The following is a 57,671-nucleotide window of genomic DNA, read 5'->3' as shown; positions in this document are numbered from 1 at the left end:
TGCCATGGCTTTTACAGGTAGCTACCATATGTTGCGCATTTTGGGTGATCGTATTTAATCGAATATTAATGCATGGATAAACGCTCATTGATTTACCTTTGTAATAAACCCGCCTGAATAAATAAAAATGGCTTTTATGGCTGCATATCAGGTGGGTATGATTTTATTTGTAAATATTTAGCGCTTTTTGAGTGGGATAATAAATAGCGGGGTTAAGATGGTTACTTTGCCTATATTCGATGTATTGAAAATAGTGAAATCAAATCGGCGGGATAAGAAGTTTTATCCCGCTGATAAGTTATAAGTAATAAGGTGTTAGGCTGTGTGTAAGTCTTTATCCTGATTATGATGAACGTTGACAATCGCATTCATCAGTTGGGCTGCAGCGAGAGACTGTTCTTTTGAATCTAGGGTGGTTAGATGGAAATCCGCAAGGTATTCGAGCGAAGGTGCGTTGACTTTGACCATTTCACCGCGCTGCTCCCAGATAAAGGCATAGTGATCGGGTAGGTAGCCGACAAAGTTACCAGATAAGATCAGGTGTGCCGTTGCCTCCATATTGGTACTGCTGGCGAGGTGCATCAAATCCTTGGCTTCGCTGAGCGGGGTGATTTTATGCGCCAGACCGCGCTCGACGATAGGGTATTTAAGCAAATCCTCGACCTGAACCTCTCGGGCGAGGTTCAGGATGGGGTGCTCAGCCGAGCAGTAGAGACATTGTTTTTCATTGAATAAAAAAGTGTAGTTCAGGCCATCTTTTGGTGTTTCTGATGAGGTGATCCCCAGCTCAATTTTTCCTTCCAGCAGCATCATCTCTATTTGGTAGGAATCCCGGATATCGGTATCGATGGTGACTCTAGGGAAGTCGTTACAAAAGTGACGGATAGCCTGCTGAATTCTGCACTGCGGGTTGGTGGCCAAATTGTCGGTGAGGGCTAGGTGGATATGGCCATGAGAAACATTGCGGATACTATCGAGTCGGCATTCAAATCGGGCGATATCCTTAAAGAGCTCTTTACTGTACTGGTAAATCTTTTGTCCGTCACTGGTTAGCCTGAACCCTCTTCGACCACGATGGCACAGGGTCATGCCTAGCCGTGTTTCTAAGTCATTCATCTTGGTACTGATGGTGGACTGATGCATGTTTAGTTTAAATTGCGCTGCAGAAAAGCCGCCTGATTCGACAATGGTAATAAAAAGGTGAAGCAATTTGATATCAAAATCATTAACTTTTTGCATTGTTGTTTCTCGGTTTCTAGTACTGCCAAGTGCCTTACAGGCAGCTGATATTAGGTTTGCTATGCTACTTTATTTGACGGGGCATTTCTGAGAGCTATCGCACTTTCACATTGTTCACTATTCTCACGGGCTTTTCTTGTTTGGCTTGGCGGTGAGTGAGTTAACAGCTTAGGATAACTGGCTTAACGATAAATGCTATTTATAGATATAGCAAAAAATGTCATAGAAGCTGGCTTAGTTTAGTGTTACTGCTGCAACAAAGAAGATTTCTGTTAATTGTATCTGTCATGTAGTGAGAAAATAATATAAACCGCGAATGAATAATTTCAAAAGCAATGGTGAATAAAAGCTAAAACTAGCTCAAGGAATTATTGTCTGATTTTTAAGACATAATATGAGGCTATGTCTTCAAGTTTTAACAGGGTAAATTTAGAAAGGCTAATTTATAGTCTTGTCAGTTTGAAAAAGTGGGGAACCCATATAAGCTTTCTAAGGTATAAGCATACAATGGAGCGCACAATGAGAGTATGGAATCAATGTATACCGCTAATATTCATTTCACTGACATCGCTTTCGGTTAACGCGACGGCAATTGATATATTAAATGAATATAACTTGATTGTATTTGGGGATTTAGACTCAGACAGTGAAGTTGAAGGTAAAGCCATTGTAATGGGGGATATCAACGGAACAACCTCGAATTACGGTATTCATTTACCGACAGCTACGGGGCCTGAAGATGCTATGATCATCGGTGGTAATAACAATGCTACTGTAAATATCAATAATGGCTATGGTGCTGCCATCGGCGGGACCAATAATGGCATCATCAATCTCAATGGGGGCGGGGCTCTTACCAATAATATCACTGCTTACGACTTGGTTGATATTCAAAATGAATTAACCAGTTTTTCGAGTTATCTGCAAAACCTGACGGCTAATTCTATACTGACGACTCCCTTGTCATGTTGCGGCCCGGCATCCTTCGACGTCAATAATAGTTTAGGCAGTGATGTGGCGGTGTTTGATTTTCAAGCCATTGACTTCTTTGGAAACAGTTTCATTCAGCAGTACGATGTCAATTTTAATTCGCAAACTCCGTCAGCAATTGTCATGAATGTTGGCGGTACAACAATTACGGATACGACATTCTCGGCTAATGCTGTGGGCAATATTGTCAATGATCAAACCAGAGAGCTCATTATCTGGAACTTTTATGAAGCTCAAACGATTGATTTAACCAAACAGCTCAATGGTAGTTTATTGGCTCCATTAGCGGCCCTGACGAATGCGACGCCAATTGAAGGATCTGTCGTGGTGGATTCTTTCATTCAACGTGGTGAAATACACGATCCTACGTTTAATGGTTTCATTGAGTTTGACAGTGGTGATGATCCCGTCGTTGATATTCCCGAGCCATCATCACTGGCTATTTTCGGTATGGGAATGCTCGGTTTTTCCGGTTGGCGCCGCCGTCAAAATAAAGAAAGCTTATAAAGCCCTGAAGGAAACTTGAGGTGGAAGTAGCAGGGAGTCGCCACTTCCACTGTCCGTTTTTGACAATCAAAGTTGTGTTTTTAAGTGTTTTTTAACTTTCTTCATCGCGATTTGGCGTTTGAGGGGGGAAAGGTAATCGATAAATAAGTTACCTGACAGGTGGTCGATTTCATGTTGCATCACTATAGCCAGGAAGTCGTCACTTTCAATTGTAATCGGATGGCCATGGCGATTCTGGGCTGAGACAACAACGGAAGTAAAACGCTCAACATCCGCATAATAGCCGGGTACAGACAAGCAGCCTTCCTGCCCCGAGGCTTTACCAGTACCAGAGACGACTTTTGGGTTTACTAGAATAAGTGGCTCATTTCGGTTTTCTGATAAGTCGATAATGACGATCGCTTCTTTTCGACCAACCTGTGTTGCCGCTAAGCCAATGCCATTGTCGGTAGCGTAGAGGGTTTCCAGCATGTCATCGATTAGGGGCTGCACGGATTCTGTATTCTGTACTTGCTCAGCTTGAACCTTCAGCCGAGGATCCGGTGCAGTGAGAATGTCTAGAACGGCCATATATCTCCTTAATTTCCGCTTAAGTAAGTGATGTTGTTCATAAATGCACTTGTTAAGTCTTTATACAGCGTTTGTGCCATATAGCAATATGCTTAGCTGTTTCGCCAGCACTTTCACCCGACAGGGAGATTTGCGTGGTTTAAAAACCAAAAGGATCTGACATGGTCAGATCCTTTTATTTTCCGGAATGAGAAATTTAGTTCGTGAGTGCAGTTCTCATACGCTGGCAAGCCTCAAGCAAGGTCTCTCGCGGACAGCCCAAATTCAAGCGGATATAGCCTGAACCTTCAGTACCGAAGGCAATCCCCATACTTGGCACTATGCCTGCGTTAACCAATTTCTTCTCGAGAACATCATCACCAAGCCCTAATCCACGGCAATCTACCCACGCTAAATAGCCGGCCTGCGGTGGCTGGAAACGAAGGGCTGGGAGTTCTTTTTCAAGAAAAGTCGCCAGTATATCGATATTGCCCTGCAGGTAGAGCTTAAGCGCATTGAGCCAATCGCTTGAAGTCTGATATGCAGCCGTTGCGGCACACATTGCCAGGCTGTTGTACACATCCATGCCATGGGCATCAAGCCGGCGGACAAACGCGGCTTTCAGTTCACTGTTCGGGATCAGGAAATTGGAGATCCGCAGTGACGACAGGCCAAAGGTCTTACTGGCCGCGGTGGCAACAACAAGGCGCTGCTGCAAACGCTCAGGTAACGACAGCGCAGAGTGGTACTGATGCCCAGGCATGGCCAAGTCCCCCCAGATCTCGTCGCTGAGCAGCCATACCTGATAACGCTCACACAACTCGGCCAGCGCCAGGATTTCCTCTTGCGACCAGGCTTTGCCCACAGGGTTGTGCGGGTTACAGAAGATCATCACCTTACAGCCTTGTGTAAAGCATTGCTCAAGGTGGTTGAGATCCATCCGGTACTCGCCGTTGTCATTGACCAACGGGTTGGCAACAATTTCACGATCGTTCAGCTCGGTGATCTTGCGGAACGAGCCGTAACCCGGGGTCTGCATCACCACCTTGTCGCCAGATTGCGTCAGCATCTGGATCAGCATCGACAGGCCGGGTAGAACACCGTGTACAGTGGTGATCCAACTTTGATCTATCTTGATCCCGTGTTGTTGCTGATACCAGTTGATGATCGCCTGGTAATAGTCGTTGTTGCGCTCGGCATAACCAAAGATGCCATGTCCAATGCGCTGGTTAAGCGCTTCCAGTACCGCCGGTGGCGCTTGGAAATCGTAATCCGATACCCACATTGGTAGGCGCTCTTCGGAGTCTAGACCCAGCTTTTCGGTCATGAAATCCCATTTGAGCGAGCCGGTTGAGCGGCGGTCATGAACCTGGTCGAAAGTTACTGTCATGGTGTTACCTTATTTCGCTTCAGCAACTGCTGAATGGTTTGCTGCTTGTTCTTTTTGTTCTGATGCCTGAGCGACTGGCGCTTTGGCAATACCGAAGCCGGTGAAGCCGTAAATGATGGCGAAGATCACCCCGGTGTAACACTGGATAGCCCATGGTAGGTAATCCAAGGTCGAGACGCCCAAGGTACCTGCCATGTATACACCCGCTGCCGTCCAAGGGACGAGTGGTTCAATGATGGTGCCGGCATCTTCGATAGTACGGGACAGGTTCTTGGTATCTAGTCCCATCTTGCGGTAGGCGTTCTGGAAGAGTTCACCCGGAATCAGTAGCGCCAGCTTACCGTCGGAAGTGGTGAACACAACGGTGATAGTGGCGATAACGGTAGACAGGATCAATTGGCCCGTGGTGCGGATCAGGTGTAGGAAATGGCCCAGTACGACATTGAGCGCACCCGTCAGGCTAAGGATTCCGGCGAAAGCAAAGGCGCAGAATACCAACAGGATAGTGCTCATCATCGAGAACAAGCCACCGCGGTTAAGCAGCTTGGCCACATCTGGAATGATAGCGTCTACTGCATGACCGTTGTCGCTGAACATGCTGATGTTGAAGCCGTCGACATAGGCCTGGAAGCCTTGTTGTAGGCTAAAACCTTGGAAAACCATCCCCAGACCTAGCGCAATGGCCGATGCGGTCAGCATCAGAGGGATCACTGGTTTCTTGGTTAACGCGCCCCATAGGATCATCGCTGGTGGAATAACCAGCAGGATGTTCAGGTTATACAGGCTTTCAAGGCCAGCCAAGATCTCAACGACTTTTTGCGGCTCGGCGACACCGGCGATATCGCCGTGCTGACCGGCGAAAAAGAACACCACTGAGGCAATGACAAAGCCTGGCAGTGTGGTATAGAGCATGTGCTGGATGTGTTCATAAAGGGTGGTGCCAGACACGACCGGCGCGAAGTTAGTTGAATCTGAAAGCGGGGAGATCTTATCGCCAAAGTAAGCACCGGAAACCACGGCACCTGCAGCCGCGGCAAGAGAAACATCCAAACCCGCAGCCACACCCATTAGCGCCACACCCACAGTACCTGCAGAGCCCCAAGACGTACCGGTACACACCGATACGATGCTGGTGACAAAGAAGGCGGCAATCAAGATGTATTCAGGGCTGATAACTTTCAAACCCCAGTACACCATGTAAGGAATGGTGCCGCTGATCATCCAGCTGGCAATCAAGCCACCGACAGAGACCAGAATAAGGATAACTGGCATGGCTTTGGCGAGCTTCTCAACGATAGCTCCCATGATGTCATCCCAGTTGTAGCCCATGCGGTAAGCGATAAAGCCGGTAAACGCGGCTGAAACTAATAGTAGTGGTTCGATACGCAGTCCTAGCATGCCGTAACCAATTGCCAGTAAGCCAAACATTACCGCGATAGGGGCTATCGCCAGCGGAAGTGATGGCAGAGGCTTTGTATTTGTCATTGTGTTGTCCTCTTCAAGTAAGTACACGTCTGTTTCAATGACACAATGTTAAGAGCGGCCCCGCTCGTAAAATGAGACCTAGATGCTGGTTTCATGTAAGCGCTTACATGGGGTGTGTACATATGAGTTTCATCACAGTTTTTCGAGCAGAATGGCTTTCCTAGGGCTTGCAACGGTTTGCCGCTCGACCAAGGTTGCCTCGAATTGGTGTTCGCTCGGCGGATTCAATCCTGTGGCTTTGAGCTTCAGTGCCAGCTTGGCCGCGTGACTCGACATCTCGTCGATCGGGTTGTGCATGGTCGACAGGCGAGGGTAGAGGTAACGGGCCAGCAGCACGTCATCGAAGCCGACAATGGATATATCATTGGGGACGTGTAGCCCATGGGAATGCAGGCTGGCCATCAGTCCTGCCGCCATCACATCGTTGAAGGTAACAACCGCAGTGACTTCCGGGCATTGGCTAAGTAATTGTTCGCCAGCCAGCTCGCCACCGTGCTCACTGAAGTTTTGGTTGATGATCCAGTTAGGTTCTACGACTAGGTTGGCCTGCTGCATCGCATCCCGATAGCCTTCCAATCGATCCGTCCGATCTTCTATCGGTAAGTCACTGGTGACACAGGCTATCCTGCGGTGGCCCTGGGCAATGAGATAGCTGACCGACTCGGCTGCCCCCTTGCGGTTGTCGACCCATACCGAGCGATTGGCGATTTGAGGAATGGTGCGGTTGAGCAATACCATCGCGGGTAACTGGGCGCTGTATCTCAGTAGCATCGAGTCGTCGAGCATCTTTGAGTGGACGACCATGGCCTCGCAGCCTTGGCTGATCAGAAAGTCCAGTCCTTCCTTTTCCCGCTGGGCATTGTGGCCACCGCTGACCACCACCAGCTGGCAGCCATGCTGGCGGGCAATTTCTTCCACGTGCTTGGCGATAAGCGCAAAGAAGGGATCAGCCAGATTGCCGGTCAGCAGGCCGAGCGTGTTGTTTGAGCGGCTGGCAAGGGCGGTTGCCCTGGCGTCACGTTGGTAATTGAGGCTTTTGATTGCTTTCTCGACCCGTTCCAGCGTGACGGGCTCAACATAAGCTGAGCGGTTTATCACCCGTGATACGGTCGCGGTGGATACCCCCGCCAACTGGGCGACATCTTTAATGGTTGCCATAAATCTATACGTTGATATAGGAATAAACGGCGCGGAGTGTAGCGGGATTGCAGGCAGAAAGCTGTTAGGTGGGTCAAAGGTCGGCGATCAAGATCCCCAAGCTCTGGGATATCGAGCGATAGCCGACCCAATCAGGAGCACAGGCAGCGGTTTTATGGGGGGCAACACCGCTGCCTGTCTTGGACTGCTAGATACGGAAGCTGTAGCTGACAATCAGCTTGGTAGCCGTTTTGTCGGCCTTTTCACTGATATCGCCAGGCTGCAGTTGCCCCAGGGTTTCGTCTGGTCGGTAGAATGCCTGCTTGAGGTTAACATTCAGTCCACGGAGCAGCCCTGAGCGCGGGTAGTAGTTGAGGGTGATAGCATGCTCCTCTTCCCGGCCGTAGTCGGTATCGCCGCTGTATTTGTTCTGAATTGGCGCCTTACCCCAGTGGTAGCGGTACTCCAGATTCAGGTCTTGCAGGCCAATGTGACGGAAGTCGTATTTCGCCCCGACCACCATTGCTTCCTCGCCGTCTCGGCGGAAGCCGTGGTAGTTGCCGCTTGTCGGCAGCTTCAGGTAACCTTTGGCGTTACCAAACCCATAGCTGAAGGCACCATTGGCACTGCCGTTTTCACGCGGGGCATTGATTTTGGTAAAGCCATATAACAGCTGCCAGGCGTCATAGTTGAGTCGAAACTCATACGACAGTGCCGAGGCGTATTCGTCAAACGATGCCAGTCCTTTTTCAACATCCTGATCCCACAGATCACCGGCCTTGTGGTTGTAATAATACTGCGCCTGCATGAAGAGGTTGGTCTGAGGCGTGATACCCAAGGTGTAATAGGCGCTGGAGTGGAAGCGGCGCAGGTAATCTTTTGCTTCGCCGTAAGCAACCTGATACCCGCCGGGTTCGTCGAACTTCTTGCGTACCCTTAGGGTATACAGGTAGTCATAGTTAAGCGGATCGGGCGCATAGTAGTTAGCGTTTCCGCTTAGATCGCGCATGGTATCGTCGTTACCCGACATAAATCCAATGACATAGGCGCCGTCGAAGGTATAGCCATTATAATGCTGTTGCGCCATCACGCCGCGGTAACTTGATAGCAGGGCGTCATCATCGGTAGCTGTGGTGATCATCCCGGTATTGTAGAAGCCATCACCGATCTTCATGAAGCCGCTCTTGCTGCGGTCCTTGCCCCAGTTCATTTGCACGTTGGCTACCGGTAGTTTGCCGTATCCACTGGTTTCATTACACTTGTACTGGCCTTTTCCCGGTTCGCCACCGGACCAAAAACAGTCTTCGCTGATAAAGATTTTTTCCCCGGCATTCCAGTTGTGCACCCCGCCAGGATAGGAATCCGCCAGCTTGAACATATAGCTGTAGCCCAGGTTGGCGCTTAGGGTGACGTTGTCGCTCAGCGTTGGAACTTTGCCTGAGCGGAAGAACAACCCGACTGACTGTCCCCATTCATATTGCCGATCCATGCCGTCAATATCGTTTTTCGTGTCACGGAAGTATTTTTCGGTCGTCTTGCCGTGGTTGAGGAGTACAACCGTTACCGTTCCGTCCTTGATGAATTGGTTATACAAGTCCGCTGTATCTGCCATCGCCGTTGACGGCATGGCAGACAACCCCGCCAGTGAAGCGAGCATGGCAGAATAAATTGGTTTAACACGTCGTTGATGTATTCCCTTAGCGACAGACATGAGTCTCGGGACCTCCGTTGTAGTGATTCAGTTACCCTCAGGTGGCCAGTGGCCGTCTGCTTGTGGCAGCAAAAGTTGAGTCTATTATATTTGTGCTTTCATTTTCTTTCGTGTTCTTCATCACGAAACAAAAAGAAAACTAAAAATAAGAAAATTAAAACATTGATCACTTAAACGAAGGTTTTCGTAAGTATAATGAAGCTTTTCATAAGCAGGGTGGCTTCAGAACAAGGAAGCGAAAATGTGTATGTCGGTATTTGATAAGTGTCAGCTGAGAGGGATAGGGAATGGCTGTTGAGCGCGGTAGAAGGTTACATCGGGGGATAGTGGGGTTGGCTTTTACAGGAATGGGGCTGGCGTACGCTGCCACGGCGGCAGCCTCTTCCGGCATTGCTGATCTTGCCGCCGCAGGAGGCGCAGACTCGACCGAGGTTTATGTTCTGAAATTGCTGGAAGAGCAGGCACGGGCAAACAATAACCAGGAGCTGTTGGACTTGTTTGCCGCGGTGACCACGAGCGAGGAGGCCGCCAGGTTGGCAGGAGAAATAACCCCCGATCGGAGTGGCGCCAGTATCTACAACGTGGCTACCGCGCAGAATGTTTTTGCGAATGCAGTGCGCAAGCGTACCTCCGATTATATCTTGGGTGACTCGGCCCGTACCTCACTGTGGGTAACCTATCTTGGAACGGACTCAACCTCGTTTGTCACCAGTGAAGGGACCAACCGTTTTGATGGCTATGACGCTGATTCATCAGGGATAGCCATAGGTTACGACCGGGTGATGTCGGAAGACTCGATCCTCGGGGTCGCATTTAGTCAGCAGTCAATCAATAGCCAAAGCCGGCTCTATAACCAGCGGCTGGATATCGATACCTACCAGGCTGCACTCTATGGGACTTACCAGTGGCGTGATATGTATTTCTCAGCGCAGGGGCTGGCCGGCTGGAACAGTAATCGTTCCGAGCGTTCTATCGGTGACAGTCTGGTGGCTGATGGGCAGTCACAAGCGACCGCGCGATTCAACAGCCAGAGCTTTGCGTTGCTGCTTGACTGGCAGTTTCCGGTCTATGTCGGCGAGCTGACTTTTCTGCCGTCCCTTTATGCCGACTACTCCTTGGTCAAGGTTGAAGATTACCAGGAAAATTATGTCCGCGAATACAACAAAGCCGGTGAGCTGACCAAGTCATCGGGTTCTCCTGCCGCGTTGGCCTACGACAAGCAAGAGTATGAAACCTTCAACCTAGGGATCGGACTGGAACTTGCCCACCGGCTTGATACCCGTGTCGGGGTGTTTGCGACCCAGCTAAAACTCAAGGCCCAGCAGGAGCTACTCGATCACAACCTGACCACCACAGCAAGGCTGGCCAGCGGTGGTGCCAGCTTCACTCTGCCGGTCAGTGAGGCCGATGACTTTTTCTACGAAACCCACCTCGATCTGGTTTGGGAAACCAACACCAGTTTTTCCTGGCATATCGGTGCCCAATACCTATGGAGTGATAGCCAGGAAACCACTATGTACTACGGCCGCGGCACGTACTCGTTTTAATCAGGGATGGTATTAAGCAAGATGAAAAATAATGGCGTAAAAATGTTGGTATTGGCGGTGGCAATGGGGCTGCAAGGGCAGGCACTGGCAACGGAGCCTGTAGCGGTGGACAGTGAATCCTATCGCCAGCCGGGTGGCTTCATGTACTTCTTTGAGCATGGTATGCCCGATACGGTGACGGCATCGGACGGTAGCCTGGTAGCTATCGATAATGCGCTGCAAAAAGATGGTCAGCACAGTCTGGCCTGGCAGTTTTCGCCGGGCAATACGCTGATGTTTACCCAGCCTATCGGTTACAAGCCGTTTGTGGCAAACAATACCGATCAGTCGCAAAGCACGTTTACGACTTGGATTTACAACGAATCACCGTTGGCAGGGACCTTGCGTTTTTCTTTTCTGGCCGAGGGACAGCGAGCTAGCTGGTTTGATATCAATATGGACTTTTCGGGATGGCGTCAGCTGTTGGTACCGTTCTCCGATATGCAGGGCCAGCCGAGCGAGTCGATGGATCAGATGGTCATCGAGACGATGCACGCGGGGGGATCAGGCAAGATCTACCTTGATCAGCTGATGACCAGCATTCCAGTTGACCCTCGCTGGCCGACCAGGGATGCCGTTGTGCCATACGTCAATATGGCAGCGGATGTAGCGCCGAACCGCCATTGGCTGGCATTGTACCGCTATTCCCAATTCCTCCAGCTGCATACTAGTGGTCAGGAGGCGGATTCTGCAGGTGCTGATCCGGAGATTACGGGGATCGAAAAGACCTTGGATGGATTCATTGCGGCCGAGGACAAGGTACTGTCCCCAACGCAGCGACTTGCGCTCAAATCGCGTTACGACAGTTACCAGCTTGCTGAACACAATGGAGTAATAACCGGCCTGCCAATGGATAATAGCAACCGACTCAAAACGTTCATCGACAAGGGAGTCAACAAGGGGCTGCTGAACCAAGAAGGGTTCGACACCGTGTTCGGCGTCAAGCTGCTCAGGGAATATGGCGAATATATGCTGGAGCTGGCGCAGGTGCTGCGAGGTGATTTGGCCGCTGATGAACGGCGTACTTTTGAAAAGATGTATCTGGATCTGACGCGATATGCGATTACGCAGGGCTATACCGCGGGCAGTGGATTGGGTACTGCCCACCACATGGGGTATACCCTCAGGGCCTTGTTCCAAGCCCATTACCTCAGCAGGGATCTCTTGGCGAGGGAAGGCCTGGCGCAGGAAGTCAGCGATATGATGGCATGGTATTCAGGCACAGGGCGTATCTACCGTCCGGTAGAAGAGATGACCAATTTCAATGTCGATATTATGAATACCCAGCTACGAGGTATGCTATACAGCGTGCTGATGCAGCCGGATCAGCAGCAGCGCCGGGCCTGGCTGTCCCAGTTCAGTTTCTGGTTATCCCAGTCTATCAGCCACTCTGACGGGCTGGGTGGGGGATTCAAGGCTGACGGTTCGGTCTTCCACCATGCCCAGCATTATCCAGCCTATGCCAAAGGAGCCTTGAAAGGGCTCACGCCTGTGATTGAAGCGCTGGCGGGTACGCCTTACGCCGTGTCGCCACAGGCGCACCAAACCGTCAAGCATGCTGTCGCGATGACAGAAATCTACAGTAATGACCAGTTGACCCTGATGTCTGTTACCGGCCGTCACCCCGACGGAGAGCAATCTATCGAGCTGGTGCCGTTCCAGCACATGGCCATGGCCGGTTCGCCAGATGGCACTCAGGCTATTGATCCGGATATGGCGGCTGCCTATTTGCGGATGGCGGGCAAAGATGATGCGTTCGGCCGCTATCTGGTGCAGCAAGGAATGGAGTCTGGGGTCGCGCCGCAGGGCAACTGGGTCATGAACCTTGCCAGCATGACGATTCAGCGGCGTTCTGACTGGGTGGCGGCAGTGCGCGGCTTTAGCCGTTATCTGGTCAGCCACGAAAGCTATGCCAATGCCAACCGCTACGGCCGTTATATTAACTACGGCCAACTCGAGATCATGGGGCCTGAGGGCGAGGCCCGGGCATTTAGCCATGATGGATGGAACTGGAACCGCTGGCCGGGAACCACTGCCGTACAGCTGCCTTATGAGGCACTCAATGCCAAGTTGCGTAACGTCGATACATTCAGCGGGCTGGAAGAGATGTTGCTCTCGGAACAGAGCTTCGCTGGCGGGGTGGGCAATGGGAAAAACGGTTTATATGCCATGGTGCTGCAAGGCCATCCTAAATACGATGCCAGCTTCCAGGCCCACAAGTCGGTCTTTTTCTTCGATAACCGGATTGTCGCGCTCGGTAGCGGCATCACCACCGAACAGGCGGCTTATCCAACTCAGACGACCTTGTTTCAGCATGCCGTGTATGCCGATGGTGAGCAGGCAGTGGTCGAGGGCCGGCCAATGCCTGCTTCGGAGCAGACGGTAGCAGCCAAACTGGGGAGCTATCTCCAGTTACGCGATCCTGATGGTAATGCCTATTTTGTCGCGCCGGCACAAGATGTCAGGGTGTCACAGGGCGAGCAGGTGTCGGTACACCAGAAAAATAGCTCGGCTACCCAAGGTACCTTTGCCACTGCGGTGCTCGACCACGGCCAAGCGCCGCGTGACGGGCGGTATGAGTATGCTGTCTTGGTACAGCCGGAACAGGCTCAGTTGGACGCTTTTGCGCGCCAGCTGGCAAGCGCAGAGGATACCCCTTATCAGGTCGTCCAGCACGATGAGCGGGCTCATGTCGTGAGCGATAGTGCTTCAACGACAACTGGATATGCAGTATTTGCGGCTGATACCGAGTTCGCTCACGGGCTGGTTGCGCAAGTCGCGTCACCCGCCATGGTCATGGCTGCAATCCGAGGTCAGCTGCTGCAGCTGTCACTCGTCAACCCGGATCTCAACCTCTACCAAGGGCGAGACGGCAGCCAGTATGACGGCGAAGGCATTATGCAAGAGGTCAGTATCTACTCTCGCAAATGGAAAGATAACCCGTTCGCTGCGGTGGATAACCGGATGGTACTGCGTGGCCGGTGGCTGGCGGCTTCTGCGCTGTCCGCAGGGGTTACGCTGCACGATATGGCCAACGGCCATACGGAAATACGCTTTAGTACGGTTGGGGCAGAGCCTCTACAAGTCTTGTTGACCCAGCAATAAGGATACGTGGCGCGCAAGTGGCTGCTTGCGCACACGACAGGCAACTTGCCTGTAATGATTAAGGATTAGGCATGAACAGATTAAGTCATATATCGGTATTGGCCGCCGCGGTTTCACTGGTGTTGTCCGGCAATGTATATGCCGGCGGCCAGATAGAGGCTGCAGGCAATATCACCCCGGCCAGTGTTGTTGAACAAACCGACCCACAGGATCCGATGCAAGCACAGATCATCTCATTCGAAGGGAAGGCGGTACCTGACTATGTCAAGGTAGCTGATGGCAGTACCGTTGCGGTCACGGATCGCCGGGCGGTAAACGGGGAGCAGTCACTGGTATGGCAGTGGCAGCCGGATGCGCCGCTAACACTCGATACTGAGTTTCGCTACTACACACCTAAGGAAGCCTACCAAGCATACGGGCGTCAGTCTTCGACGGTTTTCTCGGTATGGATTTATAATGAAAAGCCCAGTGAGGGTGAGCTTGAGTTCCAGTTTGGCTCGGCAGCAAATAGCCGTTTTACCATGAAGTTGGACTTTACCGGTTGGCGCTCGCCAGGCTTGGCTTTTCATCGAGATATGCAGGGGATGCCAGCCTCGACTCTTAAGGGGCTGACCATTACCCCGAAAGGCATGACGGAAGGGGGCGAGCTGTATATTGATCGTGTGATGGTCAGTATTGATGATATTCGCTACCAATGGTCTGATGATGTGGTAACCACCAGGATCACCGTGCCCGAGGTCGACTATGGCCTGCCTGAAATCCTGCCGGATGTAACGGCCGAGGAACTGGCTGCGGTAGGTACCATCAAGCAAGAGTTGCTTGACTATTATGTCGGTGACATGAAGGCGAGCAAGAAAGCACTGGATGCTATCCGCAAAGAATACCGTACATATGGCTTGAGCAAGGAAAATGGTATCATCAACGGCGTGCATATCGTAACCAAGAAGCAGCTGACGATTTATCAGAAAGCCCATTTGAGTCCGGACGACAAAGCACGGGTGAAGGCCTATGTCGATTTGCGCAAGTTCTCGGAGCTGATGGAAAAGATTGCCCGGGTATGGCATGTCACCGATGATCCTGTCGTGCGTGCTGAAATGCGTGACAAATATATCCTGATGTCTGAGCACCTGCTTGATCAGGGCTTCCAGCATGGCAGCTCGCTGGTGGCGACCCACCACTGGGGCTACGGCACCCGGAGCTGGTACTCGTCGGTGCTATTGATGGAGCAGTCTCTGAAAGATGCCGGTTTATTAGAGCCAATTCATTCGGCACTGCTCTGGTACTCGCGGGAATTCAAAGAGCGCGGTTTTGATATGGAAGTCGGGCCAAAAAGCTCGGACATGGATTACTACAATACTCTGGCCCGTGCCCATATGATCATGCTGCTGCTCGAGCCTGACGAGCAGCAGCGAGTTGCCCTGATGCATAAGTTCGGCAAGTTTATCTCCGGCAATATGGCGCAGACACCGGCTGGCTACGCTGACGGCTTCCGCCCAGATGGCACGGCATTTCGCCACAAGGGCAACTACCCGGGGTATTCGTTTGCTGCCTTTAACTCGGCAGCCCATGTTGCGTACCTGCTAAGAGGAACCCCTTACGAGTTGTCCGAGCCAGCCAGGCAGTACCTGAAGAAGGTGATGCTGGCGGCAAGGGTGTACAGTAACCCGAACCCCGGGGTCGGCACCAATGGCCGCCGTCCGTTCTTCGGTATTTCGCTCAACAAGATTGCAGACGGTTACCGTTGGCTGGCGCTGGCAGGGACCGAGCAAGGAACAGCCGATACCGATCTGGCGCAGGCGTACTTACGGATCAGCGGCGATGATCCACAGCGGTTTGCTGGGGAGTTCGGCCAACTGGTGATGCCAGAAGCCCATCCCCAAGGCGCATATAGCTTCAATTACGCCGCGATGGGGATCCACCGTTACGATGACAAGATGGTAACGATGAAGGGCTGGAACCGGTATGTATGGTCGTCGGAAATCTACAACAATGCCAACCGGTATGGCCGTTACCAGAGCCACGGCAGTGTGCAGATCCAGAAGTGGGGTGATGAAAAAGAGTACGGCTTTAGCCAAGAGGGCTGGGATTGGAACCGGATGCCGGGGGCGACGACGATCCATTTGCCTTGGGAGCTGTTGGATGCTCCGCGCAAACATACCACCATGCTAACCAACAATGTTCGCTTCAATGGTTCGACCGAATTGGAAGGGCGCTACGGTGCTTTTGGCTTTACCCTCGAAAACCCTGATCGCTGGCCGGCGTTTATTGATCCGTCATTCAGGGCCAAGAAGTCGGTGTTTAGCTTCGATAACCGGCTGGTCTTGGTGGGGAGTAACATTGCCAATAGCCGCAGTGAGTATTCAACTGAGACCACCTTGTTTCAATACGGCCTGACAGACAAAACCCAGTCGCTGATCATCAATGGCGAGGCGGTGACGGCGTTTCCGTTTAGCACCGAACTCGAGCCCGGTGACTGGCTGATAGATGGTATGGGGAACGGTTATTACGTGGCTAAAGGTGGCAGCATTGAGGTTAGGCGCCAACATCAGGAGTCACGCGATAACATCACCAAGGAACCGACCTTCGGCAATATGGTGTCGGCGTGGATCAACCACGGTAATGCCCCGTCCGGAGCAGAATACGAGTACATGATCATGCTTGATGCAACGCCGGAAAAAATGCAGGCGTTGGCCGCATCAATGGTATCGGCAGAGGAGAAGCCCTATCAGGTGCTGCGTAAAGACGGAACGGCCCACATTGTTCATGATAGGCAAAGTGGCGTAACGGGCTACACGGCTTACCAGTTTGTGAGAACCTCTGACAAATGGATCAGGGCGATCAGTACCTCCTCCGTGGTCATGGCCAAAGAGCAGGACGGAATATTGAGCCTGAGTGTTGCCAACCCTGATTTGAACATGGAGAAAAACACCCTGAGCCGAGAAGTCCCGGTAGCCATTACCTTGAAAGGGCGTTGGCGCCCAGCGGAGGCTGATGAGCGGATTGCCGTGAAGCACAAGGGGAGCAAGACAGTGGTGACTTTCCGTTGCAAGGATGGCCTACCGATCCAAACACGGTTGCAAAAGATATAAGCCAATTTGTATTTCGAAACGTAATGAAAGCGCCTAGCGATAGGCGCTTTTTTCGTTTTTGATTGTCTTTTGTTTTCTTTCGCTTTTATGATCACAAAAGCGTTATCGAAAGATAAACTTTGCTTTTGATTGAGTATATAGTTATGCGAAAGCTATCGAAGATAGTTGAAAGGTTGCGTTTGACTATAACGAAATATTAGCCCAGCTCGCCATTTATCGGAATCGGCGTAAACGGACTATTCATTTCCAAATCAGAAAAGAGAAGGTTATGAAAGTAAGACACTCTACCTTGGCCCTGGCTATTGCCACCTTGCTGGCAGGCTGTGGAGCTGAAGATAACAAGGATATCTCAGGTAAGCAGGACAATGTGTACCCGCCGACGGTAAGGGGCGAAGTAACCATACCGGCGTTGCATGTCGGAGCTGGTGTAAAAGGTATTTACCAGTATTTCGATCCCAATCCGGCTGCCCGTCCGGAAGGTGCCAGTCAATACCGTTGGTTGTTGGCCGATGATACTGAAATTGGCATCGCCCAGGAGCTGTATTTGGTTGAACAGCATTTGGGTGAGCAAGTCCGCTTTTGTGTGACACCGGTCGCCGAAGGGACGGCCAATACTATCGGTGCTCAGTCGTGCAGTGAGCCGAAGCAAGTACAGCCGCCGTTGGGCACCCCGCCGCAGGCCAATGACGTGATCATTGGCGATATGGCCCCTATGGTGGGTGACGTCATTGAAGGGGAGTATCAGTACTATCATCCCGAGGGGGTTGCCGAAGGTGATTCTGTCTTGTCATGGCTGGCTGACGGCGAAGCGATAGACGGCGCTGATGATAGTCGCCTAACCTTGCTGGCGCATCAAACCGAGGGCAAACAGTTGGCATTTTGTGTCGAGCCTAAAACGCAGCAGGATTTTCCGGTCGCGGGTGAGATTGTCTGCTCTGAGCTGACTGCGCCGGTGGCGGTCAAGCCTGGCTCGGCACCGGAAGTGGAAGCAGGCAGCGTCGCGGTTGACGGACAGCCCTTTGTCGGGGCGAGTTTGACTGGGAAATACACCTATTTTGATGCAGATGGTGACCTTGAGGGTACCAGTCAGTATCGCTGGCTACGCGATAACAATGCGATTGAAGGTGCGACGGAAACGGCTTATTCGGTCGCCAATGCTGATGACGGTTATTATCTATCTTTTTGCGTTACCCCAGTTTCTGAAACAGGATCACCGACGGTAGGAGAGGAAGTTTGCCAGCAAATGGATGAAGCCATTTCTGTCAAGGTAGAAACCCCGCCGCAGGCAAGCAGTGTCGAGGCGGTTGTGCTGTCAGGTGGTTTACCCGAGGTCGGCGAAACGCTGGTGGGGCAATACCTGTACGAGCAAGCTGAAGGTGCAGAAGAAGGTCAATCGACCGCCCAGTGGAAAGTCGATGGTGTAGTTTCCGAGGTGAGCTGTGATGTCGCACAAAGCTGCCAGTATACTTTGTCGGGTGATGATCTCGGAAAAACGATTGAATACTGTGTAACACCGGTAACTTACCTTGGTACCCCAGCCGATCAGGCCTATTGTTCCCAGGCCGTTGAGCCAATGGGGATCACATTGACCGGTGCCCTCGAGTACGACCAAAAGCTGACGGCGGTGGTGTACGGTTACGATGGCAATGCCAATACTGATGGTCGCTGGCTGGTAGACACCAGTAATCAAAATGGCCCGGCGGGCGATAGCAACCCGACCGAACAAGCAACGGGCAATGAATACATTATCGGTGTGCGGGCACAAGGCAATGACAGCAACGGCAACGGTGTTGTTGATGACTACGACTGGGCGGCACAGGGCCATACCGTGGATGCCCGAAACTTTATCGGCAAAGGGGTGCAATATTGTTTGAATACCCAGTCCTATGGCACTAAATGTGTGTCAGCGGCAGATTTTGACAGTGTTTCCGGCGGTTTGCTGACCGATGCGAGCAATGCAGCGTTGCGCGTCATTGAGCCAATCAGAATTGTTGACTTCAACGGCTACAAATACCATCGTCCATTGACCCAGGCAGAAACTGTTCACAAAGGTGAGCTAGGAGCCGGATTGCCGCAGGCGAGCGAGATTTTGGCTGCCAATGGTATTGACTGGGCGTTGTTTGCTCAGATCACCAATGGCGAAAAGCCAGCATTGAACTCGTGCCGCAACCTCTACCAGGACGGTGGCGATTGGCACCTGCCGATCAGCCAGTTCACGGCGGGCAAGTATGTCCCCAACTATTACGAAGCCGATGGCAACCAACCGCCGGCAAGCAGCGCTAACTCGATGATCAAGCTGACCAAAGAGTTGATTTCCAATGTTGATCTGGAGGTTGAGCTATCACCGGTATACGGCTGGCCGCTGGGGACGGCGTTAAAACTGCCTTATGGTAGCGCCAGTCGCTTGGCGGCTGATCAGGCAACACAGAACTACAACGTGGTGCGTTTTTACCAGAATGGCGGTACGGCTAATAACTATACCGAGGAGCAAGCACCATTGATCACTTGCGTATCGTTAACGGCTAACTAAGCCCCATATTCTTACATACTGCAACCTGCCCTTGATATTGCGGCCGGAAAGTTACCTTGAGAGTTCAAGTGAGCATCCGGGCGAAATATCGAGGGCTTTTCTGTAATTGCAGTAATTATCACAATATTGAATTAAATGCCAAACGAGAGACTGTAATATTTTCGTATGACCATCCTAAAAACCATTTGCCAAAATTGAATATCTCTTATTCATAGTCGACTGGAAATGAGAATGATAATATCAGAGAATTAATAATTATTATGCTCTAGAATGAAGCATGTGATTTTAGACTAAATAAACTCTGCTATAATTTTAAGCTAATTGGTGCTGGATTTATTGGAATAGATATGAATAAAGAGATTATTGCTTTTCTTTTATCCGCTTTTTTAATCGGTTGTACTAGTGATTTACAACGAAACCCAGCGCCTGCTCACTTAAATATGGATTATGGTTTATTTAACTCCAAAACGCTTAGACATTGGGGTGATACACCGTTCTCAATTGAGCAATATGTTTTTGATGAGAAATTGCGAAGCAATACATTTGATAAAAATATCATTGTTGATGAGGCCGGTAACTTTAGGGCTCAACACTATTTGACTATATCTGGTGGAGGAGCAAATGGTGCATATGGCGCAGGACTTCTCAATGGCTTGTCAGCTAGTGGAAAACGACCTGAATACCGGATGGTTACAGGCATTAGTACTGGAGCAATTATCGGGTTATACGCGTTTTTAGGTGAAGAGTATGATCACAAGCTACGAGATTTCTACACACAATTATCAGATCAAGATCTCTATCAGACACGATATGTGTGGGAAATATTTTCTAGCTCTTCACTTTTGAATACTGCCAGGTTTGAGAAGCTGGTAAGAGAGGAAATTGATCGTGATCTGTTGGATAAAGTCAAAGAAGAGTACTTGCGAGGTAGAACTTTTCTAGTCAAAACGACAAACCTTGATGCACAGCGCCCAGTCATATGGAATATGGGGGAGATAGCCATGCATGACACAAAGGAGGCAGAGCGTCTCTTTCAAAGTGTGATCATAGCTTCAGCTTCCATTCCAGGTATTTTTGAACCGGTTCTTATACCGATGCATATCAATGGTGTTCAATATGATGAGTTACATGTTGATGGTGGTGTCATAGCTCAAGCCTTTTTTATCCCAGAAAATATGGATGTTGAGGAATTTGCTAGTATTGAAGATAGATATTTTACCAAGCTAGGTATAGACCTGCCAGAGGAGCGAGAAAGCCACATATGGATGATTAATAACTCGCGTATTGGTGCAATTTGGGAACCAACACAGCCATCATTAACTAATATTACAGGCCGTTCGATATCTACGATGATAAAGTACCAAGGACGAAGTAATCTAACGAATATTTATCAGCAAAGTCAATTGATTGGTGCATCGTTCAATTTTTCATATATTGACCATAGGATTCCAGACGCACCGTCAGAAGCACCATTTAGCAAGCAATATATGCAGTATATGTATTGTTATGGATATGCACAGGGTCTTAGCGATAATCACTGGAAGAGCGACTTGCCTAATTACTCCCAATTTCAGAGTATTGAGTCATGGAATAACTCTTTTTCTGATATAGAATACTTTAATTGGGAGAGAATCGAACCGGGATTGACTGGAAAGATTAACGAATGTCTATTGAGGCTAAATGAAATTTAACTTTTTAGCTAGTTATAGAATAACAAACTGTAATAAAATATAAGATTTTCTAATACCTACACCATTAACGAATAACTGTTATTCATTCTCATCTTATAGAGGTTTGATAATATTAACTGGAATGGTATCAATGAGAAAGCTTTTCATTTCTTAAACACGGAATGTTAATGTTGGATACTAAAATTCATACCAAATTTATCTAAAAATTAGAATGCTAATCCTATGGTTAATAAAATCAAACTATCTCTAATGTGCTCAATAATGCTTACTGGATGTATACAGCTCGATCCCTATCAAAAGTATCATACAGCTTTAAATTCTGACCAGTGTGTGCCTGACATTAATACGACATATACTGAAACTGTATATGAGCCAGCATTGAGTGAAAATACGGCTGAATACACAATCAGTGAGTCAGGGTTTGACTCGGGGTTTGGAACAGATAATGATGATACTGCCAGCAGACCCACTGTTGAGGTTACAGCGATTAATGCCATACCTGAAATGACATCTGAAGATATTCTACCAACTTCAGTGGAGTTTGAAGAGCAGCAATTTTATGCTATAGAAACGACCTCATCAAATTATTCTGATGGACAATTTTCGACAGAAAAAATCTCTAGTACCTTAGGTAGAGAAGAGGCGCTTTATGTTCAGGTTTTTGCAACGTTGGATGAGGTTAACGCTAAAAATGTACTGAGGGACGTGAGGTTATTTTTCCCCGAGCAAACATCAGTTATTCGCTCTGCTGGGATATACCGTATTCTTATTGGTCCTCTGGAGAAAGACGAAACTACATTTGTTGTGAATGAAATAAATAAACAAAGTGATTACAGCACAGCATTTGTGCTGTCTCATTTCAGTGATATCAGTGATGATGAAATTTAGTCGATACCTCAATATTACGTACTGAGTCAAATAATTATATTAAATCCCAGGTTGTGTTGTTGCCTATATGTATTAGGCAGTGGGCTCGATTGACGAGCCCATTTTTGTTTTTTGCGATTACCTAGCCAATCTGCGGCGCCGTTTAAGTCACTGTTTCAGCCTCTTTGGCTTTGAGGTAGGCGTCTAGGGCACAGTCGCCGTGATGATGCTGGTAGCCCGGCGTGTGGTGGCGCCAGGCTGGATCGATGCTGGTTGCTTGGGTCTTGAAGGGATCGATTTGCTCGTGGGTGTAATGAGTAAAACGCTCCCTGTATTTATCAAGCAAGTCCCGGTAAGCCGGATCGTTGGCCAGGTTCTGGCGTTCGCCTGGGTCACGAACCAGATCGAAAAGCTCTTCGCCTCCTTCCTGGTAGACGGTGTATTTATGGGTTTTAGTACGGTACATCCGAGCGGGTTCGATGGTAGTTTCGCGGCTGGTGTACCACTGGCTGACGACGGCATCTCGCCAGTCCCGAGGCGCATTTCCGTCCAGCAGCGGTAGTACACTTCGGCCATAGAGTTGCTCGGGAATACGCAAGCCGGCATAGTCGCACAAGGTAGGGACTAAATCACAGAGTGAAACCAGTTCGTCACTGTGTTGGTTTTGCGGTATACCGGGACCCATCATCACAAATGGTACGTTGGTTGCTTCTTCATAGAAAAAATTCATTTTGGTGACTTGACGGTGGCTACCCATGGCATCGCCGTGATCACTGAAGAAGACAATCAGCGTATTGTCTGCAGCATCTGATTGTGCGAGGGCATCCAGTACCTTCTTGATACTGTTGTCGCCCATACGGGTGTAATGGTAGTAGGCTGCAAGATACTGCTGGTAATTGAGCGGATCCCAATGGGCGGCTTCGTGCATGCGGTGATGTCCGCAGCAAAGGTACTGGATGGCTTTCGGCCGGTTGGTGATAGGATCGAGGTTTTCAAAGTTATCACGCAATGGCGGTAGCGGACCGATGCCCGGGATATCACCATGAGGTCCGGCAAACGCACCCACCCAGCCGCAAATATTGTGCGGGTTGTTGAAATCGACGGCCATGATAAAAGGCTTGTCGTGTTTTTTGCGCAAGAACGCCACACTTTCCTGCTCGGCATAGAGATCTTCCCGCGAGTCATAGTTCACCGGAAAGGCCTCGGGGGCATCCATGTCCATTTCTATTTGTTCCGCACAGTCGAAACCGCGCAGGGAGCCGAAGTCATGGCGCTTGCCGAAATGGACCGCATCATAGCCCGCTTCTCGGAACAGCTGGCCGAGGGTCGGCATTGACGAGGGGATATTGGGGCTGTTGTTACCGTGCACGCCGTTCTGGTGCGGTAGCCGCCCGGTCCAGAACGAAGCACGGGAAGGGCCGCATAATGGATAGGCGGTATAAGCGGCGTTGAAACGGGTGCCTTGCGCAATGAGCTGGTCGATAGCCGGGGTCGACACATCACGGTTGCCATAGCCGCCTATTGCATGGCGGGAAAGCTGGTCAGCTGTAATGATAAGGATATTCTTTGGCTTGCTCGCGCGGTCGGACGCAGGCGCGGCAGCAGCAGGGGACGGCTTGAGCATAACAGCCGACGTGCTGCTGGCTGCTGCGGCCCCGGCAACACCCTTAATAAAGTTGCGGCGAGATAATGACATTGTTTACTTCCTTTAAACTAGCCTTCATGTTCCATATTCAGTGAATACACTTTGAAGTTGTCGATTTTCAGATGGCTTTTCCAGGTCCGAAAGCCGAACTTGCCTGATTTAAACTGCTCTTCATCATTGATTTCGTATAGCTTTTGGTTGTTGCTAAAGACCAGGATCTGGTCATCAAGGCTGACGATTTTAATATTGGTCGGCTGATTAGGGATATTCATGAACTGCTTGTCGGTGACATCGAACTCAGGCAGTAGCGGGCGGGTGCCATCGCCAGGGTAACGACGAAAACGTGTCGTGCTATTGTCATTGGCACCGTAGCCGATGTAATAGAGTTGCATCGGATCGTATTTTCGCATGTCACCGGCGCGCCAGTCGGATTTGGCAAAAAAGTCCTGGCTGCCTGGCTCTTGGGCCATCCAAAAGAAATTAAGATCGGTACCGCGGTCATTGGGGCCGCCAGCGACAACCACCGTGCCATCGAACTCGATCACTGACGGCGTGCTTATGCTGTGCCTGAACCATACGGTAGTGCCGGCAGCGTCATCAATATCTAGCGCTGCTTGCTTGATGCTAACCTCTGATACGGCCGATTTCTCTACGACCCATTGGGATAGGTTTTGGTTGAAAGTGTCACTATAGATCAAAGTGCCTTTTTGTTGGATAAGTGCCTCTGGGTTGTCTATTGCGTATGTCGGTAGGCTGCATCCCATCGTGATGGCCAGTAGAGCGACTTTAAATTTTTGCATGGGTTTCTCTTCTCATGTTGGTGATCGGTAACTCCCGGCGCATGGCCGGGAGTGGTCTGTTAGGTAAAAGCTTTGAGTACGCTGGCTGGGACTTCGGCCGGGCGCCACGGGTCACCGGTATGCTCAAGCCACGGCAGCAGCTCTTCTTCGATCAGTTGGTTGATCAAGGCATCGTTGCCCTCGGCAATATTGGCCATCTGGTAAGGGTCGTTGACGTTGTCGTGTAAGACGTATGTCAGAGGTTTGCCGATTTTGCGATCGACCATCAGGGTGTAGTGGTCGGTACGGATCCCGCGGCGGCCGTAGGACTGGGCGCCGTAGGGTACGAAAGTGTAGAGTTGCGATGTCGGACGGGTATCGCCATTTTCACCGCGTACGGTTTTGGCAAAGTTTGTGCCTTCAACACTGTCTGGAATTTGCTGATCCATACCCATCAGGCCAAACATCGTCGGGAAGATGTCCGGTGCCGAAAATAGCAGGTTGTCCTGGCGCGGGGACAATTTGCCCGGCCAGCGGAACATCATCGGGATCCGCATTGATTCTTCGTAGTGGACATTCTTGGTCGGGTTGCCATTGGCACCCAGGCAGCAGCCATGGTCAGAGAAGAAGATCACCAAGGTATCTTCGGCTAGGTTGAGGCGGTCAAGTTCATTAATAATGCGGCCAAATTGTTCATCCACACCATTGATCATAGCCATGTACTCTTTGAAGTACTTCGGCCCGTAACCGTCTTGGTAGTCTTTGTCCCATACCACATTCGGCCGGGTATTGAGTGATTCGGACGTTTCGCCGCTGAAGCGATCCAAGTATTTTTGAGGAACTTGATCATAAGGGGAGTGCGGCGGGTTCATGGAGACGACCAGAGTAAAGGGCTTGTCACTGTCGCGATACTTGCCGTTTTCGTTTCGAAGGTACTTTATGGCGATGTCAGCTTCATGCTCCGGACTCCACTGGTTGATTTGCAGCGGTTTGTCCCTCGGGGTGTCGTTGGTCCAGTAAATAGGGTTCATGTGAAGGTCGTAGGTACCGTATGAATACCAGAAATCGAAACCGTGGCGGCGGTCGGGGGCCGTCCAGTCATTCCAGTAGCGGCCTTCCATCGGGTTGTTGTAGCTCGGCACAAACGGTGCTTCCGGTGCGTCGAGGTGCCACTTGCCGATATAGCCCATGCTGTAGCCTTGCTTTTTCATGATATCTGACCAGGTCAGGGTATTTTTCTTCAACTCAATACCGAAGTCTTTGCCGCCGAAGTTTCCAGGCATAGCGGTATGGCTGTTGCCTTGGATCCCGTTGCGGTAAGGATACTGACCTGTCATCAACATGCCACGGAACGGAGTACAAAGCGGGAAGTTGGATACGGCCTGATCCAGTACCACACTTTGCTTAGCAAATTTGTCTAGATATGGAGTTAATGAGCGGTCCTGATTCATAAAGCCAAGCGACTGGGTACGAAACTCATCAGGGAAGATGATCAACAGGTTTGGCTTTTTACTTTCGTTTTTGGCGGTAACCACCGGTTGATTGCCCGTAAGTGAACTGCAGGCTGGCGTTGCAGCCACAGCCCCTGTGACAGCAATGCCTTTTAAAAGGTCACGGCGTGATATCGACATCATTAGTCTCCTTTAATTTAAGATACCATTTGCATATAAAGTGTGATGAAGACGGAAAAAGAAAGTAATTTAATTTCCTTTTCTTACGTTTTGGTGTTTTTATAGCGCTATCGTAAACTAACGAAAGCGTGTTGACGCAGTTGCTGATCACAAAAGAAGACATTGACTTGTCAAATGCTTTCAAAGTGAAACGCCTTATGTTTTGCTTTGCGGGTTGATTTACGATAAATTTACTTTTACTGGCAGTTATTTATGCAAATCTAGTGATAGTCAGCTTTCGTAGTGCTGCTTTTTCTTTTACTCGAAAGTTTGCGTAAATAAATAGGTAAGTTAACGAAAGTGTGTGAAAGAGATCGCAAGTTTGTATTCTTCCCATTGTGCCTTTTGTTTTTGATTGTAAGCTTATATCGAAACCAAACGAAAGCTTGGTTTCAACAGGAGACTAAATAATGAAAAGTGCTGTCGAAAGGCGAATGGAAATCGTCAACGTGGTAAACCAAGAAGGTAAAGCCCGTGTCGAGGACCTAGCTTCTAGATTTAGTGTCTCCAGTGTCACTATCCGCAGTGATCTGAGTTTTTTGGAAAAGAATGGTTATGTTGTGCGTTCGCACGGTGCCGCAATTCCGAATACCGGTGTCATTGCTGAGCTGACCGTACATGAAAAGCGTCGTCAAAATGCCGGATTGAAAGCGGTATTGGGACAAGCAGCGGCCGAGCTGATCGAAGATGGTGACACAGTCATTCTGGATTCGGGTACTACTACACGCGAAATTGCCTCAAGCCTGAGCAATGTCGAGGATGTAGTGGTAATGACCAATGGTCTGGATGTGGCTATGGAGTTGTCGTCAAAACCGGGTATTGAGGTATTGATGACCGGTGGTGTGCTTCGTAAGAAGGCATTGTCTTTTTCGGGTTCACAGGCTGAGAACGGGTTGAAAAACTATCGCTTTGATAAAGTGTTCTTGGGTGTGGATGGCTTTGATCTAAGATCGGGGATTACAACTCACAACGAGCAGGAAGCAAGTCTGAACCGCTTGATGTGTGAAATTTCCGAACATGTTATTGCTATTGCGGATTCCAGCAAGTTTGGTAAACGCAGCTGTCATATGATCCGAGAGTTCGGTCAGATTGACACCCTGGTAACAGATTCCGGTATTCCGGAAGAGTACCTCCAGGGTTTGCGAGACATGAAAGTGAATGTGATCATTGTTGAAAAGACAGATTAAATCCTTCCTATAAGCGATGTGCTAACTCCATAGCAGCAGACCAGATGCTGATTGTGGAGTTAGTACATGAACACCCTTCTTGATATCGTAAAACGTCACAAGGCTGGCGGCAGAAACGGGATATATTCTGTTTGTTCGGCGCATCCATTTGTGATTGAAGCTGCGATACGTCAAGCCAAGCAAGACAATTCGCCGTTGCTGATTGAAGCAACGTCAAACCAGGTGGATCAATTCGGTGGCTATACCGGTATGACACCGGTTGATTTTCGAAACTTTGTCCTTGATCTTGCCGAACAACTGGCCTTTCCTTCAGAGCGCTTGATACTGGGTGGTGACCATCTTGGTCCAAATCGCTGGCAGGATTTGCCTGCTGATCAGGCAATGGATAATGCCGATGCACTGATTGCGGCCTATGTGGCTGCCGGTTTTAAGAAAATACACCTTGATTGCAGCATGTCCTGTGCTGGCGATCCTGTGCCACTGGCCGATGAAGTGGTGGCCGAGCGGGCTGCCCGTCTTGCTACCGTGGCTGAAGAGACCGCGATAAACAGCTTCGGCTCCAGTGATGTTGTTTATGTTATCGGCACCGAAGTACCGGTACCGGGCGGGGCCGCGGAGTTACTCGAAGGGGTCGAGGTGACTCACCCGGAGGCGGCACAGAAAACCATCCAATGCCACCTGATGGCTTTTGAGCAAGCTGGTGTTGCCGATTGCTGGCAGCGCGTGATTGGCTTGGTCGTCCAACCGGGGGTTGAGTTTGATCATACCGGCGTTATTGATTATTGCCCGGAGAAAGCCCAGGCGCTCAGCCGGGTGATTGATGAATACCAGCACATGGTGTTCGAGGCGCACTCGACGGATTATCAGCCTGCGCAGGCTTACCAAGATTTAGTACGGGATCATTTTTCAATTCTGAAAGTAGGCCCAGCGCTGACTTTTGCCATGCGTGAAGCGCTATTTAACCTATGCGCAATCGAAGAAGAGATGGTTCCGAAGGCCCATTGCTCGAATTTAAAAGAACATATCGAACAAACCATGTGTATCGAGCCCGGGTTCTGGCAGAAATATTATCATGGCGATGCCAATCAACAACGCTTTGCTCGTTGCTACAGCTTTAGTGACCGTATTCGTTACTACTGGCCCGATGAAAAAATTCAACAGGCTCAAGCAAAGCTATTTAGCAATCTGTCACAGCAACCAATGCCATTGCCGCTAATTAGCCAATATTTACCTGAGCAGTTCCATGCTTTGAGAAATGGTGAAATAGAAAATACACCTAAAGATTTCGTAATTAACAAAGTACAGCAAGTACTTCGTATTTATTCTGCAGCTTGTGAGTTTTAATATAATAGGGCATACCATGAAATATTTAGATCTTGACCATAAAGATCTCGAAAGCTTAAAGGCTTTTTGGACTGCAAAAGAAATTCAGCAACAACCTGAGTGCTGGAGAAAAACATTGTCAATCGTGACCGAGTGTCAAGCCGTGAGCAAGGCATTTCTGGCACCACTCTATAGCAAGCCGAATTTGCGCATTGTATTGACCGGGGCGGGTACGTCTGCTTTTGCCGGACGAGCATTGGCACCGGCGCTGTCAAAGGTGCTTGATCGTCGCGTTGAAGCCATCGCTTCTACCGATATTGTATCGAACCCTTATCAGTATTTTGCTGAAGATATTCCGACACTTGTTGTTTCATTTGCGCGTTCTGGCAACAGTCCTGAAAGTGTTGCAGCGGTTGATTTGGCCAACCAGCTGCTAACCGAGTGTTATCACCTGGTGCTGACCTGTAACGGTGAAGGGCAACTGTACGAAAGATGCAGGAACGACGCGGGCTCGCTGGCGATTTTGATGCCGGCTGAAACAAATGATAAGTCTTTCGCGATGACGTCAAGTTTCTCTTCTATGATGCTTGCAGCATTTTCGGTATTAACTTGTGACAACGATTACTCGAAAGAAATTGAAAGTATTTGTAAGCAATCTGAGGCTTTGATCAAAGAAATTAATTCTTCTATCAGTATAATCGCTAATAAGAATGCAAAACGAGTTATTTATTTGGGCAGTGGATGCCTGCAGGGTTTGGCCCAGGAGTCAGCACTGAAGCTTCTGGAGCTAACGGCAGGGAATGTTGTGGCAATGTTCGATTCCCCACTTGGCTTTAGACATGGACCAAAATCGATAGTTGATAATGAAACATTAGTTGTTGTCTTTATTTCTAATAACCCATATACGCGTAAGTATGATTTGGACTTATTAGCCGAACTGCGCCGGGACAAAATTGCTTCTCAAGTATTAGCAATTACGGCACAGCAAGACGATACGGTTACTGATGGCGACTTTATTAATATTAACGGTATGGATAATGCCAGTGATGTAGAATTAATATTCCCATATTTAATCATTGCTCAAGTTTACGCTTTCCATCACTCATTGAAATTAGGAAATACGCCGGACAATCCTTGTCCGACCGGCGAGGTCAATCGTGTTGTTCAGGGTGTAACAATTCACGAATTCAATTAATAGCACAATAAATAAAAAAGGGTTTACTACTATGACGTCACCTAACATTGTTTGGACGCGTATCGATGAACGTCTTCTACATGGTCAAATTCGAATTACTTGGGGTAAACATACCGAGGCGAATTTAATTTTAGTGGCCAATGACGATGCAGCAGAAGGGCCGAATGCCGCCTTTATGCAAGCGGGTATGAAGGCCTCTGCCGGAGGGGAATACGCTGTACGTTTCTTCTCTATCCAGAAAACCATCGATGTGATCCACAAAGCATCGCCAAAGCAGAAGATTTTCATTCTGTGTAACAACCCTACCGATGTTGCCCGTTTGGTTGAAGGTGGCGTTCCTCTTACACACTGCAACGTAGGCAACATGCACTTCCACGAAGGCAAGCGCCAGATCGCCAAAACCGTATCGGTCGATGAGAAAGATATCGATGCCTTTGAGCGTATGGTAGCCAAAGGGGTGACGTGTACGGTGCAGAACACACCAGATCAAACGCCAGTCAATGTACTTGAATTGGCAAAACAAACTGCCTAAACGCAGGCAACATTCACGCTAAACAGAGATTTAAAAAAGGAATAAATCATGTTTTTTGAAGCTACGCTGGTCGCAATTTGGGCGTTCTTCTGTGGTATCGATAAATACGATGTCGCGTTGAACATCCACCGTCCGCTCATTACCGGCCCGGTTGTCGGGTTGATCATGGGTGATATGCAAATCGGTCTGATTGCCGGTGCCACCCTGGAGTTGGCTTGGTTAGGCCTAGTGCCAAATGCAGGGGCTCAGCCGCCTGATGTTACCTTGGGTACCATTGCTGCTGTTGCTTTCGCGGTGATGACTGGCCAGTCAGCGGAAGTCGCGATGGGTGTGGGTATGCCAATCGCCGTCTTGATGCAGATGCTGGTTATCGGTTTCTTCGCTCTGACAGCCTTCACGATGGGCAAAGCGGATCGCTTCGCCGAGCAGGGAGACTCTGATGGCATTGACCGCTTGCTGATCACCACAATTTCGCTGCGTGCCCTGATGTACTCACTGGTCGCCTTTATCACCGTGTACTTCGGTGAGCATGCTGCAACCTGGATTGATGAAAACGCACCAAAAGTTCTGCTAGAAGGTCTGGGCATCGGCGCCAAGATGGTTCCAGCAATCGGTTTTGCCATGTTGCTTAAAATCATGTGGTCGAAGGAAGTTGCGGGTGTGTTCTTTATCGGCTTCGTGATGACGACATACCTCAAGCTGCCAATCATGGCCGTGGCGGTCCTGGGCGCATCAGCCGCAGCACTGTACTACTTCTTCAGCGGTAACAATGGAACTAACAACAATCAAGTCGAGGAATTTGAAGATGGCATCTGATATCACCGCAGGCAAGCTAGCCGATAAAAACAGCAAGGTTGAAAGTCTGGTTGATGATATTGATTCATACGAAGACACAACGCCGCGCAAAGTAATTACCAAACGTGACCTGTGGATGTGTTCGCTACGCGGCCTGTTCATGGAAGGTAACTTTAACTTCGAGCGTATGCAGGCGGGTGGTTTTGCCTACTCGATTATCCCGGCGCTGAAAAAGATCCACGGCAATAACAAGCGTGACTTTGCCAAGTCTTTGAAGAACCATCTGCAGTTCTTCAACGCGAGCCCGAAACTGTTCACTTTCCTGCTTGGCACTGCCATTGCGATGGAAGAGAACAAGGAAAAACCATCAACCGTTAACGTGATGAAAGTGGCCGGTATGGGCCCGACAGGCGGGATCGGTGATGCGATTGACCACATGACCCTGATGCCGCTGACCCTAGCGCTGGGTGCGTCGATTGCGATGGAAGGCTCGATTGCTGGTCCGTTCGTGTTCTTCTTCTTGTACCAGATTGTTCACTTCGCTGTGTATTTCGGCCTGATGTTCATGGGCTACAAGGCCGGTACGGCCGCCATGGTGAACATGAGCGATGCTACCGAGAAGCTGGCGAAAGCGGCCAACATCATGGGTATCTTCGTGATTGGTGCGCTGTCGGCAACCTTTATCAGGGTGCAGACCACCGCCTCGGTAGAGCTCGGAGGCAAGGTTGTCGAACTGCAAGGTGCGCTATTTGACAAGATCATGCCGAACCTGCTGCCGCTGTGCTTGGTGTTCTTCATGTTCAAGATGGTGAAGGGCACCGGGTTCTGGGCTAAGCCGCCGGTACTTATCTTCTCCACCCTTGCTGCCGGTGTGGTAGGCCACTTCTTAGGCATTCTTTAACGGGTATGCGTTAACGCTAGGGGGGAGGTATCTCCCCCTTATGTTAACCAGTCATCTTCGAGTTATCAGCTTAAAGGTCTTGCTCTGTAGGGACATCTATCGAGTCACTGTTGTTTAAAGCTCTGGCCTTCAAGGTGCTAACTTCAAGTATTTCGCTTCAATGTTTTAGCTTCGGGTTATATCCCCAAGGATTTAAGTTTCAAGGATTTAAAAATGATTGGAATTGTAGTTTCTGGCCACATCAACTTCGCGACAGGCATGGCTTCGGCGGTCAAGGCCATTGCCGGCGACCAAGAGCAAATGGCATTTGTGGATTTTGTCGAATCGATGTCAACCGATGATCTGGAAGTGGCGCTGCGTGACGCGGCCAAGCAGGTCGACGGCGGGGAAGGGGTCTTGTTCCTGACTGATATTCCGGGCGGCTCACCGTGCAACCGTGCGATGGCGATCATGATGGATACCGATAATATCGAGCTGATTGCCGGGGTGAACCTCCCCATGATTGCCAATGCCGCGTTCGAGCGTGACGGTGCAAAACTGGACGAGTTGGTTGAAACCCTGCTGGAAATTGGTGGCTCATGCCTGCAGAACATGCGCAAAGAGCTGGAAGTCATGATGGCGCCACAGCCTGAACTGGAATGTGAAGACGGACTGTAATTATGCGTTATGCCTTGCTTGCCGATCAGGTTTTTACACCAGCGGGTATCGAAACCGGTAGTGCCGTAATTGTCGAAGATGGCCTGATTGCTGATGTTACATCATCCATACCGGCAGACTGCGAGGTGGTTCGCTTGGCCGGGCAGTCGATTATGCCGGGCTTTGTCGATATCCATATCCACGGCCGAAACGGCTTTGATGTGATGGATGCCACGGATACCGCGCTGCAGTCGATTTCCGATGCGCTGCCGCAAACCGGTGTGGTGGCTTGGGTCGGCACCACGGTAACGGCGCCATGGCAGGACATTATCGATGCCTTGGCTGCGGTTAGGCAGTTTACCGACCAACCGCAGCAACAAGGTGCCGAGCTTCTGGGGAGTTTTCTCGAAGGGCCGTATTTCACCGAGCCTCATCGCGGCTCTCATCCACCGGCCTTCCTGAAAGCGCCGACCGTTGCGGAGCTGGAGCAACTGAAAGAAACCGCAGGCGCCTCATTGTTGAGGGCGGCGCTGGCACCGGAATCCGAAGGGGCGATGGACGCGATCAGTTGGCTGTCGGCCCAGCATATAAAGCCATCCGTTGCCCATACTGATGCAACCTATGCCCAAGTGACCGAGGCGCACCAGCGCGGTGCTGACTGCGGGGTGCACCTGTTTAATGGCATGCGGGGGCTTCACCACCGCGAACCCGGTTGCTGCGGGGCCGTGCTGTATCACGACATGCTGGCCGAGCTGATTGCCGATGGGGTGCATGTTAACCCGGTGATGATGAACTTGGCGTACCGCATCAAGGGGTATCGCGGGATTGCGCTGATCACCGATTGCATGCGGGCTGGTGGCCTCAGTGATGGTGAGTACCAGCTTGGCGCGCAGATGATCTCAGTGACAAACGGAGAGGCCCGCAGCCCGTGTGGCTCGCTGGCAGGCAGCACCTGCAGTTTGGATCAGGCGGTGCGAAATATGGTGAACCTGACTGGTGTGCCGGTATGGGAAGCGGTGCAAATGGCGTCGTATGTCCCGGCCGTCTACCTCGGGCTGGCAGAGCGCCTGGGCAGCGTTGCCAAGGGGATGGAGGCCAGTTTGACCATGATGGATGCTGATCTTCAGGTGCAAGGAACAATGATCAAAGGGCAGTGGGCATTTAAGGCGTAAGTCAACGCTGCCCCTTTGCTAACAAGATGACAGAGGAAAAAATGGAAATTCGTCAACCAATTCACAGTGAGCATGCCAAGCAGTTGGATACCGCCGGTCTGCGTGAGCAGTTTTTGATCGAAGAGATGTTTCAGCTCGGCCAGCTCAACCTGACCTATAGCCACATTGACCGCATTATTGTCGGTGGTGCGGTACCGGCAGAGACAGCCCTGGAACTGGTCGGGGGCAAAGAGCTCGGCGTCGATTACTTTCTCGAGCGCCGGGAGCTCGGCGTGATCAATATCGGTGAGCCGGGCGTGGTCTGGGTCGATGGTGAAACGTTCGAAATCGGCAGCCGCGAAGCGCTTTATGTCGGGAAAGGGGCCAAAGAGGTTAAATTCAGCAGTATTTCGGCGCAAAAGCCTGCGCGCTTCTACATAAACAGCGCACCGGCCCATCATAGCTATCCGACCCGCAAGATCACCCGTGAGCAAGCGGCCCCGGAAACTCTGGGTAGCCAAGAGAACTGCAACGTCCGTACCATCAATAAGTATTTGCACCCATCGGTACTACCGACGTGCCAGCTTTCTATGGGGCTGACCGAGCTGGCACCGGGCAGCCTGTGGAATACCATGCCTTGCCATACCCACGAGCGTCGGATGGAAGTCTACCTCTATTTCAATATGCAAGCCGACAACCTGGTATTCCATTACATGGGAGAGCCGCAGGAAACGCGCCATATTGTTGTTCGCAACGAGCAGGCGGTGATCAGCCCGAGTTGGTCAATCCACTCCGGGGTCGGGACCGCGGCGTACACCTTCATCTGGAGCATGGTTGGCGAAAACCAGACGTTCCACGACATGGATCATGTCGCAATGAGCGACCTGAAGTAATTCCCCTGAATATCTTGCGCCATGGCATAGCCAACCTCGCGGCTTGCCATGTTGCAACCAAATAAATAGGAACTCCAAATGAATATGTTTGATCTATCCGGCAAAGTGGCCATCGTGACCGGTTGTGATACGGGCCTTGGTCAAGGCATGGCGGTTGGCCTGGCACAGGCTGGTGCTGATATCCTTGGTATTGGTTATGTCCCTGCTGAAGAAACACGCGAAAAAGTTGAAGCACTGGGCCGTAAGTTTCATTACATCACTGCCAACCTTATTTCTGATTCCAACAAAGAAGCGCTGAACGCTCTGGTTGACCAAGCGGTAACGGAAATGGGCCGTGTTGATATTCTGGTGAACAATGCCGGTATTATTCGCCGTGAAGATCTGCTGGATTTTTCAGAAGACAACTGGGATGACGTTATCGCCATCAACCAAAAAGCGGTTGTATTCCTGTCTCAAGCGGTTGCTAAGCACTTCATTGCCCAAGGTAATGGCGGCAAGATCATCAATATTGCTTCCATGCTGTCGTTCCAGGGCGGTATCCGTGTTATCTCCTACACGGCCTCCAAGTCGGCAGTCATGGGCATCACCCGCGCCCTAGCGACCGAACTGTCCCCTTACAACATTACTGTCAATGCCATCGCTCCGGGTTACATGGCAACCAATAACACTCAGGCACTGCGTGAAGATCAAGAGCGCAACAAGGCCATTTTGGAGCGTATTCCTGTTGGTCGCTGGGGGCTGCCATCGGATATGGCCGGTCCGGCTATCTTCCTGGCATCACCGGCTTCAGATTACGTAACAGGGTACACGCTCGCGGTCGATGGCGGCTGGTTGGCTCGATGATAGGTGGTGATATGACTGTGATAAAGGAAAAGGTATTACAGCAGCTGAAGCGGGTTTACCGCTACCAGGCTGCAAACCAGACTCGTTCGGTGATCCGCCGCAGCGGCGCGACGCGCTTCATTAAAGATACCGACTGGGAACGCGGGGTATTTTGGTCATGTGTGGCAGAAGCCTGGAAGGCAACCGACGATAGCGAATACCTTGACGGGGTGATGGGCTATACCTTGCACACAGGTTTTCGTACCGGTGCCTTTCCGCGTTTTGCCGATGACCATGTCTGTGCCCAAGCGTATCTGGATGTCTATCCGGTAATCAATATTCCTGAAGCGCTGGAGCCGACCATCAAGGCGTTCGACATCATGCTCGATGAGCCAAAGCCCGGCCATCGCGACTGGTGGTGGGTTGATTCTCTGTTCATGGCACCGCCTGCCTTCGCCGCGTTGTCGAAAGTAACGGGCGAGCGCAAGTATGTCGACTACATGCATACGGCGTTCTGGGATGCGGTTGATCACCTTTACGATCCGGACACTAAGTTGTTTTACCGTGACTACCGTTACATGCCAACAGAAGTCGGCCAGAAGTACCGTGATGAATTCGGTGACGGTGGCGCCGAGCTACGCGAAGCCAATGGCGAGAAGGTGTTTTGGTCACGAGGGATAGGCTGGATGCTGGCATCGGTACCGCGCTTGATGGCGCGCTTCCCGGCCGAGTTTGACCAGCAGCAACCGTACCTTGACCTGTTCAAGAATTTAGCTGCCGAAGTGATCAAATACCAGCAGGCCGATGGCTTCTGGCGCACCAGCCTGCTTGACCCAGACAGTTTCCCAGCCCCGGAGAGCAGCGCGACCTCCTTGTTCTGCTACGGGCTTGCCTGGGGGATCAATAACGGTCACCTCGATCGTGAAACCTACCTGCCTGTTGTCGAAAAAGCCTGGGCGGCACTGGAAAGCTGCATCCATGACAACGGCATGATGGGCTGGGTTCAGCTGCCGGCATTCAACCCGCGCGATGTGAAGTTCGACCACAACATCGATTATGGCGCAGGGGCGTTCCTGTTGGCGGCAACGCAGATGGCCTACTTGGTGGAATAACGGCCAAGGAATAATTAACCAAAACGTGAACAAGAAAAGCTGATGTTATTCAACGCAATAAGGTCAGCTTTTTTATAATTACCAAAAGAAGGATATAACAATGAAAAAGCTGTTGGGATTATCAGCCCTGTTAGTGGGCAGCGTCGTTGCCGGTCAAGCGGCAGCAGAAGAGGTGCAGCCTACCTATCACGTTCAGTATACCGAGCAGGCACCAGTGATTGACGGCAAGGGTGAGGATAGCGCATGGGCCGGGGCGAAAACATTGACCCAGTTTACGTTCCCTTGGCGGAGCGAAATGGCACCGGCAACCGAGTTCAAGGCGCTTTGGGACGAGCAGGCTTTTTACTTCCGCTATCGAGTAGCGGATAAGCACCTGGCCATTGGCACCGATCCTGAACGGGCTATTTTGGACTCTGATCGCGCGGAAATTTTCTTGGCCAAAGATGTAACGCTATCAAGCTACTACACCATGGAAATCGACCCGAAAGCCCGCGTGTTCAGTGCCAAGGCATCGTATGACACCAAAGCCAAGAAGCGTGCGTCACTCGATAGCAGCTGGCAATGGCCAGGGCTGGAAACCAAAGCCAGCATCAAGGATGATGGCTATATCGTAGAAGGCAAGCTGCCGCTTGCGACATTGGATAAATTGGGGCTGTGGCAGGATGACGATAAGTCAGAGCTACTGTGTGCTCTGATGCGCGCCGAATTTACCCCTTTGCCTGACGGCAGTCTGGATATGGGCTGGATGACCTGGGTTGACCCGAACACACCGAAACCTAATTTCCATAATCCAGGTACGTTCGGTAATTGTAAGTTAGTTAAGTAATTGGCTTCGGCTAGAAGGTTAATTCGGGAGCCTCTGTATTGTGACTAACGAGGGTGAGACACAGTGCAGGGGCTTTTTTTGTTCAGATCTTTAGCGACGTGAAGAGAAAATGGACGTTGAACAGTTAAGAGAGAAAATGCACCGCAAGGCATTGGAACAAGCACTCAAGGGTTATCGGCATAAAATAAGCAAAAAGCCGTACAAGACCACTTCCGTGGCATCTCAATGAGCACCGGTATGACGGCAACAGCGGCACCAACCAGACATACCGCCTGAGCCAGGGTCAAAGGAAAGAAAAGCCTTCCGTGTGAAGGCTTTTTTGTCATTGCAATATTCAGGCGAATAGATTTATGTGTTAATGATTTTAATATGATTAGTGTTGGCTGAAACCGCAAGTTTCCAGTGACACGAATAAGCTTTACACGAATAAGCTTTACTATATGACACATTTTTGGACATTTCCGAGTTAGCACCCTTTATAATTTAGAATTTCACAGATTAATCTCAGTAAGGCAAACTCGTACCAAAATAGGCTGTACGTTTACCATAGCAACGCCTTTGATTTATGGCTCATAAGCTTTTATGAAGTGAAGGATGGGTTGTGGCTGTAATAATAATTGTTAACTCTGCTCAATAAACTTTCTGTATTCTGTTGGACTAACGCCAGTATATTTTATGAAAGCACGCCAGAAGTTAGCTTGGTCAGAGTACCCCAGCTCAAGTGCTACCTCAGTTATACTGATGCTGGCATCGGTCAGGTGAGCTTTAGCCAACTCCATTCTATATTTTGTCGCGATTTCTCGAAAACTGGTATTGTTTTCTCTTAAGTTACGCTGGAGCCATCTTGGATGAACCCCTAACTGCTGAGCGCAAGCTTTCAACTCAAATCTTGTAGACCCATGCCCATATTTCATTAAATCATGGATCATCATAGACGGTTCGGTAGGAATGATTCGCTCATTTACCTCTGTCTTTATAAAATCATATGTATAGCTGATTGGTTGCAGTAGGATCTTTTTGGGTATAGCAATAGCGGTATGTATATGGCCCAGAGTAATATCACTTTCTCCAAGAAAAGAGCGTCCTACTCCTTGGATTAATTTTTTTGTTTGCATTCTTACTTTGGGTGGAACCCATGTATCACCAGCACCCAAACGTACGGTTTGTATCATCAAACCGATAACATGTTGCTCAACTTGTTCACAGCCTTCTGATAACCCTTTGATCCCTTCCCTTATAAACCACAAATCGTTTTTATCACCTTGAATCCTAAAAGTCGGTGCATTGGTCTGCTTTGGCATACTGCTAATAAACTTTTGTATTGCCTCATAAACAGTTGAAGAAGCGGTTAGAGAGCGGCCAAATTCCCCATAGCTTGTTAGTGCATTTCTCTGTGTAACTTGGAATCCGAAGTCGACGACACCCTCTCGCGCATAAGGTATATGGAGTAATTGCCAGACCGAGGGTTCATTGATGAGTTGATTAGGATTGCTGAGCCAATGTTCCTCGATTTTACACTTATGTAGCATGCTAGAAAGAGGCATGCCGATATCGATCATCTCCTTTATAAACGGCTGAACGTGACTCGTTCTTAACAAATAGCATTGTTTCATGGGTGCATCCTTACACTTCCGACCATGAGAGTCTTAATTTTAGAAAAATGTCGCCTTTTAACAAGCTGATGGTCTGAACTTGTACTAGATTCACTTTTATAAACTCTTGCGCATATAGTTCCCAGGCTCTATGGGGCTGGGCAACATGCGTATTTTATGCATTAGAAGGGGTTACCAATGAAATATGTTTTTCTGGCGTCAGCGCTGACTCTTACTGCATCTGTGACTTTCGCAAATGATGAGGCGCCATTACCTCAGACCATATTTGCTAACGTTGACATTTTTAATGGAACAGAAAATAAACTTTATGAAAATCATTACGTTCTTGTTGAGGGGAATAAGATAAAAACAATCTCACCTTCAGAGATTACAGCCCGTAATGATGCAAAAATCATTGATGGTTCAGGAAAAACGTTAACTCCAGGATTCATTGAGAACCATGCACACTTAATGCTTATGGGCCCCAGTTTACCGGCAATGGAAGCTGGATCCACATGGGAAGATTTTGCAATTCACGCAACAAGAATGGCCGAAATGTATTTGATGCAGGGATTCACCACGGTTCGCGATGCTGGTGGAGCCAACGGTGGATTGAGACGTGCCATTGATGCGGGAGACATTATTGGCCCCAGATATTACCCATCTGGGGCCTTTTTAAGTACTCGTGGTGGGCATGCAGATTTTGCTAACTTTTCCGCCCCCGTTGGAACGGAGTCCAACTTTGGACGATTAAATCTTGCTCAAGAAGTCGATAGTGTCGCTGAGGTGAAAAAGTATGGTCGGAACAATTTCCGAATGGGTGCGACACAACTGAAATACATGCAGTCAGGCGGTGTTGTTTCAGCTTTTGACCCTTGGCAGCTACTGGCGGGATCACCTGAAGAGCTGGCTGCTGCTGTGGCAGTTGCTGAAAGTTATGGCAGTTATGTGATGGCTCACTCGTATCGTAAGGAGGCGATTTTGGGAGCGCTAGAAGCGGGTGTGAAATCCATCGAACACGGGTTCGCATTTGATTGTGAGATAGCGGAAATTATGAATGAGAAAGGCGCTTATATCACAACAAACTTGACGGCCTTTGACCCTGGATTAATGGATATACCTTCGATTAAAAATGTGCCGTCTAGCTACCGTAAAGCAAAATCAGCATCGGAAACGTTCAAAGGATATATTCCAAACATGAAGAAATGCCCCGTGAAACGTGGCTTTCAAACCGATTGTGTAGGGTCTGTCGATGATTGCAATATTCAAATCGCTTATGAAAAAAAACTCAATCATGATTTCTTTGGTCCGTTTGAGTCAATGAAGACGTTAACTTCAATCGGTGGCGAAATATCTACTTTAACCGGTGATTTTACCAACCCATACCCTGAAGCTAAGTTGGGTGTCATTGAAGAAGGTGCGTATGCGGATATTTTACTTTTAGATGGTAATCCACTTGAAGATTTCTCGGTGGTGGGGACAGGAGATAAATGGTTCGGGGCAGATAAACGCCCAGATAGTCCTGAGACGATTAAACTCATCATGAAAGATGGTGTTATCTACAAAAACACACTTTAGCACTTAAACAGATCGCTCTCTTACAATGGGGAGCGATTTACTTTTTGAGTTCGACTAAGGATTGAGCTTCGGCATGTAAAGGTACCAAGTATGAAGAGAGTAATATTAGCATTTCTCACAGCAAGCTCGTTTGGTTGTTTTGCAACAGAAACCATAACTCTTGATTGGCTGAACCTAATACCAAAAACTGAGCCGGTGGCGCTATCTTTACCTGATTTGACTGACCAACAAAAAAACTATCTTCAGGAAGTTTTAACCCTGTCTCGGTACAGCACACCAGAATCCAAAGCAAGAATTAAAGCAGTTGAGGCATCTCTGAAAGAAGATGGCATTGATGCTTTTATGTATTTGAATATGCGTAATAAGTACATACAAGCCAAACAACGTGCAGCAGAAAGTGTGACTGATGCCTTCGATGGACAGCGGATAAAAATTCCTGGATTCCTGATCCCATTAGAATTCTCGGATGCAATGGTTTCAACCGATTTTCTTTTGGTGCCAGTAGCAGGTGCTTGTATTCATATGCCTCCTCCTCCTGCGAATCAAATCATTAGAGTTTCGTACCCTAAAGGGTTTCAAATTAGAACCGTACAGTTCCCGGTGTGGGTTGAAGGAACGATTACGTCAAACCTCCAGTCAGAAGATCTCTATATCATCGATGGGACAAGTCATGTCACCACGGGGTATACATTAGCAGCAACAGAAGTAATAGATTATGAATGACTTTAACCGATGTATATTTGGCTAAAGGAACAGACTGACTCGACTTGAAAGGACTTCAGTATGAACATGTGGTTTCTTACTCTTTCTATCGTAATACTCTCATTGAGTGTGATGGGTAAAACCTTTGCTGCTAACTTCGGTGGCCCTGATACCGTGGGTAATACTATTGCAAATCAGAAAACACAGCGACTCACTTGGCGCGAGCAATTAACGGCATCGGGTGTCACTTTTGGTTTAGACTACAACGTCATGGGTTTAACTTCACCTAATGGCGCTCAAGGCAATACGGTAGATTCTGCAAGTGGTGTATTACGCTTTTATGGTCAGTGGGATCTGGTTGGTAGAAATTCTACAAACACTGGCGGACTAGTATGGAAAATCGAACATAGACATGCATTTACAGATTACGCGCCAAAACAGTATGCATTCCTGTCTGACCTCAATGGTAAAGAGGGTTTGGGATACATCGGAATGATTCAACCTGCTTATAGCGATCAGGGCGGTCGTATGACCAACTTTCACTGGAAACAACGCTTTAATAGCGATAAGACTTCTCTTATCGTTGGTTTTCAAGACGTCACTGACTACGTTGATGCATATGCCTTAGCAAGCCCTTGGACTGGATTTTATAACCTTGCGTTTCAGACCGGTTCAGGAGCAATAGGTTTGCCTGACGATGGATTACTCGCCCTTTCTGTCGGGCACATGATTATAGAGAATTATTACCTCATAGCAGGGGTAGCTGATGCGAACGGCCGTTCAGATATTAATGATATTTTTGATGGCTTTGACAGTTTTTTCAATGATAACGACTATTTCACTACACTCGAGTTGGGTTGGACAGTCTCCCAAGAGCAAATCTATACCGACAATATTCATCTGACTTATTGGCATATTGATGCCACATTTAATGATGATGGCTCAGTACGACACAGCGCTAAGGGCAGCCAAGGTTTAAATTACTCATTAAGTTACTTTACCACGCCGCAAATCATGCCCTTTCTTCGCGGAGGATTCTCTTTTCAGGGAGACGCTGCGCTTTATGAAACCTCTATCTCGGTTGGCTTTGGTTACTTTGGCCTAGGATCTGATAACAACAATCTTGGTGTTGCTCTTAACTGGAGCCAAGCAAACGAAGAGTCTTGGGGAACAGATGATAGTCAAACAGTACTAGAGGTATACTACAACATGCAGTTTGGCGACTATTTTCAAGTAACCCCTGACTTTCAATGGATTAATGGGCCTATTTTATCACGAGAGAGTAATACTTACGTGTTTGGGTTACGCGGAAGATTGTTCATTTAAGACACTAGTTGTTGGTGGCTTAACCAGAACTGAATAAAACGGTTATCGGTATGTTATGTACACATTCGTGATGCTCATGTGGCCTTGAATATCTTCACTCAAATCAAGACACACATGGTCATTAAGTTAGAACGAACGATGCTATCAATTGAAGATACATGAAAAAGACTCTGAGTTGATAATTCAAAACCGAGATAAATCCATAACCCATGAAATCTTCCCACTTTACAATTTGACCTTTCATCATAACCCTCAATTAACACTTGACTATGGACCAACTGAATAGGTACTTGGGCTCAAAATGACGATATTAGATAAATTAAGTCAAAAGGCTAAGGAGGTATTACTGCTTTTGATAGTGCTAGCAAACTTTGGGGCAAAAACAATTTATAAAACTCAGACCTTGTATCGCTGCGGATTTATTTATCAGGCGTGCTAGAGCAAAAAGTAAAAGGGGCAACGTCATGATTGCCCCTTAGTTCGTATTACAACCTGGTTCTTCTTGCGGCCAATATAGCCAACATGATCAGGCCTAAGGCCGAGCTGGAGCCGCCGCTGCCGCCAGAGGCTGGCTGGCCGCTGTTGCCATTGCCGTCTCCTCCGTTATCCTCTCCGCCTCCGGTATCGCCGCCGTTGCCGTTACCGTCGTTGCCGCCGTCCTGGCTCAGGGCAACGGTGGCAGCTTGGCCGAACAGACTCGAAACCGTCACCACGGTATTGTTGCCTTGGTAGTAGTAGTTGATCCCCTGGGTATCGACATCCCATTTCCCGGTCAGCTCAATGCGAATCGAGACCGGCTGGGTGGGGGCGTCATCTTCACCGATGTTGAGCGTCAATGAGGAGACGCTGAGTGACATCTCTTTCTTGTCCTGCTGCACCAGAAGTTGACTGGCGGTTCCAAGGTGTTTCACCGGCCCTTGGCTGAAATCGTTGGCTGCAAAGCTGGTGTAACCGAAGAGGTTGTTGGCGCGATCGTTGACTACGTGGCCGTTGAGGCTGCGCTCGAGAGTGCTAAAGCGAGGGGAGGTCGCAAACGCACTGGCGAGGCTGGCCATCTCGGCTGGGGTGGTATCCATGACCATGACATATTGGTAGCCGGCATTAGCGGGGGCTACGCCATGATCTATCCATGCCGACGAGAATTGCCCGCTAGTGTCAGCCTTGGTCTTGTTGTGGCGTGACTGCTGGGCGCCGCGGCGCACCTTCACCTTGTCGGCTTCGATCAGGTAATAGCCAACCCCGTTGTCATCGATGATCCAGTCGCCGCTGCCTAGCTCGGTGGTGAAGCTCGTGGCGTCATGATGCTGGCCGTTGATCCAAATTCCTGAGGATTGCGGTGTCATTGCCAATTGGAACAGGGTCGTTTCGGTGGCATGCTGGCCGTCTTGGTTGCTGATCCCGTTGCCGCTCAGGTACAGCTGGTTGCCAGCGGCAAGCACATGTTTTTCGGCAACAAAAGTCGGCTCGAACTGGGCTAGGTTTTGTGGGGCCTTGTGCTTGAAACTAAACAGGGTGAAGCGATTGTCCAGCGAGGTGGCCCCGCTCAGGCCTTCATCCGATCGCAGCATGAGGGTCGAAGACTTCGGGCTTTCCAGCTGGTCATAGTCGAGATGGATAGCTGTCGCGCCGGGGTTGCGGTTCCAGTCCCAGCCGTTTTGCTGGTAGCCGTTATCGACCGGATCACCCGCGGGGATCACGTGTACGCTGCCGTGGCTCTGATAGCGGCCGTAGCGGTTGTCATTGGTATAGATTTCCGCCGACCAGACATCTTGGTTATAGCCTTTGATAACTGCCATTTTGTCCCCGCTGCGGTGGACGGCAAATGCACCGCCGTTGAAGCTCCAGCTGCCCTGAGGCAGCGCGGCCGGCTCAACCTCCTCGCCAAAAATTGCCTTGCTCTGTGCTTGGCTGTAATTGCCTACCTGGAGGTGAATCGAAGCCAGGGTGCGATCCAGTATCGGGTAGCTCTGGGCCAGCCATTTGATGCCGTTGTTGTAGCGGCTGACGCTGAGATCGGTAAACGGATGGCGGCCGGACAGGGCAAGGGGAACATACGGGTTGCTGTAGTGCCAGCCAGCAATCATGGCTTTTTTCAGCTTGTCGAGTGCCGGTTCGGCAATTTCGAATGCTGAATCTTTTAGCATGAAGCTGACATGGGCGGCATTTTCAAAGGCCGGGAATGCGTAGCCGGGGTAATGGCCATGGTGGCGCCATGCAGTGCCATCCTCACGCAGCCCGTCGTGGGTACCCGGCGGGGTTTGGGCCAGCGCACCGGAAAAGAATTGGCTGAATTTATGCAGCAGGGCAATCCGCTCTTGGTCGTCAGGGTTGAGCAGCAACAGTGCCAGATGCTGGCGGGATAGGGTGTTGAAATAGTCCAGGTTAGAACTATCAGGTTTCAACGCCATATCGAAGCTTTCCTTGAACTCGCGGGAGAACCACAGCAGGGCCTGATATACGGGTGACAGTAGGCTTTTTTGGGTCAGTGGTTGTTCCATCATCAGCGCAGAAATATACCACCACCTTCCGCTGTAACCCCAGTGGTGGGTAGTGACAAGGCTACTGCCGTGTGTATAGCCCTGATCGAGCAAATGCTCTGTCATCAGCAGGTACATGTCGGCGATTCGCTCCCGATCGTTGATGAAGGCAGCGTGGTGATAGGCCTTGCCGAGATCTAACATCAGCTCTGCGTAGCCAGCGAGCTTGTCACCACTGCTGTCGCTTTCGCCAAGCAGTGCATACTGATCAAAGTCTGGTTTGTCGGTTGGCGAAAGGTGGTCGGGTTGATAGATAACTTGTTGTTTGTCGGTAATGATATGGCGACCGGAGATCACCCCCTGCGAGTTTTTTTCAATTTCAAACTGGGCAAAGCGAGATTCCAGGCTGTCAATCGTGCCGGGGTTGCTGGAAAATGCGTCGATCAAGCTGGCTTTGATCTGTTCGGCATCATCCAGTTCGGCTTGGCTGACTGCCGGCAAAGGGGAGCTCAGGCCAAAGTCAATTTCAGGTACGTCGTAGCGGGTGGTGACCTGTTCGTCAGACCACTGATAGCGATTGTCATCGACCGAGACCATGATACGGTCAATGATCAGCGTGCCGCTGGCGACGCCCCTCGGCGCCTGAATGCGGAGCTGCTGCAGATCCATCGTTGCGGCGTGCGAGCTGTTTTGGCCGAGGTTGAAATCATTGTTGAGGGAAACCCCCACCGCTCGCCAACCGCTAAAGTTCAGGTTAATGGTAAACTCGTCGGTAAAGCTCGAAGCGTTGCCCAGCCGGATCCGCAGATCATTATCTTGCGGAGTTTCGTTGTAGAGCCAGAAGGACAGGACCTGGGTATAACCGCTGTAGACGCCTTTGGCCTCGTTGGCCTCTTTGTCGCTGAGGCGGGAAAAGTGGCGTTTAAGCGTGATCGAGGCATCGGCTTTGTCCCAAGACCAAACAAGTGCCTGATCACCCATGATGGCACGCTCGGTGGTGAGGCTTATGCCTTGTCCACTCAAATCAGCGGGTAAAGCATTTGCCTCAAAGCTTTCGATTTGAGCGGTGAGATCTGCATTGGCCTGAGTATCCGGCGTCCATAGCGCGGCGGCGACGCACAAAGAGAGTGTTTGAAAAGCTACGGGTAGCGAGTAGGAGAGGAGATGTGGTTTCATTATTATTGTTCCTGAACGAAGAAAGGGATGGCTCGCGCCATCCCTGAATGTTTTGCCTAGCCTGCAGCGCGGACGCAGGTGACAAAGCGGCCGTTGCCGACGGCATTGTTGCCCGATGAGCCACTGTCGTAGAACTTGACCGAGTTGGCCTGCTCTAGGTTGGAGTTGGGCTTGGTTGCACTCCAGAATGGGGTATTGCCTGCGCTGTTGGTGACCCAGCCGAATATTGGCGATGCCGTGCCTTGCAGGTTACCGACAATGCCTTGGCCGACCACACTGTCTTTGGTGTTGTAGATATTGGCCAGCTTGATGAGGTAGGTGTTAACGTCATCGACTGGTAGCTGATTCCCCTCAGCCTCGAAGCCATTTGGCAGATAGGCGCTGTCACTGCGGCTGGCAGGCAGGAACCATGTGCTGCTATCAGTTTCATCTTGCTTATACAGGTTGAGGCAGACTTCCAGGCCAGGCTTGGTCCCGTCGGTATGCTCTAGTTTCAGGCTTGCCCAGTCAATGCCCATAGCGGTTTGGCTGTAGTGGGCTTTTGGCATCAGCGGGCCGAAGTCACTGCCCGAGCCCGTCTGCATTTCGGCAAAAGAAAGTGGGCGGTGGTAAACGGCACCCTTGAAGGTGACTTCACGAACCGGCTCGATAGCCCGCAGGTTAAAGTCATCCTTGTTGTAGATCACCCCGCCGCTGACAGTCGGCTGGGCCGAGGCCAACAGGCACTGCGGCTGTGGCTGCTCGGTGCTTGTCACGCACAGCTCAACGTCTTTACCGACGTAGTGGGCTGCATTGACTGTGGTTGAGTCAACGACGCTCGCTCGTATTGCCTGATCCCAGTCGGCATCATCAATCATGCCGTTGTTGTTACCCGTGCTGCTTTCAAACTCTGGGGTGATGTTAGCCAATACCTCTTGTCCGATGGTATAGATAGAGCCGGTTGCAACTTCTACCCTCGAGCTATCTCCAGCAGGCCCATCGGTATTGGATGTATCGACCTTCCATGACAACTGGGCGTTGGTGTAGCCGACAATGTCAGCTTCAAGATCCTGGCCAAACTCCAGCTTGCCGCTCATACGAATGCCGAAGGTATCCAGTGCCGGTGAGCATTGCTCGGTACCCGGCTGGCTGTCGGTTGCCTTGGGGGTGACGCAGTACGTCAGGGTCTGGCCCAGCTGCTGTTCGCCGATAGTCAGATCACAAACTTGGCCGGTGGTGCAGGTTGCGCTGGCAATGACTTGGTCACCGGCCTTCCACACGGCCTTCGAATCATCGGCGGCCCCAGAGCTTGATGGCTGATACTGGTAACTGCCGGTCAGTGTATCGCCGACTTGGGCGAGCTGGACATCACCGTCACTGGCGACATCACCAAGGGTGATGGTTGGAACGTCGCCGACCGGCTCTGTCACATCGGTAATTGGATCGGCACAGACTTCACTGCCTTGTTTCGGTAGCCCTGTGGCAGCGACAGGAGTGACACAAAATTCCACACTGGCGCCTTTGTCATCCACCGTCAGTGTATAGCTAGATGCCGTCTCGCTTGGCAGTACCACGCTGTCGCGCTTCCAGGCAATGATCGTTTCGCCTTCCAGATCATTGTCATCGTCTTGGTAGCTATATTGGCCGGTGACGATTGAGCCGACCGTGTGATCGCCCGAGGTGGTTACGGCAGAGGCTACCGGTGCCGAGCCTTGCTTGGCGGCAACCGCGGTAGTCGCATCCGAGCAGGCTTGATCGCCGGTCACCGGATAGTTCGGCAAACCATCAGGGTTTTCTGAAACAGGGGTGACACAAAACTGGATCGAGACACCTTCCTGGGTTGCGGTGAGGGTGAAGCCTTGCTGGTTGGCGCCATCAATGTCCTTGCCGTTGCTCTTCCAGACAAATCGGCTTATTGCCTCGGCATCACCGTCAGGATCACTATAGGTGTAGTCGCCTGTCAGGGTTTCGCCAACGGTTGGAGCCGTGTTGTCGATAATGACGTTGTCCGCCTGGGGCTTTTCGCCGGCACCGCTCTGTACGTTAACCGACGCCGAGCACTTTTCTTCCCCGATGATATTCACGTTACCTTCCGCGGCAGGGGTAACACAGAAGTAGACATTTTGGCCGAACTCACTATCCGTCAGGGCAAGTGTCTGGCTTTCACCCAGTACTTTGTCATTGCCGGTATCGGCGTCGCCATCTGCCTGACGCCATTGATACTGGCTGTCACCTTCCGGGCGCGGTGAATAGTTCGGATCGGTAAAGGTGTATTTGCCTGTCAACGTTGAGCCGACAAGTGCGTCCCCGCTGATAGCAACCGAGGAAGCGATCGGCGCTTTAAAATCTTGTCCGTTATTGCCTTGGGCGGGATTTTCACTGTCGGAACCACAGCCAGTTAATACGGTTGCGATGGCTAATGCGCAATATCTGAGTTTCATATTTCCATCCATGCAGAGTGAATTACTTTGAAAGTGAGATGAAAGTCTGTGCTTTCGTTTTCTTTTGCGTTGAGGTGAGTCTAATGGGTAAAACTTGAACAGTGAATGCTTTCAATTGCTTTTGTTTTCAAAGTGTGATTCAGCTTTGGTTTTCATTGTTAGAAAGGTTAATAGTGCGATATAGGTATGACAATTGATGTTGATTCAATAATTTCGGTATATACCATCAGTTTCATTAATGGTTTAACGCCCGGCCTGTTTCGTTTCTTCATCTGTTTTTCCATGTTAGGAAAAATGCGAAAGTTTGATTTGTGTTTTTGTTTACTTTCGTTTGTTTTCGTAAATTTGCCCTTCATCACAGTTGTGGTTAGAAAATAAACGTAATATTCCACTCATCAATAGTGGCATTGAAATGCTATGGAAAGCAGCAGGACAATAAAAATTTACGGCTGCTAATTGGATGATATTAAGTGGAAGGGCATTAGCATCGTTATGAAAACAGGATTGAGACCAACGTCGAGGGTTGTTTTGTGTGCAGTACTGGTTGCTGCGAGTATTCCTATGGTCGCACAAGCTGCCAAGCTAAATGCAACCTTGAGTTACGAGTCAGGGGATTACGGCAGTGATTATGACTATGCCGGCCCGAGGCTGGACATGAACATTAACCCCGATGGTTCGAACTGGTATTTTGACCTCGGTTACCGCAACCGTACCCATGATAGCAAGCAGGTCTACACCCGAGCTGAAATTCAAGCCGCTTATCGTTTTCGGTTTGATGGCGGCTGGATCCAACCGAGTGCCAAAGTGCGCCAGGATGTCACCAGCTATGACAGCGGTTCGCGCCTGACCAATGATATCTACAGCAGCGAAACCAAATATATTTTTGACCTCAGTGATAAGTGGACGCTGTGGGGCGAGGCGCAGTTTGGGTTGGAGCGTCAGGAAGACAAAAATGTCAGCGGCACCGTCCGCAACAGTGATTACCTGGCATGGGAAGTAGAGCCAGGTATCCGCTACAACCTTACCGCCAAGCAGCGTCTGACCCTGTCGTATTACAACACGGGCAAGCGCAGCGACAAAGGCGAAACATGGGGCTTGACCGATCATACCTACAACCAGCAAGCACGACTTTATTACTACTGGGATACACCAATCGGCTTGGTTATTTCACCGTATGTCCGTTACGCACTGGGCTATGGCGAAACCTCGGCTTGGTATGACAGCGCCTATCACGACGAGACCAAGACCCAGAGCAAAGTGTCACGTTATGCCATCCAGTTGGCGTATCCGCTGACTGATTATCTACGGATCCAGGCTGAATATTACATTGAGGATGTGGAGTATAAGGAAGGCTTCACGATGGGCAAGGAAGACTCTCAAGTCAAATACCTGAAACTCGGTGCTCGTGTGAGCTTCTAAGTGTCCTTTTATCTTAAAAATAATTACTTGAGAGTTTTTTAATATGCACAGAATTCCAGTTTCTCAGCGCACAACACTATCGCTGCTTATTGCTTCTTGCCTGATGACGCCAATGGCCGCCAATGCGGCGGACTGCCCCGAAAATACTGTTTGTGAAACCGTGGTCAAAACCGACGGTGACACCAGCTATAGCGGCGGAGACATTTTGGTCGCTGACGGCAATGGCCTTGAATACCAGGGCGGTGGGGCGGCGTTTTCAAATTTGTACCTAAAGAGCAACATTCGGGTATCCGGGGAAGGGGCTAATGGCATCTATGTCGATGGCGATGCGGTGTTTACCGGGAACCTCAATATCGAAGGTAGCCAGGTAGTCAGCGAAAACGGCACCGGGATCAAAATTGATGGAGATTTCGAACAGGGCACACCGACCAACCCTAACCGGGGTATTTATATCAAGGATGGCGGCTTGGTCAGTGGCAGCGAGAATGCGATCGACTTTAGTGCCAGCTCTAGCTCTGCGCGTATCGATGTCAACGGTACGATTGAGGGCAACATCAAAGGTAACGGGGTTGAGGGCAACAAGATCAACTTCGGCTACCAAGGCGGTGCGGGGAAAGATGCTACCTTTGATGGCCATAGCATCACCGGGGTCGATAAAATCGAAAACTACGGCAATCTGACCATTATTGGCCAAGACCAGACCGTGGTTTGGGATGCGGACTATACCAATAAAGCGGATGCATCGATGGAATTCAAGGTCGGTGACAACAGCGATCTGAATAACCCGATCTTGCTGGTGACCGGGTCGACGACGTTCAATGAAAACAGCACGGTGACCTTTTCGTATACCGGCAGCAACGTCAACGACTTGCTGGGCAAAGACGTGGTGCTGTTGGAATCGGAAGGCGGGATAAATGGCGGTGACAATGTCAGCGTTGAAGCCGGCGAGGGCTTTGGGACGGCGGAATCCTTTGATACGTCGCCATTGCTGACTGTGGATGACTCATGGCTAGAGCAAACACCCCCTGATGTTAATGGCGGGGTGAGCGGTGATCAGCTGATCGCCCGCTATGCCGTTAACTACCAGGGCGGCGATGAGTTTGTGGGGCAGGCTGCCGCAGGGGGAGCCAATGCCGGAGAAGTTGTGGTTGCCGATTACATGGTCAACTATGCCCTTGATCAGCATAATAAAACAGGCTCGGATGAATCTGGCGAACTGCTTGCGTTACTGGCCTCTTCAGGCACGGATGACGCGGCGACAGCCCGCCTGGCCGACGAATTGACCCCGGATGCCGAAGGCAGTGAAGTCCGGGCCGCGATGCTGGTGGTGGATAAGATGCGCAGCCAGGTCGATGACCGTACCAACGTGTTGCGTAACGAAAGCCACCTGGGCAAAGCCCATGATGGCTGGAATGCCTGGACAAGCTTGATCGTTGGCTATGGTAGCCAAAGTAGCGGCGATATCCACGGGTATGATCTCAATACCTACGGCATTAACATCGGGATTGATCGGGTCTTCGACAGCGAAAAGCTGTTCGGCGTTTCCATTGCCTATGCACGCTCCAACTCGGATATCAAAGATACCGGCAACAGCAAAGACATCGATAGCCTGCAGGGAATGATCTACACCGGATGGTTCAACGAGCGCTACTTTATCGATGGCAATGTCAATATCGGGACGAACACCATCAACAGCACTCGCTCGATTGGCACCTCAACCGGCTATGAGGGTAATACTCAGGCCAAGGCTGAGTACGATGCCAACCAAGTCGGTTACCAAGTGATGGCGGGGATGAAGTTCGACCTCGATGTGGTGAAAGTTGAACCGCGGGTTGCCTACAACTACCAATGGCTGCGTGTTGAGGACTACAACGAAACCGGATCGCCGGCCAGCCTCAAGTACGACCGCACTTCTTACTCGGTCAAGCAATTGGGTGCAGGTGTGACTGCATTTAACACTTATGACATGGCATACGGCCAGTTCACTCCGCTGTTTTCGCTGATGGCGTACTTCGACATGGATGACGATGAGCGGATCCGCGAAAGTGCAGCATTGACCATGGACACCTCGACTGACCGCTTCGTGATTTATGGCGATGCTGTCGGCGGTGACATTATCGAAGCGAAATTCAATGCCAACCTCAACATGGGCAACGGCCTGAGTGCGTCAACTGGCTTAACGTACTACCAGCGTGATGACTATAAAGAAGGCTTCCTGGGCCTGGCTGTTTCTAAACGTTTCTAAGTGCTAAGACGACGGGCGGCAACGCCCGTACCTGCCAATAAAGTTAAAGGTTAAGCAATGAATTCTCTACATAAATTCAGCAGGTTGCCACTGCTTATTTCGGCGGTGCTTGGTATGTCTGCATGTTCCGGGTTATCTGTTACCCAACCAACAGAACAGGCCGCACCGCCACCGGTGATGCAGTCACAGATCTTGGCGATGACCGGGGAGACGGTACCGGACTACGCCGAAGCCGGCCAGGGCTCGAGCCTGTCGCTGAGCAAGGCGCGATATGTGCTAGGCGAGCAGTCGCTGCAGTGGGACTGGACCGCCAATAGCACCTTGGTTTTCCGCCAGCCGATTTCGCTGGTGACCGACATGGAGGCACGCCGGACATGGGGGCGTGCCGCAACCCAGGTGCTGTCATTTTGGGTGTACAATGAAGTACCGGTAGATGATTACATGATTGTCGATTTGGGCCGGGGACTCAGTGCCGCGTCTAACGCGGATGCGGGCTTCAAAGTGTACATGAACTTCACCGGCTGGCGTACCGTCGGCGTGTCACTGCAAAACGATATTCAAGGCCGCGAAGTAGAAGGGCTGGGGATCACCGACAACGGTTCCGGTGAAGGCCGCGGGATGAACAGCATGCCCGGTGGCCCGCGCAGCGACATGGATAGCATCCGCTTCACCGCGCCGGGGAAAGCCAAACAAGGGACATTCTATATCGATCGGGTCATGCTGTCGGTAGACGATGCCCGTTACCAATGGTCGGACGATCAGGTAACCACCCGTTATGATATTCCTGAGATTGATTTCGGGTTGCTGGCCCAGCTCCCTGTGGCTCAGCAGCACGAAATTGCCGCTGCCGAGTCTATCCGTGAGTCATTGATTGATGTCTTTATCGGGGCCGAGCGCCTCAAAGGGGTCAAGGCGTTTAATAGCCTGGAGACACTGCGCGAGCAGTATGCCTCGCTGCGGATCAAGCGCGATGAAAACGGGGTGCTGTCCGGGCGCCATATCATTACCGGCAAGCAAAAAGTGATTTATCAGCCCGAATTCATGAAGGAAGAAGATAAAGCACTGTTTGCTGATTATGTCACCCTGTCAGAATACTCCAATATCCTGTTCAACATCGGGCGTTTTTGGCATAAAACCGACGATCCGGCCATCAAGCAGGAGCTGGCCGACATGTATGTGCTGATGACAGAGCATATTCTTGACCAGGGCTTTGTCGATGGCAGTAGTCTGGTGACTACTCACCACTGGGGCTATAGCTCGCGCTGGTGGTATATCTCTGCCATGCTGATGTCTGAGGTTCTGACCGAAGCCGAGCTGCGCCAGCCGATATTCGATGCCTTACTGTGGTATTCACGTGAGTTCAAGGCCAACTTCGATATGGTCGCGGGACCGGAAAGTTCGGATCTGGATTACTTCAATACGCTTTCTCGTCAGCATTTGGCGCTGCTTATGCTCGAACCGGATCAGGACCGCCGCATCGCACTGCTGAAGAAGTTCGGTAACTACATCAATATCGCCCTGTCACAAACGCCGCCGGGAGGCTACGACGGTTTGCGCCCTGACGGAACTGCATGGCGCCATGAGGGGAACTATCCGGGGTATTCATTCCCGGCATTCAACAATGCCGCGCAGCTGGTGTATATGTTGCAGGGCACGCCGTTTAGCGTGAGCAGCGAAGGGCGTGCCGCCCTTAAGAAAGCGATGTTGTCGGCATGGATCTACAGTAACCCGGAAGTTGGCCTCGGCCTGTCTGGCCGCCATCCGTTTAACCCGCCTGCGGTGACCCACCTTGATGAGTCCTACCGTTGGCTCGCCCTGACCGGCAACCCGGAGACCGGCGAGAAAGTCGATAAGGCCCTGGCAGCGGCTTACTTGCAGATCACGGGGAAAACCGAGGCCGAATCGGTTGCCTTGTTCGGTGAAGCGATCACCCCGGCGGCATTGCCGCAAGGTTACTGGGCCTTTAACGGCGGGGCATTTGGTATTCACCGCTACCGGGACAACATGGTGACGATGAAAGCCTACAACAGCAATGTTTGGTCATCGGAAATCTATTACCGCGACAACCGATATGGTCGCTACCAAAGCCACGGTGCCGTCCAAGTTGTGCCATTTGGCAAGCAGGCAGAGATAGGTTTTAGCCAGGACGGCTGGGACTGGAATCGCAATCCGGGTACCACAACCCTCCACCTGCCGCTGGAGCAGCTTGACAGCCCGAATTCACATACGCTGATGCTGCGCGGCGACCAGCCGTTCAGCGGGGCTTCCTCGCTAGATGGACAGTTCGGGATGTTTGCCTTTAAGTTCAAAGCACCGTCAATGCCTAAGTTTGACAGTAGCTTTACCGCGAGGAAATCGACCTTCTCCGTCGCTGACAGGGTAGTGATGCTGGGCAGCGATATCAGCAACTCGAGTAAGGGCAACGCGACGGAAACCACGCTGTTCCAGCACGGCATCACCCCGCAGGCTGATGAGATCTGGGTCAATGGCGAGCAGGTGCGCGACATGCCATACCAGACACAGCTTGGCCAAGGTGATTGGTTGATGGACGGTCACGGCAACGGGTATTTGATCACCAGTGATGTCACGGTAGAAGTCAGGCGCCAGCACCAGCAGTCGGCCAATGATAAAACCCGCCGACCAACAGAAGGCAACTTCTCTGTCGCGTGGATCAACCATGGCAACGCCCCGTCGGATGCGGGTTATGAGTATCTGTTAGTGCTCGATGCCACCGCGGAGAAAATGATCACTTTGGCTGAAGCCTACAAGGGGTCAGGTGAGAAGCCTTACGAGGTCTTGCGCGAGGATAGCAGAGTGCATGTGGTACGGGACAAGCAAACGGGTGTGACAGCCTATGCTGCTTTCGACAGTGTCAGCCTAGACAGCGGCGTGGTGACCCAGGTGGCTCAGCCTGCCATTGTCATGACCCGCCAATTGGCCGATGGCCAGTTGATGGTCTCGGGGGTTACGCCGGATCTTAACATGACCCGTTATACGGAAGCGAAACCAACCTCTGTCAGTGTCACCCTGGCCGGCAGGTGGCAGCCAGTGACGGCGAACGATAAGGTCAAGGTGAAAACTGACTCGTCGACGACCACCCTGACCTTCGAGATTTACTTCGGCATGGTGCAGGAGCTGACACTGGCGCCGGTGTCCTAATCAATCTCCTCATATCAGGAGCCGGGCATATATTGCCCGGCTTATTTTTTGTGTCTTTTCAGTTTTGCCCTGAAAACTTTCCTTTTGTTTCATTTTGTGATCAAAAACGTTTTTCATTTCCGTTTTTTGGCGTATATTTTCTTTCGTTTACTTTCTTTTTGTTTTTATGTCCTTTCAAAGATGCGGGGCTTTTGCAATGACTACCTTTCGTTCTAATCATGCTCGTTTTCATATGATGGCCAAGCCAGCCAGCTATCGTTGCAACCTTAAGTGCGACTATTGCTTCTATTTGGAAAAAGAGCAGATGATGCAGCCCGGCGAGACAGCAAAGCAGGCGGCTGCGGACCAAATGTCAGATGCGATGCTAAAGCGCTATGTACGCGATTATATCCGCTCGCAAGATAGCGACATGGTTGACTTTGCCTGGCAGGGCGGGGAGCCGACGCTGGCTGGCTTGGACTTTTACCGCAATGCAGTCAAATACCAAAAGCAGTATGCGGAAGGGAAAACAATCACCAACAGTTTCCAAACCAATGCCGTTGCCATTAACCGGCAATGGGCGCAGTTCTTTGCCGAGCATAATTTTTTGATCGGGGTGTCGGTCGACGGGGCGGCGGAGGTACATGATAAATACCGCATTTCGGTTAACGGCAAACCTACTTTCGAACGGGTCAAGCACGCCATCGAACTGCTAAAAGAGTATCAGGTTCAATTCAATACTCTGACCGTAATTAATGATCAGAACTGGAACAAGGGCAAAGAGACGTATCATGCCCTCAAGGCGCTGGGCTCGGAGCATCTGCAGTTCATTCCTATTGTCGAAATCGAGCCGCATTGCCAGCAGAGTACAACAGGTCATTATTCTCCCGCAGCCGATGCCACACTGACGCCATTTTCGGTGCCCGCCAATGGCTATGGCCGGTTTATGACCGATGTCTTCAATGAATGGGTTGCCCGGGATGTTGGCCAGATCTACGTTCGTATGTTTGACAGTATTCTGGCAACGTGGATGGGCTATCCGGCCTCGGTCTGCGTGCAGTCTAAAAATTGTGGCCAGGCGATGGTGATAGAGGCCAATGGTGATGTCTATTCGTGCGATCACTATGTTTATCCGGCCAATAAACTCGGCAATATCAGCCAAACCAATATCGCCAAGCTGGCCCAGAGCAAGCAGCAGCTGCGTTTTGGCCAGGCAAAGTCCACTCGGCTGACTGAGCAGTGCAAGCAGTGCTCGGTTCAGGCCCTTTGCTATGGCGGCTGTCCGAAGCATCGCATCGTGTCGCTGCCGGGGGAGAAGCATCGCCAAAACTATCTCTGCCAATCCTATCAACAGATATTCAAGCATACCGCACCGGCCATGCACCACATGGTGCAGGCCATCCAGCGCGGTGGCATTGCAGCGGATGTCATGCCTGCGATGTCGACGATATACAACAACGACAAAACACAACTTTAAACAAGTTAATCAAGGAGTGAACAATGACACTGTCCTCGAAAAAGAAGACGGTATTGGCCGGACTGGTAGCGGCTGCATGTGCAGCAAGCCCGGTAGTGTCGATGGCTAGCGAGCAGGTAAAACCGAACGTCTTACTGATTGTGATGGATGACTTGGGTACCGCTCAGCTGGATTTCGCCCTGGACAATATTGATAAGCAGGCATTGGCGGAGCGCCCGTCGCCCGAGCGCTATGAAGGGGATTTCGACAAACTCTATGACGCAGCCAAGCGCTCGATGCCGAATATAACCCAGCTGGCCAATGAAGGGGTGCGTATGACCAATGCATACGTAGCGACTCCGGTATGCGGCCCGTCACGAGCCGGGATGATGACTGGGCGGTTCCCGCACAGTTTCGGTATCTACAGCAACGATGATGCACATTCTGGGATCCCGCTCGATATCACGTTGCTCCCTGCACTGATGAATGAAAACGGTTATGCCACCGCGAATATCGGCAAGTATCACAATGCCAAGGTCAGAAAAGAGTTTATTGACGAAAGCATCCAGACACGGGATTACCATGACAACCAGATCTCGATTCCGGAGCCGGGCTATGGGCCGGAGGAGCGGGGGTTTGATTATGCCTATAGCTACTTTGCTTCCGGTGCCGCCTTGTATAATTCACCGGCGATTTTCCGCAATGGCGAAAATGTCCCCGCGCCGGGTTTCATCACCCATAACCTGACCAACGAGACGCTGCAGTTTATTGAACAGGCCAGCGAGCAGGATAAACCGTT

General features: G+C 50.4%; 40 protein-coding genes (2 of these 40 cut by a window edge). 27 read left to right on the top strand and 13 right to left on the bottom strand.

The features are described from left to right. A protein-coding gene (locus tag C9J03_RS10870) for an alanine/ornithine racemase family PLP-dependent enzyme (RefSeq protein WP_044623148.1) crosses the window boundary here: on the bottom strand, positions 1 to 88 show its beginning. It extends 977 nt beyond the left edge of the window; 88 of the gene's 1,065 nt are visible here — the first part of the coding sequence; the start codon lies at positions 86 to 88; its stop codon lies off the left edge, out of view. Positions 89 to 315: 227 nt separating this feature from the next. Next, positions 316 to 1,239, bottom strand: coding sequence for a LysR family transcriptional regulator (locus C9J03_RS10865; protein ID WP_044623149.1), 924 nt, complete (start codon positions 1,237 to 1,239; stop codon positions 316 to 318). Positions 1,240 to 1,758: 519 nt separating this feature from the next. Here C9J03_RS10865 and C9J03_RS10860 point away from each other — a divergent pair. Continuing rightward, entirely contained in the window at positions 1,759 to 2,736 is a 978-nt protein-coding gene (locus C9J03_RS10860; protein ID WP_044623150.1) for a collagen-binding domain-containing protein, read from the top strand. Between the two features lie 66 nt (positions 2,737 to 2,802). Here the strand turns inward: C9J03_RS10860 and def are convergent, their stop codons facing one another. The 5 genes from def to C9J03_RS10835 form a co-directional block, all read right to left on the bottom strand. After that, positions 2,803 to 3,306, bottom strand: a complete 504-nt coding sequence (gene def, locus C9J03_RS10855) for a peptide deformylase (protein ID WP_044623151.1) — start codon at positions 3,304 to 3,306, stop codon at positions 2,803 to 2,805. Between the two features lie 196 nt (positions 3,307 to 3,502). Further along, positions 3,503 to 4,675, bottom strand: a complete 1,173-nt coding sequence (locus tag C9J03_RS10850; protein WP_044623152.1) for a MalY/PatB family protein — start codon at positions 4,673 to 4,675, stop codon at positions 3,503 to 3,505. Positions 4,676 to 4,684: 9 nt separating this feature from the next. Next, positions 4,685 to 6,160 carry a Na+/H+ antiporter NhaC gene (gene nhaC, locus C9J03_RS10845; RefSeq protein ID WP_044623153.1) on the bottom strand — a complete coding sequence of 492 codons (1,476 nt, stop codon included), beginning with the start codon at positions 6,158 to 6,160 and terminating at the stop codon, positions 4,685 to 4,687. A gap of 132 nt (positions 6,161 to 6,292) precedes the next feature. Then, entirely contained in the window at positions 6,293 to 7,318 is a 1,026-nt protein-coding gene (locus C9J03_RS10840; RefSeq protein WP_044623154.1) for a LacI family DNA-binding transcriptional regulator, read from the bottom strand. A 187-nt stretch (positions 7,319 to 7,505) separates the two neighbouring features. Next, positions 7,506 to 9,008, bottom strand: a complete 1,503-nt coding sequence (locus C9J03_RS10835) for an OprD family outer membrane porin (protein ID WP_082060598.1) — start codon at positions 9,006 to 9,008, stop codon at positions 7,506 to 7,508. A 287-nt stretch (positions 9,009 to 9,295) separates the two neighbouring features. Here C9J03_RS10835 and C9J03_RS10830 point away from each other — a divergent pair, with 287 nt between their 5' ends. The 6 genes from C9J03_RS10830 (at position 9,296) to C9J03_RS10805 (ending at position 21,897) form a co-directional block, all read left to right on the top strand. Further along, complete coding sequence (locus tag C9J03_RS10830; protein ID WP_082060599.1) at positions 9,296 to 10,555, top strand: autotransporter outer membrane beta-barrel domain-containing protein; 1,260 nt, start codon at positions 9,296 to 9,298, stop codon at positions 10,553 to 10,555. Positions 10,556 to 10,576: 21 nt separating this feature from the next. Further along, on the top strand, positions 10,577 to 13,699 hold the full coding sequence (locus C9J03_RS10825) for a chondroitinase family polysaccharide lyase (protein WP_044623157.1): 3,123 nt from the start codon (positions 10,577 to 10,579) through the stop codon (positions 13,697 to 13,699). A 71-nt stretch (positions 13,700 to 13,770) separates the two neighbouring features. Beyond that, the gene (locus tag C9J03_RS10820; RefSeq protein ID WP_052829749.1) at positions 13,771 to 16,788 is read left to right on the top strand and encodes a chondroitinase family polysaccharide lyase; all 3,018 of its coding nucleotides are present in this window, start codon (positions 13,771 to 13,773) and stop codon (positions 16,786 to 16,788) included. Positions 16,789 to 17,056: 268 nt separating this feature from the next. Next, positions 17,057 to 19,318, top strand: a complete 2,262-nt coding sequence (locus tag C9J03_RS10815; protein ID WP_044623158.1) for a hypothetical protein — start codon at positions 17,057 to 17,059, stop codon at positions 19,316 to 19,318. A 347-nt stretch (positions 19,319 to 19,665) separates the two neighbouring features. Next, entirely contained in the window at positions 19,666 to 21,009 is a 1,344-nt protein-coding gene (locus tag C9J03_RS10810) for a patatin-like phospholipase family protein (protein ID WP_052829750.1), read from the top strand. A 222-nt stretch (positions 21,010 to 21,231) separates the two neighbouring features. Continuing rightward, positions 21,232 to 21,897 (top strand): hypothetical protein, encoded by a 666-nt coding sequence (locus C9J03_RS10805; RefSeq protein WP_044623159.1) that lies wholly within the window; start codon positions 21,232 to 21,234, stop codon positions 21,895 to 21,897. A gap of 142 nt (positions 21,898 to 22,039) precedes the next feature. On the opposite strand, the gene C9J03_RS10800 is transcribed toward C9J03_RS10805, so the two are convergent. Genes C9J03_RS10800 through C9J03_RS10790 form a run of 3 tightly spaced genes read right to left on the bottom strand, consistent with a single transcriptional unit; the run spans position 22,040 to position 25,934 of the window. Beyond that, positions 22,040 to 23,572 (bottom strand): sulfatase-like hydrolase/transferase, encoded by a 1,533-nt coding sequence (locus tag C9J03_RS10800; RefSeq protein WP_044623160.1) that lies wholly within the window; start codon positions 23,570 to 23,572, stop codon positions 22,040 to 22,042. A gap of 17 nt (positions 23,573 to 23,589) precedes the next feature. After that, on the bottom strand, positions 23,590 to 24,321 hold the full coding sequence (locus C9J03_RS10795; RefSeq protein WP_052829751.1) for a DUF6250 domain-containing protein: 732 nt from the start codon (positions 24,319 to 24,321) through the stop codon (positions 23,590 to 23,592). A 59-nt stretch (positions 24,322 to 24,380) separates the two neighbouring features. Then, positions 24,381 to 25,934: a sulfatase-like hydrolase/transferase gene (locus C9J03_RS10790; RefSeq protein WP_231580718.1), complete on the bottom strand. Its 1,554-nt coding sequence runs from the start codon at positions 25,932 to 25,934 to the stop codon at positions 24,381 to 24,383. 446 nt (positions 25,935 to 26,380) lie between these two features. On the opposite strand from C9J03_RS10790, the gene agaR reads away from it, so the two are divergent. The 12 genes from agaR to C9J03_RS10730 all read left to right on the top strand — a co-directional run bounded on the left by agaR (position 26,381) and on the right by C9J03_RS10730 (position 37,343). Next, positions 26,381 to 27,157, top strand: coding sequence for a transcriptional repressor AgaR (agaR, locus tag C9J03_RS10785; protein WP_039462246.1), 777 nt, complete (start codon positions 26,381 to 26,383; stop codon positions 27,155 to 27,157). Between the two features lie 66 nt (positions 27,158 to 27,223). Continuing rightward, positions 27,224 to 28,501, top strand: a complete 1,278-nt coding sequence (gene kbaZ / locus C9J03_RS10780; protein WP_044623162.1) for a tagatose-bisphosphate aldolase subunit KbaZ — start codon at positions 27,224 to 27,226, stop codon at positions 28,499 to 28,501. Between the two features lie 16 nt (positions 28,502 to 28,517). Next, a complete protein-coding gene (locus C9J03_RS10775) occupies positions 28,518 to 29,675 on the top strand; it encodes an SIS domain-containing protein (RefSeq protein WP_044623163.1) in 1,158 nt (385 codons plus the stop codon). A 31-nt stretch (positions 29,676 to 29,706) separates the two neighbouring features. Continuing rightward, the gene (agaV, locus tag C9J03_RS10770) at positions 29,707 to 30,207 is read left to right on the top strand and encodes a PTS N-acetylgalactosamine transporter subunit IIB (RefSeq protein WP_039462235.1); all 501 of its coding nucleotides are present in this window, start codon (positions 29,707 to 29,709) and stop codon (positions 30,205 to 30,207) included. A 48-nt stretch (positions 30,208 to 30,255) separates the two neighbouring features. Further along, positions 30,256 to 31,023, top strand: a complete 768-nt coding sequence (agaW, locus tag C9J03_RS10765; protein ID WP_039462232.1) for a PTS N-acetylgalactosamine transporter subunit IIC — start codon at positions 30,256 to 30,258, stop codon at positions 31,021 to 31,023. Beyond that, positions 31,013 to 31,903 (top strand): PTS system mannose/fructose/sorbose family transporter subunit IID, encoded by an 891-nt coding sequence (locus C9J03_RS10760; RefSeq protein ID WP_044623164.1) that lies wholly within the window; start codon positions 31,013 to 31,015, stop codon positions 31,901 to 31,903. Before agaW ends, C9J03_RS10760 begins: the two co-directional genes overlap by 11 nt. Before the next feature lie 213 nt (positions 31,904 to 32,116). Then, the gene (agaF, locus tag C9J03_RS10755) at positions 32,117 to 32,560 is read left to right on the top strand and encodes a PTS galactosamine/N-acetylgalactosamine transporter subunit IIA (protein WP_044623165.1); all 444 of its coding nucleotides are present in this window, start codon (positions 32,117 to 32,119) and stop codon (positions 32,558 to 32,560) included. A 2-nt stretch (positions 32,561 to 32,562) separates the two neighbouring features. Then, positions 32,563 to 33,711, top strand: coding sequence for an N-acetylglucosamine-6-phosphate deacetylase (nagA, locus tag C9J03_RS10750; RefSeq protein ID WP_044623166.1), 1,149 nt, complete (start codon positions 32,563 to 32,565; stop codon positions 33,709 to 33,711). 41 nt (positions 33,712 to 33,752) lie between these two features. After that, positions 33,753 to 34,583, top strand: a complete 831-nt coding sequence (gene kduI / locus C9J03_RS10745) for a 5-dehydro-4-deoxy-D-glucuronate isomerase (protein WP_039462733.1) — start codon at positions 33,753 to 33,755, stop codon at positions 34,581 to 34,583. 78 nt (positions 34,584 to 34,661) lie between these two features. Beyond that, on the top strand, positions 34,662 to 35,426 hold the full coding sequence (kduD, locus tag C9J03_RS10740) for a 2-dehydro-3-deoxy-D-gluconate 5-dehydrogenase KduD (protein ID WP_039462219.1): 765 nt from the start codon (positions 34,662 to 34,664) through the stop codon (positions 35,424 to 35,426). An 11-nt stretch (positions 35,427 to 35,437) separates the two neighbouring features. Beyond that, on the top strand, positions 35,438 to 36,517 hold the full coding sequence (locus C9J03_RS10735) for a glycoside hydrolase family 88/105 protein (protein WP_044624452.1): 1,080 nt from the start codon (positions 35,438 to 35,440) through the stop codon (positions 36,515 to 36,517). Between the two features lie 100 nt (positions 36,518 to 36,617). Next, on the top strand, positions 36,618 to 37,343 hold the full coding sequence (locus C9J03_RS10730; RefSeq protein WP_044623167.1) for a CBM9 family sugar-binding protein: 726 nt from the start codon (positions 36,618 to 36,620) through the stop codon (positions 37,341 to 37,343). A 620-nt stretch (positions 37,344 to 37,963) separates the two neighbouring features. Here the strand turns inward: C9J03_RS10730 and C9J03_RS10725 are convergent. Then, complete coding sequence (locus C9J03_RS10725) at positions 37,964 to 38,956, bottom strand: AraC family transcriptional regulator (RefSeq protein ID WP_044623168.1); 993 nt, start codon at positions 38,954 to 38,956, stop codon at positions 37,964 to 37,966. A gap of 177 nt (positions 38,957 to 39,133) precedes the next feature. Between C9J03_RS10725 and C9J03_RS10720 the strand changes: the two genes are divergently transcribed. The 3 genes from C9J03_RS10720 (at position 39,134) to C9J03_RS10710 (ending at position 42,541) form a co-directional block, all read left to right on the top strand. Then, positions 39,134 to 40,513 carry a metal-dependent hydrolase family protein gene (locus tag C9J03_RS10720; protein WP_052829752.1) on the top strand — a complete coding sequence of 460 codons (1,380 nt, stop codon included), beginning with the start codon at positions 39,134 to 39,136 and terminating at the stop codon, positions 40,511 to 40,513. Positions 40,514 to 40,603: 90 nt separating this feature from the next. After that, positions 40,604 to 41,236, top strand: a complete 633-nt coding sequence (locus tag C9J03_RS10715) for a DUF3299 domain-containing protein (protein ID WP_044623169.1) — start codon at positions 40,604 to 40,606, stop codon at positions 41,234 to 41,236. A gap of 60 nt (positions 41,237 to 41,296) precedes the next feature. Next, positions 41,297 to 42,541, top strand: a complete 1,245-nt coding sequence (locus C9J03_RS10710; RefSeq protein WP_044623170.1) for a carbohydrate porin — start codon at positions 41,297 to 41,299, stop codon at positions 42,539 to 42,541. Between the two features lie 485 nt (positions 42,542 to 43,026). Here the strand turns inward: C9J03_RS10710 and C9J03_RS10705 are convergent, their stop codons facing one another. After that, entirely contained in the window at positions 43,027 to 46,194 is a 3,168-nt protein-coding gene (locus tag C9J03_RS10705; RefSeq protein ID WP_052829753.1) for a chondroitinase family polysaccharide lyase, read from the bottom strand. A 56-nt stretch (positions 46,195 to 46,250) separates the two neighbouring features. Further along, positions 46,251 to 48,614 carry a hypothetical protein gene (locus C9J03_RS10700; RefSeq protein WP_044623171.1) on the bottom strand — a complete coding sequence of 788 codons (2,364 nt, stop codon included), beginning with the start codon at positions 48,612 to 48,614 and terminating at the stop codon, positions 46,251 to 46,253. Between the two features lie 492 nt (positions 48,615 to 49,106). Between C9J03_RS10700 and C9J03_RS10690 the strand changes: the two genes are divergently transcribed. From C9J03_RS10690 to C9J03_RS10670, 5 genes are all read left to right on the top strand, one after another. Beyond that, the gene (locus C9J03_RS10690) at positions 49,107 to 50,033 is read left to right on the top strand and encodes an OmpG porin family protein (RefSeq protein WP_044624455.1); all 927 of its coding nucleotides are present in this window, start codon (positions 49,107 to 49,109) and stop codon (positions 50,031 to 50,033) included. Between the two features lie 43 nt (positions 50,034 to 50,076). Next, a complete protein-coding gene (locus C9J03_RS10685; protein WP_044623173.1) occupies positions 50,077 to 52,278 on the top strand; it encodes an autotransporter family protein in 2,202 nt (733 codons plus the stop codon). A gap of 57 nt (positions 52,279 to 52,335) precedes the next feature. Beyond that, complete coding sequence (locus tag C9J03_RS10680; RefSeq protein WP_052829754.1) at positions 52,336 to 55,437, top strand: chondroitinase family polysaccharide lyase; 3,102 nt, start codon at positions 52,336 to 52,338, stop codon at positions 55,435 to 55,437. Between the two features lie 196 nt (positions 55,438 to 55,633). Continuing rightward, positions 55,634 to 56,893, top strand: coding sequence for an anaerobic sulfatase maturase (locus C9J03_RS10675; protein WP_044623174.1), 1,260 nt, complete (start codon positions 55,634 to 55,636; stop codon positions 56,891 to 56,893). Positions 56,894 to 56,916: 23 nt separating this feature from the next. Further along, positions 56,917 to 57,671, top strand: partial view of a sulfatase family protein gene (locus tag C9J03_RS10670; RefSeq protein ID WP_044623175.1) — the start only. It continues 850 nt past the right edge of the window; 755 of the gene's 1,605 nt are visible here — the first part of the coding sequence; the start codon lies at positions 56,917 to 56,919; the stop codon falls past the right edge of the window.

It is taken from the genome of Photobacterium gaetbulicola (assembly GCF_003025515.1).
GTDB classification, from domain to species: domain Bacteria; phylum Pseudomonadota; class Gammaproteobacteria; order Enterobacterales; family Vibrionaceae; genus Photobacterium; species Photobacterium gaetbulicola.
Note: the sequence above shows the minus strand (reverse complement) of the source record. Positions and strands in the feature narration are given on the sequence as shown.

Excerpts from the sequence above, each read along its gene's own strand:
- C9J03_RS10865 (WP_044623149.1), bottom strand. The coding sequence starts at position 1,239 with ATGCAAAAAGTTAATGATTTTGATATCAAATTGCTTCACCTTTTTATT.
- C9J03_RS10860 (WP_044623150.1), top strand. The coding sequence starts at position 1,759 with ATGAGAGTATGGAATCAATGTATACCGCTAATATTCATTTCACTGACA.
- def (WP_044623151.1), bottom strand. The coding sequence starts at position 3,306 with ATGGCCGTTCTAGACATTCTCACTGCACCGGATCCTCGGCTGAAGGTT.
- C9J03_RS10850 (WP_044623152.1), bottom strand. The coding sequence starts at position 4,675 with ATGACAGTAACTTTCGACCAGGTTCATGACCGCCGCTCAACCGGCTCG.
- nhaC (WP_044623153.1), bottom strand. The coding sequence starts at position 6,160 with ATGACAAATACAAAGCCTCTGCCATCACTTCCGCTGGCGATAGCCCCT.
- C9J03_RS10840 (WP_044623154.1), bottom strand. The coding sequence starts at position 7,318 with ATGGCAACCATTAAAGATGTCGCCCAGTTGGCGGGGGTATCCACCGCG.
- C9J03_RS10835 (WP_082060598.1), bottom strand. The coding sequence starts at position 9,008 with ATGTCTGTCGCTAAGGGAATACATCAACGACGTGTTAAACCAATTTAT.
- C9J03_RS10830 (WP_082060599.1), top strand. The coding sequence starts at position 9,296 with ATGGCTGTTGAGCGCGGTAGAAGGTTACATCGGGGGATAGTGGGGTTG.
- C9J03_RS10825 (WP_044623157.1), top strand. The coding sequence starts at position 10,577 with ATGAAAAATAATGGCGTAAAAATGTTGGTATTGGCGGTGGCAATGGGG.
- C9J03_RS10820 (WP_052829749.1), top strand. The coding sequence starts at position 13,771 with ATGAACAGATTAAGTCATATATCGGTATTGGCCGCCGCGGTTTCACTG.
- C9J03_RS10815 (WP_044623158.1), top strand. The coding sequence starts at position 17,057 with ATGAAAGTAAGACACTCTACCTTGGCCCTGGCTATTGCCACCTTGCTG.
- C9J03_RS10810 (WP_052829750.1), top strand. The coding sequence starts at position 19,666 with ATGAATAAAGAGATTATTGCTTTTCTTTTATCCGCTTTTTTAATCGGT.
- C9J03_RS10805 (WP_044623159.1), top strand. The coding sequence starts at position 21,232 with ATGGTTAATAAAATCAAACTATCTCTAATGTGCTCAATAATGCTTACT.
- C9J03_RS10800 (WP_044623160.1), bottom strand. The coding sequence starts at position 23,572 with ATGTCATTATCTCGCCGCAACTTTATTAAGGGTGTTGCCGGGGCCGCA.
- C9J03_RS10795 (WP_052829751.1), bottom strand. The coding sequence starts at position 24,321 with ATGCAAAAATTTAAAGTCGCTCTACTGGCCATCACGATGGGATGCAGC.
- C9J03_RS10790 (WP_231580718.1), bottom strand. The coding sequence starts at position 25,934 with ATGATGTCGATATCACGCCGTGACCTTTTAAAAGGCATTGCTGTCACA.
- agaR (WP_039462246.1), top strand. The coding sequence starts at position 26,381 with ATGAAAAGTGCTGTCGAAAGGCGAATGGAAATCGTCAACGTGGTAAAC.
- kbaZ (WP_044623162.1), top strand. The coding sequence starts at position 27,224 with ATGAACACCCTTCTTGATATCGTAAAACGTCACAAGGCTGGCGGCAGA.
- C9J03_RS10775 (WP_044623163.1), top strand. The coding sequence starts at position 28,518 with ATGAAATATTTAGATCTTGACCATAAAGATCTCGAAAGCTTAAAGGCT.
- agaV (WP_039462235.1), top strand. The coding sequence starts at position 29,707 with ATGACGTCACCTAACATTGTTTGGACGCGTATCGATGAACGTCTTCTA.
- agaW (WP_039462232.1), top strand. The coding sequence starts at position 30,256 with ATGTTTTTTGAAGCTACGCTGGTCGCAATTTGGGCGTTCTTCTGTGGT.
- C9J03_RS10760 (WP_044623164.1), top strand. The coding sequence starts at position 31,013 with ATGGCATCTGATATCACCGCAGGCAAGCTAGCCGATAAAAACAGCAAG.
- agaF (WP_044623165.1), top strand. The coding sequence starts at position 32,117 with ATGATTGGAATTGTAGTTTCTGGCCACATCAACTTCGCGACAGGCATG.
- nagA (WP_044623166.1), top strand. The coding sequence starts at position 32,563 with ATGCGTTATGCCTTGCTTGCCGATCAGGTTTTTACACCAGCGGGTATC.
- kduI (WP_039462733.1), top strand. The coding sequence starts at position 33,753 with ATGGAAATTCGTCAACCAATTCACAGTGAGCATGCCAAGCAGTTGGAT.
- kduD (WP_039462219.1), top strand. The coding sequence starts at position 34,662 with ATGAATATGTTTGATCTATCCGGCAAAGTGGCCATCGTGACCGGTTGT.
- C9J03_RS10735 (WP_044624452.1), top strand. The coding sequence starts at position 35,438 with ATGACTGTGATAAAGGAAAAGGTATTACAGCAGCTGAAGCGGGTTTAC.
- C9J03_RS10730 (WP_044623167.1), top strand. The coding sequence starts at position 36,618 with ATGAAAAAGCTGTTGGGATTATCAGCCCTGTTAGTGGGCAGCGTCGTT.
- C9J03_RS10725 (WP_044623168.1), bottom strand. The coding sequence starts at position 38,956 with ATGAAACAATGCTATTTGTTAAGAACGAGTCACGTTCAGCCGTTTATA.
- C9J03_RS10720 (WP_052829752.1), top strand. The coding sequence starts at position 39,134 with ATGAAATATGTTTTTCTGGCGTCAGCGCTGACTCTTACTGCATCTGTG.
- C9J03_RS10715 (WP_044623169.1), top strand. The coding sequence starts at position 40,604 with ATGAAGAGAGTAATATTAGCATTTCTCACAGCAAGCTCGTTTGGTTGT.
- C9J03_RS10710 (WP_044623170.1), top strand. The coding sequence starts at position 41,297 with ATGAACATGTGGTTTCTTACTCTTTCTATCGTAATACTCTCATTGAGT.
- C9J03_RS10705 (WP_052829753.1), bottom strand. The coding sequence starts at position 46,194 with ATGAAACCACATCTCCTCTCCTACTCGCTACCCGTAGCTTTTCAAACA.
- C9J03_RS10700 (WP_044623171.1), bottom strand. The coding sequence starts at position 48,614 with ATGAAACTCAGATATTGCGCATTAGCCATCGCAACCGTATTAACTGGC.
- C9J03_RS10690 (WP_044624455.1), top strand. The coding sequence starts at position 49,107 with ATGAAAACAGGATTGAGACCAACGTCGAGGGTTGTTTTGTGTGCAGTA.
- C9J03_RS10685 (WP_044623173.1), top strand. The coding sequence starts at position 50,077 with ATGCACAGAATTCCAGTTTCTCAGCGCACAACACTATCGCTGCTTATT.
- C9J03_RS10680 (WP_052829754.1), top strand. The coding sequence starts at position 52,336 with ATGAATTCTCTACATAAATTCAGCAGGTTGCCACTGCTTATTTCGGCG.
- C9J03_RS10675 (WP_044623174.1), top strand. The coding sequence starts at position 55,634 with ATGACTACCTTTCGTTCTAATCATGCTCGTTTTCATATGATGGCCAAG.